This window comes from Chryseobacterium indologenes, from assembly GCF_018362995.1.
Classification (GTDB): Bacteria; Bacteroidota; Bacteroidia; order Flavobacteriales; family Weeksellaceae; genus Chryseobacterium; species Chryseobacterium indologenes_G.
Genome location: NZ_CP074372.1, coordinates 2131661 through 2189331 on the forward strand (window position 1 = coordinate 2131661; position 57671 = coordinate 2189331).

Sequence of the window (57671 nt, forward strand, 5' to 3'; positions counted from 1 at the left end):
CAGTTCCGGTAGACCTTAATCCTATCGCAATTATTTCGATCTCGTTGGGAATTCTTCTTATTTCAGGATTGGCTTTAATTATTCCTAGTTACCTGATCAGCAAGATTTCTCCTGTGAAAGTTATTAAGTATAACTAAATTGATAATTGAAAGTTATTCGTTGTCTTTCAAGGGTTTTTGACTTTATCCACAACTTATCCACACGTTATCCACAGCGCAGATAATTTTAAAAGCCTTATCTTTGCGCCGCATATAAAACATTTATGAAATACGCAAAAAATATCCTTGAAACTATAGGTAACACGCCGCTGGTAAAGCTTAACAAAGTATTAGGTGAAGATTTCCCGGCATTGGTATTAGCAAAAGTAGAGACCTTCAATCCTGGAAACTCAGTAAAGGACAGAATGGCTCTTAAGATGATAGAAGATGCCGAAAAAGACGGCAGATTAAAACCTGGAGGAACCATCATTGAAGGAACTTCCGGAAATACAGGAATGGGATTGGCACTGGCAGCCATCATCAAAGGCTACAAATGTATTTTTGTAACCAATTCCAAGCAGTCAAAAGAAAAGTGTGATATTCTTCGTGCTGTAGGAGCTGAGGTAATTGTCTGCCCTACTGACGTAAAACCTACTGACCCGCGTTCTTATTACTCAGTATCCAAAAGACTGGCAAAAGAAACGGAAAACGGATGGTATGTTAACCAATATGACAACTTATCCAACAGAGCGGCTCATTATGAGTCTACAGCTCCTGAGATCTGGGAACAGACTGAAGGAAACCTGACTCACTTTGTGGTAGGAGCCGGAACAGGAGGTACCATTACAGGATGCGGAACTTTCTTCAAAGAGAAGAATCCAAACATCAAAGTAATTGGTGTGGATACCTACGGTTCTATTCTGAAAGAATTCCACGAAACTGGTGAACTTCACTACGATCATGCTTACACTTACATTACAGAAGGTATCGGGGAAGATATTATTCCTGAAAACTATGACATGTCTGTAATTGATCATTTTGAAAAAGTTACAGATAAAGACGGTGCCATCTATGCTAGAAAACTGGCTAAGGAAGAAGGAATTTTCTGTGGATATTCTGCAGGAAGTGCTATTGCTTCTTTGATTCAGATGAAAGATCAGTTCACTAAAGATGATGTGATCGTCGTTTTACTTCATGACCATGGTTCAAGATATGTAGGAAAAATCTACAATGACGAATGGATGAAAGAAATGGGTTGGCTGGAAGAAAATAAAGAAGGGTAATAAACCACCTTACAGATCATAAAAAAACGGAACAAAATTTTGTTCCGTTTTTTATTTTTATTGCTTGATGTTTTCCTTTAATTTACTTTTAAGAAAACTGTATTCCTTCTCACTCATTGCTTTTCTGGGAAACATATAGTTGTATTTTCCTTCAAGGGAAATAAATTCATTGTTGCTGTCAAAATATTCAAAATCTTTCCATTCACTCGTTTCTTTCTCCCCATCAATATTCACTGTGAAAAAATTCTGATCAAATCTTATTTCATATACTTTACACTTTTCCAGAACATTTAAATAGTGATTCACCTGTTTTTTCCATCTCGAAACTTTATTGACACTCACTGACAGAAAAACAGCGCAAAGCAAAAATATAAAACTCAAAAAATATAAGATCCCCTGACTTTCTTTGCTCAGTTGATCTTTCAAAAGAAAAACGATGAAAACAATCACTGCAGCTACAATAGTGGCAATGGTTTTACTTTTCGTTGTAGATGAAAAAAGCAGACTTCCCTGATTACCGCTAAAATAAATATCTTCAAAAATCTTTCTGTCAGGTTTTAGTGTAATCACCTTTTCTTCATTCATAATTATAGAGTTGCTTTAAAAAGCTACAAAACTAAACTAAATATCTTCATATTGATCACTTATTGCCGAAAGTTTATTCATCAGCTCCCTGTTTCTGCGGTTTAGTGCATCCAGTTTTTTCAGCATATTGTGAATCACTTCAAGACCGGGAAGATTGACTTCGAGATCATAATACCAGTTGGCAAATTTTTCCAGATCGGGCAGATCATCATACATCAGATAATGGATATTGTCTTCAATCTGTATATTCAGCAGCCCATAGTCTACAAGCTCATCAAAAAAAGTGATTTCTATATTATAGATTCTTACGAGTTCTTCCCGTGATATTCTTTCACTCATAGCTTAGGAATTTTTAAGTTGTTCAAAAAGTTCTTTCTGCTTCTCGGTAAGGTTGATTGGCAGTTTCACTTCGTAGGTTACAAAAAGATCTCCGTGTTCTCCTTCTTTTTTATAGACAGGAAAGCCTTTTCCTTTCAATCTTACGGTGATTCCTGTTTGGGTTTCAGGTTTTACTTTAAGCTTTACACTCCCTTCCAGAGTATTTACATTCACTTCTCCTCCTAAAACAGCGGTATACAGATCAATTGTTACCTTGGTTTTCAGGTCATCCCCGATTCTTTCAAAATCCGGATCTGCTGGGATATTGAAGGTGATATATAAATCTCCGCTTGGCCCTCCGTTTATCCCTGGATTTCCATGTCCTTTCAGTTTGATCTGCTGTCCGTCATATACTCCTGCAGGAATTGTGATTCTGACTTTCTTTCCATTAATATCAAAAGTTTGTGGATGGGTTTTCGCGGCATCTCTCAGATTCAGATTCAATTCTGCTTTTATATCCTGGCCTTTAAATTTTCCGGAAGCCCTTCCTCTTGAACTTTTACCAAATCCACCGCCTGCTCCACCGAACATATTCTGGAAGAAATCTGAAAAATCTTCTCCTTCACCAAAATCAGCACCGGAGAATCCGCCGCCATAACTTTGCTGCTGATATTGTCTTTGCTGTTGCTGTTGAGCTTTTTCGTATTCTTCGCCGTGTTTCCAGTGTTCTCCGTACTTGTCGTATTTAGATCTGTTTTCCGGATTGCTGAGCACTTCATTGGCTTCATTCAATTCTTTGAACTGTCTTTCTGCTTCCTTATCATCAGGGTTCAGATCGGGATGAAGTTTCCGGGCCTGTTTCCGGTAGGCCTTTTTAATATCATCCTGTGTTGCGTTTTTATCTACGCCTAAAATTTTATAGTAATCTATATAAGCCATAGAAATGAGGTTTACCCAAATTTATGAAATTTAGGTCTGAAAATTGTATAACAAAATGTTAAAAATAAACCTATCTTTGATAAAAAGCACCACATGAAAGAGGTACTGAAAAACTACTCCGGAATCATATTTTTACTTTTAGGAATCACTATTGGAAGCATCATTGGAATTGTTGCTCCCGGTTTTGTGGAATATATAAAACCTCTGGGGGATATTTTTCTTAATCTTCTTTTTGTGAGTGTAGTTCCTTTGGTATTTTTTGCTGTGTCCAATTCTATTTCTTCTTTGGAGCAACAGTCTAAATTTGGAAAGATCATTCTGGTGATGTCTCTTACTTTTTTATTCTTTATTCTCACGGCAGCAGTTTTTACGATCTGTGCAGTTTATCTTTTCCCGGTTTCAGGAGTATCAGGGAGTTCTGAAATTATTTCTGAAGCAGCAAATGATGATACATGGGGCAATAGAATTGTAAGTTTCTTTACAGTGGGAGAATTCACTGAGCTATTCTCAAGAAGGAATATGCTTGCTCTTTTGGTATTTGCATTTCTGACAGGATTTGCGGCCAGAAAAACAGGTGAAAAAGGGCAGCCATTCAGGGTTTTTATTGCTTCAGGATATGAAGTAATGAAAGAACTACTTTTATTGGTCATGAAACTGGCTCCTATTGGTTTGGGTGCTTACTTTGCCTATCAGGTGGCTACTTTAGGTCCCCAGCTTTTTGGATTTTATGCTAAACCTTTAGGATTGTATTATGTTGCAGGAGTTATTTACTTTCTGGTCTTCTTTTCTATTTATGCTTTTATGGCAAACGGACAGAAAGGAGTCAAAAGTTTCTGGACCAACGCAATCTACCCTACTCTTACAGCCATAAGCACCTGCAGCAGTTTTGCCACCATGCCTGCCAATTTACAGGCAGCATCCAAGATCGGAATTCCCAACTCTATTGCCAATCTGGTGATTCCTATCGGGACTACCCTGCATAAAAACGGATCTTCAATGTCTTCAATCATTAAGATCTATGTGGCATTTTTAATCATTGGAAAGGATTTTTTTGATCCTGCCAACCTGCTTTTGGCTTTGGGAATCACTGTATTTGTCAGCATTGTGGCTGGTGGTATTCCTAATGGCGGATATATTGGTGAAATGCTGATGATTTCTGTTTACAAACTGCCTCAGGAAGCTATTCCCGCGGTAATGATTATCGGGACTTTGGTAGATCCTTTAGCTACAGTCCTGAATGCTGTAGGAGATATAGTGGCAGCCATGTTTGTCAACCGGTTTGTGAAAGTCTGATTGCATTTAACTATTTTCTATTAACCCATGAACTCATTTTTCAAAAGCATTGGCCTCTACAACAACCTCACTATTGATCTCAATATCAACAGTGCGGAACTTACAAAGAGATTAATGAAAGTAACTTATAAAACCAATACAGCTTTCATATCATTAGAAAAAGATGCTACAATTCCTACACGGTTTGAATACCGGGGAATGATTGATACCAACAGCTTTACAATCAAAAGAAGAGGAAGGCTATTTGATATGAACAGAAGTAATCCTGTATTACGTGGAACTATTTCTGGTAAAAATGGTACATCATCCGTATCTGTAGAATTTTTTCCATCAGGATTTCAGATCTTGAACTGGATTTTCATTCTGTGTTTTTGCTTTGTGATAACATATGCCAATATAACAGGTGATAAACAAGACGTTATGTTCGCGGTAGTTGCTTCGGTAATAGCAATCACTCAATATTTTATCTTAAAAAGAGGAATTTCGAGAGGGAAATATGAATTTGAAAGAGAGCTTATCTATATTGCTCAAAAGCCTTAAGCCAATTTCAGACCAAAGGTTCTATTCACTGCGTTTTACGGGTTCCAGGTTTTCATATTCATCGGGAGTGAAAAGTCTGTAATGAACTTTAAAGGTTTTTCCCAAAGGAGTTTCCAGAGAGAAACCACCAGGTCCGAATCCATCTGTAACATCTAATGTAAAATGTGAATATTTCCAGTATTCAAAAAGGTCACGGTCTATCCAGAACTCATATCCATTGATCGTTCCGATCATGGCATCATTCATCCGGGGGAAAAATCCTCCTTTTTCAAAACATTGCGGCTGTGTGCCTTCGCAGCATCCTCCTGCCTGGTAAAACATGAGTGGACCGTATTGTTCTTCCAGTTTCCGGATCACTTCAAATGCCTGTTCTGTTGCAGAAAGTCTGGATATTTTTGCTTCCATTATTTTTATTTTAGCTTACTAGAAACCTTATTGTTATAAAAAATCCCGGCAGGTAAATTCAGCCGGGATCAGCAACACATCATCAATTAATTTGAGCCGGCAATATCCAAAACGATTCTGCCGTCAATCTGTCCTTTTTTCATTTTATCGAATACATCATTGATATCTTCAAGTTTTGCGGCAGTAACGGTTGCTTTTACCAATCCTTCATTGGCAAAATCCAACGCTTCCTGCATGTCTTTACGGGTTCCTACGATAGAACCTCTCACGGTGATCCTTTTTAAAACCGTTTCAAAAATCGGAAGTTCAAAAGAGCCGGGAGGAAGACCGTTCAGAGCAATAGTTCCTTTTCTTCTCAAAACATCTATTCCCTGTTTAAAAGCAATAGGTGAAACAGCTGTAATCAATGCACCGTGCATCCCACCGACTTCTTTATGTAAATATTCTCCGGGATCTGTGTTCTTTGCATTAACTACAAGATCTGCTCCTAATTTCTTTGCCAGTTCAAGCTTATCATCTGCCACATCAATGGCTGCAACATGCATTCCCATTGCTTTTGCATATTGAACGGCTACATGTCCCAATCCACCAATTCCCGAAATGGCTACCCATTCTCCAGGTTTTGTCTCTGTTTCCTTCAATCCTTTATAAACCGTTACTCCGGCGCATAAAATAGGAGCAATCTCCAGAAAGTTAACGTCAGACTTCAAATGTCCTACATATCTTGAGTCTGCAATAACGTATTCTGCAAAACCACCATCTACACTATAACCTCCGTTTTTCTGAGCTTCACAAAGGGTTTCCCATCCTGTGATACAGTAATCACAACATCCACAAGCACTGTACAGCCAGGGAACTCCTACCGCATCTCCTTCTTTTACAAAAGCTTCGGGTCCGCAGGCTACTACAATACCTACTCCTTCATGTCCGGGAATAAGAGGCATCTTGGGTTTTGCAGGCCAGTCACCATCTACAGCATGTAAGTCTGTATGACAAACCCCGCAGGCTATTACTTTGACTAGGACTTCATATCTTCCGGGTGCTCTTACGGGTACTTCTTCAATTTTCAAGGGTTGACCGTAGCCTTGAACTACCGCCGCTTTCATTGTTTTTGGGATCATATTTTATTTTTTTGATAGAGTTATTTTGGGTATTAGTTTTTATCACCAGAGGTAATTGACAGCTCTCAGTTTTTGTGCTGTCTTTATAAGTCAATAATGATGTAGAATATGTAGATCAAAAGACTGATATTTCTCTGCGTGAGGGATAGTAAGGGCGGCGAGGAACGAGCCGGTGCGGAATGAAATGGAGCACCGAAACGAAGTGCAGCCCTGCATAGCCCGACCGTTTTGCCCTGGAAAAGCCAAGGCAATCGGGCACGTCCTAAATAATATTAAAAGAAACCTAACTTATTCTTGTTATAAGAAATCAGCATGTTTTTGGTTTGGCGGTAATGATCAAGCATCATCTTATGATTTTCTCTTCCGATTCCTGATTGTTTGTAACCTCCGAAAGGTGCTCCTGCAGGGTAAGAGTGATATTGGTTGACCCATACTCTTCCGGCTTCTATCTGACGGGGAATATTGTACAGCTGGTGAGCATCTCTTGTCCAAACGCCTGCACCAAGCCCATAAATGGTATCATTGGCAATTTTCACTGCGTCTTCTTCATCTTTGAAAGTGGTAAATGCCAGCACCGGACCGAAAATTTCCTCCTGGAAGATTCTCATTCTATTGTTTCCTTTGAAAATCGTCGGCTGAATGTAGTATCCGTCTTCCAAATCCTCTCCAAGATGGTTAACATCTCCTCCTACCAGAACTTCAGCCCCTTCTTCTATTCCCAACTGGATATAGGAAAGGATTTTATCTTTCTGAATCTTTGAAGCCTGAGCTCCCATCATCACGGTTTTGTCCAGTGGATTTCCTACTTTGATGGCTTTTACTCTTTCGACTACCCTTTCAATAAAGGCATCTGCAATATCTTCCTGAACGAGTAATCTTGAAGGACATGTACAAATTTCTCCCTGATTAAGGGCAAAAAGAACGGCTCCTTCTATCGCTTTATCTAAAAATTCATCATCAGCATCCATTACAGAGTTAAAGAATACATTTGGTGATTTTCCTCCTAATTCCAATGTCACAGGAATGATATTTTCTGTTGCATACTGCATCACCATACGTCCTGTAGCAGTAGAACCTGTAAATGCTGCTTTTGCCACTTTCGGATTGGTCACCAGAGCTCTTCCAAGTTCTGCTCCGAACCCGTTAACAATATTGATAACACCAGCTGGTAAAAGGTCTCCGATCAGTTCCATCAAAACCATAATGGAAACAGGGGTACTTTCTGCAGGTTTTAAAACTACACAGTTTCCAGCTGCTAAAGCCGGAGCCAGTTTCCAGACAGCCATGAGTATCGGGAAATTCCATGGGATGATTTGTGCAATTACTCCAAGGGGTTCATGAACGATAAGAGATACGGTATCTTTATCCAGTTCGTTATGAGATCCTTCATCTGCACGGATAACAGAGGCGAAATATCTGAAATGGTCGATAGCCAAAGGTAAATCTGCAGCCAGTGTTTCTCTCACTGCTTTCCCATTATCTATGGTTTCTACGGTAGCAAGGTATTCCAGATTCTGCTCTATTCTGTCGGCAATTTTATTAAGGATAATACTTCGTTCTGTAGATGAAGTATTTTTCCAGGTACGGAATGCTTTTTCTGCAGCATCTACCGCTAATTCCAAATCTTCTTTGGAGGAATGGGCAACCTGAGTAAAGTTTTTCCCATCAACGGGAGAGACTACATCAAAATACTGTCCTTTAACGGGTGGAGTAAATTTTCCGTCAATATAATTATCATATCTGCTTTTGAACTCCGGGCGCTGTAAAAGCGTCGCTGATCTTGGTTCTGTAATAGTGCTCATATTAGTCTTGTTTTTATTTTTTCGATAAAGCCAAATTACAGTGAGATGCCCAAAAGAATATAGCACAATCCTATAAAAAAAGTGTAAAATAGTGCAAAGGGTTCAATTTTAGTATTTTATTAACAGCAACGTACTGTCAAATTTTCTATATTTGAGTTACCTCCTTTTCAAAAAAATTTAGAAATGAATAACAATAGTAAGATTTTATTAAATACTCCTGAATTACGTAAGGAAAACCAGCTATTGAGTCTTGTGGAACACCAGACGAAATTCAATCTAAACAATTGCGAATTCAGCATTTATGAAACCCATAAGGCCGCTTTTGATGTAAAACTTCATTTTGAAAACATTGCATTTACAGCGATGCTGAGAGGTAAGAAACATATGAAACTGGATAATAAGACCAGTTATTTTGATTATTATCCGGGAGAAAGTATTCTGGTGGCTCCGGGGGAAACAATGGTTATTGACTTTCCTGAGGCAGACGAAACCCCTACCCAATGTATTTCTTTAAGTCTTAATCCTGATTTTATAGAGGATTCTCTTAATTATCTCAACTATAACCTTCCCAAAGTGGATGAGACTTCACAATGGAATATTCAGTTAGATGAGTATTTTCTGTTTAATAATAAAGCTTTGGCTTCAGCTACGAATAATATTATGAGGATTGCCATGGATGATAATTCGCAAAAGGATATCATGGCCGATTTTGCACTGAAAGAACTTCTGATCAGGCTGATGCAGACCCAGGCAAGAGGTATGGTAGAAAAAAATATTGTTAAGAATAAATCCAGGATAGGCTTTGTTGTGGATTATATTAAAAGAAATCTGCACCAGAAACTATCCATTGACAGTATTGCCAAACTGGCGTATGTAAGTAAATCCAATTTCTTTAAAATGTTCAAAGACGAACTGGGAACTTCCCCCAATGATTTTATTTTACAGGAAAGGATCAACAGAGCAAAAGAACTGCTTGCCAGCCAGATCAGCATCAAAGAAACGGCTTTTCAGACCGGTTTTTCAGATACAAATTATTTCACCAGAGTATTCAAACAACTGGAAGGAGTAACTCCGAAAAGTTATCAGGACAGAATGGTTCTGAGATAATCCATATACAAAATTCTATAAAAAAAGAGCCCCATTTCTGGGACTCTTCTTAAAAAATATATTAAAATTAAATCTTAATATTTGTCATTCTGCTTAATATTCGGGTTTGCCTGAATAGCAGAAATAGGAATTGGCCATTGCCATTTGAAGCTTCCAACCGGAAGATTCTGTGCTACAGGAGGCGTACCTGTACCATCAAAAAGATCTCCTTTACCTGATCTCTGAACAGGAAGACCTAGTCTCTTTAATGTATACCATCTGTCATTTTCAAATGCAAGCTCCAGTCTTCTTTCTTTTAGGATAGCATCTAAAAGTGCCTGTCCTGTTTCTGTACCAGGAGTAAATATAGTATATCTTTCAGCTCTCAGCTTATTTAACAAAACTAATGCCTGCGCACCATTACCTGTTCTGTAATAAGCTTCTGCAACATTTAGCAACACTTCAGCTCCTCTTAAATATCTTACCGGAACTATATTAGATGGCAAGCCAGTAATACCAGCATATTTTGTAACGTGATTATACTTTTGTTTGCTATAGATATCTGTAGTAAAATAAGCAGATTTTCTTACATCATTATCTGTATAGGCAGTATATAGGTCATAATCAACAACAAATTCTGATCTTAGCGCTGGAACAGCCTGATTGTAAGCAACTCCTACTGTATTTTGCTCAGCTGCGGAATTTGATACCTGGAATAAAACGCCATCATTAATATCTCCTTCTTTTTCTTTCCAAATCTTATAAAAATTAGATTTTAGAGTAACGCTGGAAGAAATTCCCAATGCCAGTTCACCATATTTGATTGTGTTAGCATAGTCTCCTCTGTAAAGATTTACTCTTGACAATAATCCATATATAGCAGCCTTGCTCAATCTTCCTTTATCCAGATCATTTTGAGTAATATTATCAGCAGCAAATAATAAATCTGCTATAACTTTATCATATACCTGATCAACGGTAAGATTTCTGGATGATGTATTATTTAGAGGAGAATATGTCTCTGAATAATAAATTCCGATTGTATTTTTAGCCTCTGCAGATTGAGTTGGAATTTGAGAATATGCTCTTACAATATCAAAATGAGCTATTGCTCTTAATGCTCTTGCTTCAGCTTCCAAATTTGTTTTCTGTGTTCCGGACAATACCCCGTTATTGATATATTTCAAAACAAAGTTAGCTCTGCTGATTACAAGGTAAGCAGCAGTATACAATCCTGTTGTTTGTGAATTATCTGAAGAGAATTCAAAGTTCGAAGCAGCCAAATTGGTATTCCTTCCTGTAGTTGTACGAACAAGATTATCAGTGGTAAGATCACCCATGATAAGCTGGTTTCCTGTATCACTGGTATAATACCCGGCTCCTTTAAGCGCTGTATAGGCACCATCCATAGCTTGTCTGAAGGTTTCAGGTCTGGTCATTGCCTGCTCCTGATCTTCATTGATTGATGAGATTTGATCTAAATTTCTGTCGCAAGACGTTAACGAAACAAAGATGGTTAACGCAGCTAAACTTATTTTTATTATATTCTTTTTCATAAGGCTATTCAATATTAAAATTCTAATTGCAGTCCTACCAGGATTGTTCTTACAGCAGGGTAAGTATAAAGGTTATATGCTCCTGGAACGAACAAAGCTGTAGATTCATCTGATCCTACTGAAACTTCAGGTTCTCCGTGGAATTTAGTCACTGTAAATAAGTTTTGTCCCTGTACGTATGCTCTAAGCTTATTGATAGGAGATCCTTCTCCAAGGAACGCTTTATCAAATGTGTATCCTAATGTAAGTGATCTTAATCTTAAGTAATCTGATTTTTCTATCCACTGATCAGAATCACGCATACCGTTTGAGTCAACTTTCTGGAATACACCTGTGTCTCCCGGATTTTTCCAAACCTGAGCAGCAGCCTGAGCCATGTTTCTACCTGCAACAGCCAATGTTGGATCAACAGCAGCAGCATACATATTGTTATAAGTATAACCACCTAGTTTAAATGAGAAATCTGCGCTGAAATCAAGTCCTTTGTACTGAACGGTTGTTCCGAATCCACCAAAACTTTTTGGGAATGGAGATTTATCAGTAAGAGGAACTGCATTAGATGCACTGTAAACATCAGTAACATTTCCTTCTTTATCATAATATAATGCTTTTCCATTGCTTGGATCTACTCCGGCAAATCTTACATTATAGAATACATATGGAGTCTCACCTACTTTTAAATACGTATCTCCTAAGTTTCTTTGTGTTTGACCGTCTGCTAGCTTATCAAGAATTGACTTCTGGAAAGATATGTTAGCATGTAAGTTCCACTGGAAATCCTTCTTTTTGATTACATCTACACTAAGCTCAACTTCAAGACCTTTCTGAGACATATCTCCCGCATTGATATACTGGTAGTATCCTCCTTCCTGTTTGTCCAAAGGAACAAGCTGTACGAAATCTTTTCTCTTGTTTTTATATACTTCTACGGATCCACGAACTCTTCTGTTCCACATTGTGAAATCTACCCCTAAGTTGGTAATCGCGTTAGATTCCCATTTAAGATTGCTGTTACCAATAATATATGACCCTTGTGAAGCTGTACCAGGATATGAAGTACCATTAGCACCATATAAACCATAGCTGATATTATTGACATTATAGTAATCAGGCAAAGTACCGTCGTTACCTGTTGTACCGTAAGATCCTCTAAGTTTTAAATCATTAATAAAACCACCTTTCATGAATTCCTCCTTCGCAATATTCCATGCCGCACTTGCAGACCAGAAAATACCACTTTGATTATTGGCACCAAATCTTGATGAAGCATCTCTTCTCAATGATCCTGTTACCAAATATCTACCTTCATAATCATAGTTTAACATCCCCGCTAAACTGAACAGGGTATTTCTTACTTTAACCCCTGTAAATGTATTTCTGTCAGAAGGTGTTGTAATTGATGGAACATTGATTACCGGAGATTTCAATCCGTAAGCTCCACCATTCATTGTTTCATTGTAGTTATCGTTATATTCGATAAATCCTAAGAAATCAAAGTTGTGACCTCCATATGATTTTTTATAATTAATGGAGTTATTCCAGGTATAGTTAAATGTGTAGAATGAGTCTTTGTTCAATGAACCTGTAGGAACTTTGTTCACTGTAATATCCAGGTTTGAACCTTTTTGCATCCATCGAGTTCTCATGTACCAATCGAAAAGTCCATTAAAGTTTGACTTAAACTTCAGTCCATCGATAATTTTATATTCAGCAAATAAAGTTACCGGAATTCTCAGTCTCTGATCATCTGATCTATTAGTACGGATCTGCTCAACAACGTTAGAACCAGCTCTCATAGTCTGGTTGTAGCTGCCATCTGCATTATAAACCGGCTCATATGGGGCATATTTATACATGGCCGCAAATGGGTTCTGTGTATTGTTTCTGTCTCTGAAATTCTGAGTTTCCTGATACTGAACTCCTAGGTTGACTCCTACGTTTAGTTTTTCACTCAGTTTATTGGTAAATCCAAAGTTACCTGTATATCTCTTAAGTCCGTCGATATCTCTGATAATCCCGTTATCAGAATCATATCCTAAAGAGTAATAGAAAGTACTTTCTCTGGAACCTCCTTGCGCACTAAATAGGTAAGACTGAATGCTTGAAGGCTTTAACAGGTCCTTTTGCCAGTTGTGATCATAAACAGCAAGTGCATCAATTTCCTGTTGAGTTCTTGGTTTAAATCCAAGGTACCCTAATTGATTCTGGAAATCCATCAATTCCCTAGAATTCATCATGGTGTAATTTTTGTCTCTCAACTTTTCACTGAAACCAAACTTAGTTTCAAATGAGTAGTGAGTTTTCCCAGCTTTTCCGGCCTTAGTAGTTACCACTACTACTCCATTTGCTCCTCTCGCACCATACTGTGCTGTAGCAGCAGCATCTTTAAGAATTGAAATAGACTCTACGTCTGCAGGATTGATTGCACTAAACTGTCTTGCAGTCATATACATACCATTTACTACATAAGTAGGCTCTGAAGAACCACCAACACCGGCAATACCTCTTACCTGAATGGTAGCAGCAGCACCTGGCTGCCCGGTAGTACTTTGTACAAATACCCCTGAAGCTCTACCCTGTAAAGAGTTACCGATAGATGTTGTAGGAGAATTTCTTCTGATTTCGTCACCTCCAACAACAGCCTGAGCCTGGGTAATTTCATCTGCTTTTTTCTTCTGGTATCCAGTAACGATTACTTCATCGATCTTATTCTCCTTCAGAACAGAATCATTCTTAGATTTTTGTGCAAAAGCAGCTTGCCCCAAAAAGAACAAAGCACCAGCACTTAATACATGTAACTTCACATTCATATTAACAGATTTTAATATATTCAAGGGACAAATATGTTAATAAATATCTGTAACATCAATTCAATAAACTCTGAAAACAGGCTTCCAGAAAGGAGAGATTCACATTGATCTTAAAAAAATGATGGAGAATTATTTTAATTGTATTTAAAAAATTAACAAAAAATAAGTCAATTTATACATTAACGGAATTTTAATAAATTTTAAAATTAAAATCAATTTACATTCATTTAAAACAAATGGTTAAAAAAATAAACATAAAATATCGTTATTTGTGAAAATAATCAAATAAATCAATTCTTAATTTTATTGAAAATCGAGAAAAAAACGCCTTATTTTCTTAAATTTTATAAAAAAAATACACCTTTACAAACAGACAACCCCTATTTTAAGATAGTCTCGCTGAGATTAAAATTAAAAAACTGTTAATACACTATATTTCGAAATCGGTTGAAGTCCGTAAAATTATCATAGATATTCCCTGTCTTTTTCTAACTGTTTTGCCGTAACATTTAAAAACAACTCAACTATAAAAATGACGAAAACTAAACCATTATAAAGTGACAAAAAAATAAAAAGCATCCCATAATATGAGATGCTATATATATTAAAATTATAATAATCTTACTTCTGATAACTGTAATATCTGGCTCCAATTAATACCGGATTTTCCTTCTCTATAGAAACAAGTCCGAATCCTTTATAATCTTTGTTTACAGATTCTTTCAGTTGTTTTCTGTGAAGTTTTTCATAGGTTTCAAAATTTACAGCAGTTCTCTGGTTCAAATTTTCGAATACATTCCATTTCTCTACTACTTTTCGCCAGTTTTCAGAAATTTTTCCAGCAAACACTTTTGATTTCGATCCACTTCCATAGCCTACAAAGCCAATTTCTTCCCCTGAAAGTTCTTCATTTTCGTTAAAAGAGGTTTGTAATGCCGAAAGAAATGCCATAAAAATAGAAGCTGTGTACATATTTCCTATTTCCGAAGAAGCTCTCTGGGTCTTTTCTATTTTTTGGCTGATTAATTTTAAATAGTCTTCAGATTTTGCAACAGCTTTCTGTTCCTCTGCTGTTTCAAAGGACAGACCATTCTCCAAACTGTAGATTTCAGTAAAAACTCTTTTCCCATGAAAAGCATATGGAAGATGGAAAATAATATACTTCCAGTTTTCATAAGGTTTTTCCTGTCCTGTTATTTCTTTATAATGATGGTAAGCTTCTTTTATTCTATCCTGATAGCATTGATTAGAATATTGTCCGTCAAAGACAGGCTCATCCGTAAAAATTTCAACTTTTTCAGGATATGTTTCCGGAGCCCCCTCCAGATCTTCTTTATTATAGATTCTTCTCGGTTTGAAAAAATCAAAGACACTTTCTGACGCAACTCCCCAGTTATTTTCAATTTCAAGAAGATCAGGCTGTGAAGAAATCAAAAGAGCAACCGCTCCTCCTCCCTGCGTATATTCCCCTGAAGAGGCCAATTCATATTTGGCATAATCGCTGGCAATCACTACTGCTTTTTTATCAGGATTCACCCTTACAAAATCAAGGGCATTATGCAGTGCGTCTACACCTCCTACACATGCAAAAGTCATGTCCAGCACATCACAGTTTCTGAAACATCTGGTTCCAAATTCCTCTTCCAGCACCTGCTCCACCATTTGCACAGCATAAGATGCCGTAGGTTTTGCTGCATCTACAGCACTTTCAGTTCCCAGGTATACCCTGGCTATTTCCTTAGGATTGATATGATAATCTTGTATAAGCTTCAGTAATGCTTCTGCTGCAAAGGTTGCTGCGTCTTCGTGAACATCAGAAAGTCCCATTTTATGAAGACCTAAGCCTTTTTCCAATTTCGCCGGTTCTATTCCTCTTTTTTCCGCTAAGTCCTTAATCTCCAAATATAAACCAGGCACATAATAGCCCGCTGCCTCAATTCCAAAACTCATAATTGTCTAAATTTTAAACGAATTTATGAAAGATAATGCAAAAAACAACTGTGAAAAATGCCATTTTTTACAATATTATCAAAATACTGTACGTTTTATAATATATTTCAATCTATTAGCCGAATAAGGAAAAAAAATAAAGCCGACAGTTCTGCCGGCTTTATCTACTTATTTATAATTCTCAATCGCTTTATTGAGGGCATCAATCTGTTTATTAATGCTCGCTGCATTTTGTGGATTCTGTTTCAGCAGCTCCATTTTTTTGCTTAAGCCATCTTTCAGCATCTGAACCATCATCATTTTAGCCTGTGGATTGTCTGCCATCTGATTCTTGGCATATCCTGCAATTTTCGTAATGCTTTCCGTTGCTTTCAGATTATCGGAAGTCATGATCCAGTTGAAACCATCTTCTGCTGATTTTCCTAATTCCGGGTTCTGGAATTTAATAAACGGATAGAAAGTGGCAAGAGGTGCAATATTCTCTATCTGAGAAGTAATCCTGTTCTTTACAATTATTGGAAGCAATTGTGCCCGAAGTTCATCCGATGCTCCTTTCATATCAATTTTATCAGCCAGTCCGTTTGCTCTTGAAGGATCAATGGTAAGAAGTGCGCTCATTGAACTTCCTTTCACAGCATTTGAAACTGCGTTGATTCCTTTTTCAAATAATGGGAGATATTTTTTATCTTTTGTTTTTCCTAAAGCTGTAATAGCTGCAGCCTGGGTTAATGTTTTAGGATCATTGGAAGCCAGTTTTTCAACTTCGCCACCTAATGCCTTCATCTGTTCAGGATTGGCAAGGTCTATTAAACCTAAAGCTTTTATTCTTACTCTGAAGAAAGAATCTTTCAATGCAGCAGCCAATAATTTTACTGCTGCAGGACTTTTCCCAGCCTGATCTTTGATTCCCGCTAAAGCAAGATATCTGCTTTTAAACTCTTTAGAGTTTGTAAATTGCATCAGGTTCTGTTCAGGAGTTTTTGTATCAGTGATTTCGGCTAATAAAACACCGTCTGCATTAATATTTACCAGATCAGGGGTCTTAGAAACATCAAAACTGAATGTATTTTTAGCTTCTGCATTTACCCAGACATTGTATCTTTTAGGTTTTCCATTGTCATATACATCTATAGCCAGAGGAAATTCAAATGGCTTTTCCTGGGTTTGATTTATCGTAACAGTAACCTGCTTTTTCACAGGTTCAAATGTGGAAGTGTAATTAATCTTCGGGTTTCCGCTTCCAAAATACCATTGGTTGAAGAACCAGTTCAGGTCTTTCCCTGACACTTTTTCAAAAGACAGTCTCAGCTGATGAGCTTCTGCATTCTGATATTCATTGGTTTTCAGATAATCATTCATTCCTGCAAAGAAGGCATCATCTCCAAGATAGTTTCTCAGCATATTTAAAATACCTCCTCCTTTCTGATACGTCACCAGGTCAAAAACATCTTCACGGGATTCATAATTGAACCTTACCAGATTCTTATTAAAGTCGGATGGATTGTGAAGATAATTATTCACATCGGTCATCAGGTGATAATCTGCCTGATCTTTTCCGTATTTATATTCATTCCAAAGGTATTCGGAATAGTTGGCAAAAGATTCATTGACTGTAAGATTGCTCCAGCTTTCTGCGGTAACAAGATCTCCAAACCAGTGATGGAATAATTCATGAGCAATAGTATCTTCCCATGTATTTTCATCGATAAGCTGACCCGGTTTTTGAAGGATGTCACTTCCATGAAGGGTTGCCGTGGTATTTTCCATCGCACCGCTTACATAATCTCTTCCTGAAATCTGAGCATATTTTGCCCATGGATAATCATAGTTCAGTTTTTTGGAGAAAAATTCAATCATTTCCGGAGTATTTCCGTAGATCTGCTTAGCGTAAGGCTCGTATTCTTTTTCGATGTAATAATCAACCGGAATATTTTTCCATTTGTCTTTTACAATAGCATATTCTCCTACTCCCATAAAGAAAAGATAGGTAGAATGTCTTTTATCCATCACCCAGTGATCTGTTCTGAGACCATTGGATTCTTTTTTTGATTCTTTCAGAAGACCATTGGAAAGGGTTACGTATTTATCAGGAACCGTCATATAGATTTCCTGTGTGGTCTTTTGGTTGGGTTTATCGATAGTGGGAAACCATGCGGAAGAAGATTCTGTTTCTCCCTGTGTCCAGATTTGTGTAGGCATATCCGGGTCCGTTCCCTGAGGATTGATGAAATAAAGCCCTTTTGCATCATTGATAGCCATACTTCCCTGTTGTTTTACTTCATTCGGACGGGATGTATATTTGATGTAAACAGTATATTCCTGATTTTTCTGGTATGTTTTATCAAGACTGATTTTCAGGATATCATCTTTATAATCATATTTCAAAGGAGATTTCTTCCCGTTATTATCAAGAGCTACTTCATGAATCAGCATTCCTTTTGCATCAAGTGTAAGTTCGTTGGCAGCATAAAAATAAGGTGAAGCAGTAAGCCATTCTTCCCCATTCATCTGTTCTTTCTGATAATCGAAATTTACCTTCAGCTTTGTGTGTTTAAGTTCCGTTACTTTGGTGGGAGTAGCTCTATATACCTTTTCTCTTCCTGAAGTTTCGGTTTGTGCTGATACATTGGCGGAAAATAAAATCCCGAGTATAGCAATTGATAAAATGGCCTTTCTCATCTGTCTACTTTATTATTTTTAGAATTATTTTTTAATGATGATATCGAAAATATCATTGACTAAGGTTTCATAGTCTCCTTTTTGAAGTTGTTCTTTCGTTTTTGCAAAAGCCTTTTTCAGTTCGCTTTCCGGATTTTCATCATCCACTATTTCTGCTGAAGCGACTCCTTTCAATTGAAGTATTGCATTTTTCAGGGCTTCAATGTCTGCATTTTCTTCGATATTTATTTTTAAATACTTCATAATGTACTTTTAAGCATTTGAAATTGATGATCTACCGCCCGCCTTGTATCTCATTTTTTAAGGGTCAAATGGGCAGGAGTTGTTCTTTCAAATTTAAGAAACAATTGTCAAAGAAAGAGTACTAAAGGATTTATATTCTGATTCCAAAACTTATGAGCACAGATAATCCCCTCTATTAATGTTAAAATAACAGAAGTAAATAAAAAAATTAAAGTGATATAAGGATATTAAATAGCTACAGGAGCTTTGATTCCCGGATGTGGATCATAATTTTCCAGACTGAAGTCTTCGAAATCAAAATCAAAGATATTTTTAACTTCCGGATTAAGTTTCATTGTCGGAAGCGCTCTTGGCTCTCGTCCCAGCTGTCTGTTTACCTGCTCAAAGTGATTATTATAGATATGAACATCTCCGAAACTGTGAACATAATCTCCCACTTCCAGATCACAAACCTGTGCTACCATCATCAACAGTAATGCGTAGCTTGCAATATTAAAGGGTACCCCAAGGAAAACATCAGCACTTCTCTGGTAAAGCTGCAAGGAAAGTTTACCATCTGCTACATAAAACTGAAACAGGGCATGACAAGGTGCCAAAGCCATATTGGGAATTTCTGCAACATTCCAAGCGGAAACAATCAGTCTTCTAGAATCCGGATTCTTTTTGATCTGGTCAATTACTTCTGTAATCTGATCCACAACTTTTCCGTCTGCACCGCTCCAGCTTCTCCACTGCGCTCCGTAAACCGGTCCCAAATCCCCGTTTTCATTGGCCCATTCATCCCAGATGCTTACTCCGTTATCTTTAAGGTATTTGATATTGGTATCTCCTTTCAGGAACCAAAGAAGCTCGTAGATAATAGATTTCAAATGCACTTTTTTTGTCGTTACCAAAGGAAATCCTTTAGACAGATCACATCTCAGCTGATATCCGAAAACACTTCTTGTTCCAGTGCCTGTTCTGTCGGTTTTATCAGTTCCGTTATCTAAAATATGCTGTAAAAGGTCCAGGTAGTTTTGCATTTTGAATGAGATTTTAAGTTCCAAATTTAGTAAAAACCATCAAAAAAAGCACTCCTTTTTATGAATGCTTTTTATAGTCCTGATGTCTATTTTCTATTAAACAACTGTATATCTGTTATCTAGCCTATATTAATTTTACCATATATTTTCAATGGTCTGATGAATAGTATTAACGGTAAATGACTCTCCTGCTTTTTTACCATACATCACTTTTACCAAGGGAGATTCTGCAGAAACCGTCATGATTTTCTGATTTTCTGAAACAATTTCGCCCATGGAAACAGCAATATAAAACAATCCTTTATTGGTTTTCACCAAAGCTCCGTTCTGAACTTTTTCTGAAGGGTCTGAAGTTATTTTCTGTAAAACAGCCTGCTGATTCAATACTTCGTTAAGCTGTCTCTGCAGGTTATTAATTTCCTGCTGAAGCATTTCTCTTCCTGTTTCGTATTTATCACCCATCGAACTTTTCGTATCGTTATTGGAAGCCCGTGTTTCTGCGATAAGGTTTTCAAAATACTGGATTTTACCGGATGCTTTTGTTTTAATTATATTGATTATTTCCTGTTTGTTCATTGTAATGACGGATTTTATTGTTGGGCAGATAAAACCACCCCGTCAAAATCATAGATTTTGATACCCCTCCAGCCGAGGGGAATTGGGTACTGCTTAGTGGCTATTCATTAAGAGATTAAAATATAAGCCGAAGATTTAAATATTATTTTTCAAATACGGCATAATCCGAAACTTTGAAACTAAAGTCTTTTCCATAACTGAAATCTCTTTTGGTTTTATCAAAAACATTTCTGAATGTTCCGGATACATGTTCATCTTCAATTGAAAAGTTAACAGGTTCTTTCGACATATTCAAAACCACCAACACTTCGTCGTTTCCATTTTTTCTTACGTAGGCCAGAATCTTATCATTAGCTGTCGTGTTGAGAAGATAAGTCGTTACGTTAGCATCTCCTCCTCTTAAGGCCGGATTGGAAGCTTTTAAATCCAATAAGGTTTTATAGAAGTCAGCAACCTGATAAGTGTTTGTCCATTTGATGACATCCTTTTCGAAAAATTCAAGTCTTTTCATATTCGGAAGTTCCTGCCCTGAGTAAAGCAGCGGAATACCATTCCATGTTGCAGAGAATACTGCCATAGGTTTTGTGATGACTCCATATTTTTCATATTCGGTTCCGTTCCACGAATTTTCATCGTGGTTTGTGGTAAACCATGCTCTCATTGAAGTGTCTCCAATATTGGAATATTGTCTCAGAAGATCTTTTAATTCCTGAAGAGGCTCATTCTTTTTATAATAATCAGCAGATTTATGCATCCATTTCCAGGAATAGCTGGCATCGAAAACTTTACCGTATTCAGGACTTTCCAGCTCATCAAATTCTCCCAGCCAGAAAAGAGGTTTTACTTTTTCCACTTCGGGACGGGCCTGCACCCAAAAATCTACTTCTACCCATGAAGCGAGATCACATCTGAAACCATCAATATTGGTTTCCTGCACCCAGAATTTCATGGCATCTATCATAGCCTGACGCATTTCCTGATTTTTATAATCCAGTTCAATAATATCATCCATTCCGGAAGCAATATGGAATTTTCCGTCCGGATCTTTCAGATAAAATTCAGGGTGAGTTTTCGTCCATACATGATCCCATCCTGTATGATTGGCTACCCAATCTATAATTACTTTGAATCCCAGTCTGTGAGCCTCATTTACCATATCTTTAAAATCCTGCAACGTTCCGAATTCAGGACTGATGGAAGTATAATCTGACGCAGCATAAGGGCTCCCCATACTTCCTTTTTTATTCTGCTGGGCAATAGGTGTGATGGGCATAAACCACAAGGTTTTTATTCCCATTGATTTCAGGCGGGGCATTTCTTTTGCAAACGCTTTGAAAGTTCCTTCCTGAGTATATTGTCTTATGTTTACTTCGTAGATATTCGTATTATGTTTCCAATCTTTTGGCAGTTCTGTCATTTTCCTGGTATTTTTTCGAGTGGTACAGGAAACAATTCCCAGACCAATTACAGCTAACAAAATTAATTTTTTCATTAAACTATTTTTAACAAAAGTAAGGATTGTTTTTTGGGAAAAGGCAAAATTTACGGACAGATGAACAGACTTTTTGATGTTATCAGTTGGATTTTCTTTTTTATTTTAAAATCTTTTATAAAACTCAACCGTATTGGGGAAAACAGTATTCTGTCTTTTCATATGAACCTTCTTTTATGGTATCAGAATATACTTTCGAGGTTACAAACTCATTCGAGTCTATTGATAACCCTCCTTTTGCGGTTCCTCAACCGGAAATTTGGCATCCCGAACCTGTAAGCCGAACCTTAAGACCTTACATGAGCACTTCAGGACCTCAAAACAGACTTCCAAAACCTCAAACGATATATCCTGAACCTCAAATGATGTTGTTTTAACCTTCGCACTTTTGCAAAAAAAAGCCCCGGATTAAAATCCGGGGCCAGTATATTGTGTTGACTATCTTTCGTCATCATTGTCATCCTCATCATCAAAGACATCGTCATTGTAGTCTTCTTCTTCCTCATCATCGAAACTGTCGTCTTCATCTGAAAAGTTTCCTCCTGATACAAAGTCTTCATCGAAACCAAATTCGTCATCTGCCAAAGGCATTGCTGATTTCTTTTTAGATCCTCCGGCACTTCCGTTTTTGCTAGGAGCCTTCAACGGAACGTTTCCAAATCTGTATACTGTGATAGGATAGTTAACTCCTTTTGTTTCTTCAATTACTTCTACAAGTTCACAGAAGAATTCCCAAAGGTCAAGAAGACCGTATTGGAACTGTGCTTTGTCGCCTACACTTTCAAAAGCTTCATCAATGTAAACATCTGACATAATCTCACCATCACCATCATCACTCATATCTTCCAATGGGACACTTTTTACGATTGTTCCGTCATTTTCTAACAGATTAAAAGTAGAAAGCTCATCTCCCTGCAGACTGAATGCACTTTTAATTCCTAAGTGTAAGTTCCATAACGTTTGTTTTCCCTTAACTTCTACATCACGGAAAATATCTTCTTTCGCATCTAATATTACGCGGATTTTGTAAACCATATCAGTTTCTTAAATTACTTTTTTGCCTTTATAATTATGATAAATCTCTGGTGCAAATATATAATAAATGACATGTGACAAAAAAATATTTCAGGATTTTTTAAATTATTTTTTTTCCTTACATTTTGCCGGAATTATTTACTTTTTTCGAGCATAAAACTAAATTTAGTCCCTTCAAGGTACACACTTTCTACAGTAATATTTTCGTTATGTGCTTCAAGGATATGTTTTACGATGGCTAATCCCAACCCGGAACCTCCTTCTCTTCTGCTTCTGCTGGTTTCCACACGGTAAAATCTTTCGAAGATCCTTGGAAGAATCTCAGACTTGATTCCCATTCCGTTATCTATTACTTCAATCAGCACCTTATTTTTGAGGATACTGGTCTTTACAATCACTTTTGCTTCCTGTCTGTTGGCATAATGAATCGCATTGGAAATAAGATTAATAAAAACCTGGGAAATTTTCTGTTTATCAGCTTCCACAAAAATCTGTGGATGAAGGGTCTGGATCTGTAATGTAGTATTCCGTTTTTCAGCCTCAAGATCAAGCAGATCGAAAATTTCTTTAATGAGAAGATTGACATCGAATTTTGAAACAGTAAGATTGATCTCGCCTGCTTCCAGCCTATTGATCATGTCAAGATCTGTTACAATCGCGATAAGTCTCTCAACAGATTTGTCAATTCTTTCCAGATATTTATCCCTGATGGTAAGATTGTCTACGCCGCCGTCTCTTAAAGTTTCTACATATCCCTGAATAGAAAACAAAGGTGTTTTCAGTTCGTGGGATACATTCCCGATGTATTCTTTACGGTAGCTTTCCATCTCTTTCATCATGTCAATTTCTGACACCTGCTGCTGATTGAGATCTGAAAATCTTTCTCCTAATTCTTTGATGGTAATATTTTCATCCTGATTCTGAACAATTTCCTGCGGCAGAAATCCGGAAAGACCTTTTACCTGTTTTCTGCTGTAATAATTGAAAAGAAGTTCCAATACCACACAATTGATCATAAAGATCAGGATAATACAGATGAAAAGACCCGTTTTGAACAAAGGGGTCTTATAATAGATATCTTTCAGTGAATCGAAGACGACCACCAAAAGAAGCATTACCAGTGTCAGCAGACAAGAGGCAACGAGGGTAAGTCTGTAAAATTTCAATTTTACAACGTTTTAATGATTGAACGTAAAGTTAAGATTCTAAAATAATTAAACGATCAGTTTGTACCCAATCCCTTTTAATGTCTGAATCGTATTGATTCCTAATTTTTCTCTTAACCTTCTGATATGTACATCGATTGTTCTTTCACCAACAATCACATCATTCCCCCAAACCTTTTCAAGAATTTCTTCTCTTTTGAAAACCTTTTCAGTATTGGAAGCCAAAAGGTAAAGCAAGTCAAATTCTTTTTTAGGAAGAAGAAATTGCTGTCCGCTTTTGGAAACTCTGAAGTTATCTTTGTCGATAACAAGGTCTCCGATTTCGATTAGTTTTGCATTGTCAGAAACCTGAGAGGTCAGCTGTAGTAATGCGTTTACTTTAGAGATAAGGATTTTTGGTTTGATCAGTTTTACGATGTAGTCATTGGCACCCGCCTGAAAACCTGCTAGCTGAGAAAATTCTTCGCTTCTTGCCGAAAGGAACACGATAAGTGTTTTTTGAAGTTCTTTCACTTTACGAAGTTCCTGACAGGTTTCTATACCATCTTTTTCAGGCATCATGACATCTAATAAGATAAGGTCCGGAACAATCTCCTTTGCTTTTTCTATACCTTCGTTACCATTAGTAGCTGTATAGATATCATACCCTTCCTTTTCCAAATTGTAAGACAGAATCTCTAAAATGTCCAGTTCATCGTCTATTAAAAGAATTTTTTTGCTCATCTTCTAGTTTAAGAATTCCCACAAAATTAATTATTTCCATTGATTTCATCTATCTGCCAAATGTTAACTAATTATTAAAAAAATACATTTTAACATCAAATTACAAAATCAATAAAAAAATTAAACATTAAATACACATAAATCAAATATACGAAACAAAAATTAAAATTAAAACAAAAAATATAATTATATAAATTAAACATCAATAACTATAAATTTCGTTCATGTGTTAATACAAACTTCACAATTAATTAAGATTCTCCTAAAGTTTTCTTAAAAACTTAGCCTTTATTTTGCCCTTGAAAAAGAAGTAAAAGAAGTAAAATGAAAAAACAACTCCACAAGAGCATCATGCTACTTGCCTTGTTTTCTGCTGGCTATGCTTTTGCACAAAGTCAGATTTTGGAAGGTAGGGTATTGGACGAGAAAGATAACACTCCTATAGAAGGGGTAAAAGTAAAAGTAAATGGACAGGAGGTAACAACTGACATTTCCGGATACTACTCTATCAACCTTTCCCCTGGCGCCAATTACATTGTAACGGTAAGCTCCAATGGATACAACAGAAAAGAGATTAGCGAGGTTATTATCAAAAATGAAGGTAACACTCACCTTGATATCGTTCTGGATAAGCCATCAACCAAAGAAAAAGAAATTGAGGGGGTTGTCATAAAATCAAACGCAAGAAAAGAAACCATAGCCTCTACCATCGGTTTACAGAAAAATGCCGGTGTAGTTTCTCAGGTTATCGGGGTTGAAGCTATTAAAAGAAGTCCGGACAGAAACACGGGAGAAGTTCTGAAAAGAGTTTCCGGGGTGAGTTTATCTGAAGGAAAATATATTGTAGTAAGAGGTTTATCAGACCGTTATAACCAGGCGATGCTGAATGGTATTCAGTTATCCAGTACGGAGCCTGACAGAAAGACTTTCTCATTTGACCTTTTCCCAGCCAACGTTATCGAAACCCTTGTTATCAACAAAACTTTCATTCCGGAATATACCGGTGAATGGGGAGGAGCATTGATTCAGGTAAATACAAAGGATATTCCTAATAAAAACTTCTTCAACGTACAGGTAGGTGTAGGAGGAAACACTGCTACTATGGGGCAGGAATTCCGTATGCAGAAAGGTGGAAAATGGGACTTTTTAGGAATTGATGACGGGTACAGAAAACTGCCAACCAATATGCCTGCAAAAAACGCATTCAGTATTCTTACTGAAGCTCAAAAAACAGAGATTGGTAAAGGGTTTACAAAGAATTTAGGATACAACAGTATTGGTTATCCTGAAAATATAAGTTTACAATTAGACGGAGGTTTTAATACTAAAGTTTTCGGAAAAGATTTAGGGGTAATTGCTGTTTTAAACTATAGCAATAACAAAAGAAGAACTGAGTCTACCAACCGTTTCTTTACGATCAATGATCAGCTTGCTGATACCAACTTCGATTATTTTACAGAAAAATACAGCAATGATATTATTTTAGGAGGAATGTTGAACTTAGCTTTAAAGCTGAACAGCAACAATAAAATTTCCTTAAAGAATATCATCACTAATAATACGGTGAACCACATGTCCTTCAGAACAGGAAAGGACTTTGAATTTGATCCGATCAACGGAACAAATATTATGGCAAGGGAGATAGGATTTAAAGAAACTACTTTCTATAACTCTACCCTTACCGGTAACCACAAAATTGATGCTCTTGGAGGCCTTACTGTAAACTGGTACGGAAGCTTCGGAATCCTGGATCAGTATATTCCTTTGTTACAGCGTTTGCAGTATAACCAATACACAAACATGCCAGGAAGCCCTTATTTAGCATTGATTTCCAATGGTCTTTCTCAAAAATCAGGAAGTGTATTCTATTCTACTTTAAGTGACTATCTATATAATGCAGGAGGTGATATCTCCAAAACATTTACCATGTTTGGTCAGAAACAAACGATCAAAGGAGGGTATTTATTCCAGGTAAAAGACAGAATATATAACTCAAGACCTTTCTCTGTAAGACTTGAAAAATCCAACCAGGGATTGCTTTCTCAGCCTTTCGAAACGATCTTCAATCCTGAAAACTTCGGAGGTAACGGTGGATTTACATTTGACGAGATTGCAGGAAACCAGTACAGATATATCGCCAATACAATCCTTAACGCCGGGTATTTACAGTTCGACAACAACTTTACACCATGGTTAAGAGCAGTTTGGGGATTAAGAGTTGAAAACTTTGACCAATTGGTAGGAAGCACGAAGAAAAGTGATGACCGTTTTGTCAACACCCGTGTTACAGATTTCTTACCTGCTGTAAACTTAACATTCAAGGTAAATCCTAAAATGAACATCCGTGTTGCAGCTTCACAGACTGTTGTAAGACCGGAGTTTAGAGAAGTTTCTCCTTTAGCATATTATGATTTTGATCTTGGAGCTACTGTAATTGGTAACAAATCCATTGAAAGAACTAAAATCACAAGTGCCGATGTTCGTTGGGAATACTACCCAAGAAACGGAGAAATTATCTCTGTGGCAGGTTTCTATAAAAACTTCAAAAAGCCGATCGAATTATACTTCAACCAATCAGGGGTAGGAACGAGTAATACTTTCAACTACCTTAACGTAGATAAAGCTGATGCTTATGGAGTTGAAGCGGAATTCAGAAAAAAACTTGATTTCGTTTCTGCACTTAGAAACTTTACAGTAGGTGGAAATGTTGCCAGAATCTGGAACAGGGTAACGGATGAGACCACTAAGATTGACAGACCAATGCAGGGGCAGTCTCCATACACCGTTAACGTAAGTCTTCAGTATGATACTGAAAAATCAGGATGGTCTTCTACGGTATTATTCAACATGATCGGAAGAAGAATCCTTTATGTAGGAAACGATCAGGTACCACCAATCTGGGAAGCACCAAGACCTCTTCTGGATTTCCAGCTTGCTAAAAAAATCTGGAGCAACAAAGGAGAAATCAAGCTGAATGTTTCAGATATCCTGAACCGTCGTGCTAAATTCTACCATGACCTGAACGACAACGGTAAGTATGACAGCAAAGATGCTCTTGCTATTGAAAGACTTTCAGGAACCAATATCAGTTTAACACTGGGATACAATTTTTAATTCACTCAACAAATAATCTAATAAATAATTTAATTCTTTATAACATGAAAAAGTTCGTTTTATATTCTTTAATGCTTGGCGCTATAGTATCCACTACCGCTTGTAGAAATATAGAAGAAGATGGACCTACCATTATTCAAAATGGAGGTAACGGAAACGGAGATACTGAAAACCTTATTCTTTCAGGAAAGATCACTTCCAGCATGACGCTTAAAGCTAACAAAATTTATAAGCTAAGAGGACTAGTATATGTAACTAACGGAGCTACTTTAACTATCGAACCAGGTACAAAGATCGTAGGTGAAGCTGATAAAAACGGAGCTTTGATCATTACAAAAGGAAGTAAAATCATGGCAGAAGGAACTGCTGCCAACCCAATTATCTTCACTTCTGAAAAACCAAGTCCTAAAAGAGGAGACTGGGCAGGAGTAGTAATTTTAGGAAATGCTCCTACTAACTCTTCTTTCGGTGGAGTAAACGGAGTTGGAGAGATTGAAGGAGGAATCAACAACTCTGAAGGTCTTGGACTTTACGGTGGAAACAATGCTGCTGATAACAGTGGTGTATTAAAATATGTAAGAATAGAATACGCAGGTTATGCATTCTTACCGGACAAAGAGATCAACGGATTGACATTCGGTGGTGTAGGTAACGGAACTACAGTAGATTACGTAGAAGTAGCTTACGCGAATGATGACAGTTTTGAATGGTTCGGAGGAACGGTAAACTGTTCTCACCTTATTTCTTACAAAGGTCTTGATGATGATTTCGATACGGATAACGGTTTCTCAGGAAATATCCAGTTTGGTATCGGAGTAAGAGATTCTCAGATAGCGGACGTTTCCGGTTCTAACGCATTTGAATCTGATAATGATGCTAACGGGTCTACTTTGGCGCCTCAGACATCAGCTACATTCTCTAACATGACGATTATCGGGCCAATCAACTCTTTAGCTCCGGGATCAATCAACGCGTTATTCCAAAATGCATTACAGATCAGAAGAAACTCTTCTATCTCTGTATTCAACTCTGTATTTACAGGATTCCCTGTTGGTTTATTCATTGATGCTACAAAAGGTGCTCCAACGGATAACAATATTGTAGGTAATAAGCTGTTCTTTGAAAACAACGTTTTAGCAGGAAATACAACCCCTTTAAAATTCGGACCGTCTACTTCTACTCCGACAACGTATACATTGAACGATCTTACGACTTGGTTTAATGCTAAAGGAAATACAATCCTTGCTTCTACAGCTGATGTAAAACTTGCCGGTGCATGGGCTCCAGCAGGAACTACACCAAACTTCACTCCTACTGCAGGTTCTCCACTATTAACCGGAGGTTCATTTACTAACCCTAAATTGGCTACCTGGTTTACACAGGTAACCTACAAAGGTGCTGTAAAAGATGCTACAGATACGTGGTATGCAGGATGGACAAACTTCAACTTATAACATTATATAAGTACTTAGATTTAATTTCAAATAGAAGGCCTTCGGAATATTTCCGAGGGCTTTTTTTATTGTTATGTTCAGATAGTATGACTCTCTGTCTAAATCAATATTAAGAGGTGTTCATATTGCAAAAAACAAAAAAGGAATATGAACAGTTATTTTTTAATTGATCATGGGGTTTATTGGTAGGTTTCGGCTAAAGCCGGACGAATGTATTCTTCTATTTAATAAACGGGCTAAAGCCCGTTCCTATTGATAAAGAAGAACCCCGAAACCCGGATCCCGAAATTCATAACTCATAACTCATAATTCATAATTAAAAAAACGCCACCAGGAAAACTCCCGATGACATTCACAAAAAACAAGTGTATAAAAAAAATATATACTTCAATTAATTTCTCCAAAATAAATTCCCGTCATTCATCAGGGCTTTTATTTCAGACATTCTGGAAACTGCTTCTGCGGAACATGAAGCGTCCGTAAGAACAATGGCTGCCTCATCACCAGCTTTAGGCCATTGCTGTTTCCCTTTTTCATCCAGGGGAAGAATACTTTGAGTCGCAAACTGTAAAGCTCTTGACAAGGCATATTCTGTAGCATAACCATATAACTCGGCAATCAGATTGGCTTTCTGCAGCATACTTCCTGAACCGAAAGTACTCCAATAGTCCTGTACATTATCATTTCCGATCAACACATTCACCCCATATTTTTTCAAAGTTGGAATAGGCATTACTGTTCCTTTAAAAGGTACGGAAGAAGCAATTCCTACTTTTCCGGCAGCCAGTCTTTCTGAAATTTGCTCTGTTTCTTTGGGTGAAAGATGTGCTAAGGCAAATGCATGGCTTATAAATGTTTTTCCCTGTAGCGATGGGTTTTCAATTGCTTTATCAATCAGGTAATTGATTGTTTTCATTCCGGATTCTCCTGCTTCATGCAGGTGAATATCAATTCCTTTATTATGATCTAAAGCCAGCTGAACAGTAAAATCCATCACTTTTTCAATGCTTCCGTCAATACTTAATGGATCCAGTCCACCGATAAATCCTACACTTTTCAATTGGGCTGCTTCTTTCATCAACGAAGCAGATTCTGTATAGTAAACTCCATGCTGCGGGAAGGCCACCAGTTCAGCTTTGAAGGAATCTTTTTTATTTTCAAGGGCCTGCTCAAGGTGTTCCAGAGATTTCAGTCCTGAGGTAGGATCAATATTGAAATGGGTTCTTACGAAGTGAGTTCCATAATGCTGCTGCAGGCTGATTAGCTGTTCTGCCCTGCTTATGGAAGTTTTCAACAGTTCAGGAATGATTTCCTGCTCATATGCAATCATATCTTTCACCGTTCTTCTTTTCGGAGAAAGCGCTTGCCATGGAAGACCATATAATGTTTTATCCAGGTGAATGTGCATATCTCTGAATGCCGGAAGCATCAGATATCCTTTAGCATCAATCGCATGAGAAGCCGGATCGTTTGCTTTTACTGCTTTTATTTTTCCGTCCTCAATTTCAATACTGAAAAGGTCAGTTTTTGTGCCGGTTACCTCTTCATTTTCGTATTCAAAACCTGTTTCCAGGCGGACATTTTTAAGGGAATATTTTCCTTTTGCAGCTAATTGATAGGGAAATTGCATGATTTAAATTTTAACAATACAAAATTAGCCCGACTTCATGTTAAAACCGGTGTATCAATTATGTCTTGTTTTGTACAGATTATTCTTTGAATTGGGAAGGTGTCATTCCCGTCTGTGCTTTAAAGAATTTGGAAAAGCTTGCATGATCATAGAAACCAAGATCATATACAATATCTTTTACTGACATTTCAGAAACTTTTAAAAGCCTTTTCGCTTCCAGTAAAATACGGTCCTGAATAAGAGATGAAGCCGAAGCATTGAGGTTTTTCTTGCAGACAATATTCAGATAGTTGGCAGAAATATTCAGTTTATCTGCATAAAAAGAAACCGATCTTTCTGTTTTGAAATGCTCATCTATAAGATGGAGAAACTTTGAAATAATGGGGTTTGAATTATAGACTTCAAAATCTTTAAAAGCTCCTTCCACAGATTTGCTTACCAGCAGACCGATGAGTTCACTTCTTTTTTGAATGAGTTCCCAGAATACTTTTTCGGAGGTCAGCTCTTTCCTGATTTCCTGGAATTCATAAAGAAATGTGGCAAAAACATCCGGAGAAAGATTGATAACCGGATGATTCTGATAATAAGAGGCTGAGAACCTTAATGACGGCAGAAAACTTTCAAACCAGTCGCGGCTGATCATCAGCTGATAACCGATGGTTTCCTTTTCAATCACCCATTGATGCACCTGATCCGGAAAAACAAGATGAATCTGATGGTCTTTCACCTGATATTCCGTAAAATCTATGGTATGTGAGCCAACTCCGTGCTCAAAAAGATTGATGATAAAAAAATCATGCTTATGGGGATCATCAATGGAACGTGCCCCGTAAAGTTCATTAAACAGCAGGTTACAGCCACTCAGCTGATTCTCGCTAAATTCCTGAATTCCTAAGATTGGAAAATGATCCGTATGATAGCCCACTCTGCCTGATTTTCTCCTAAAATTACTAAAATTTGTGAGAAAAAACTAAAATAACCACAAAAGGGACAAAAGCTTTACCTACACCACTTCTACTTCAGTTTCTCTCTGCATTCAGTGGCTGTTTCTGAAAAATTTCAATAAATTTCCAGGCTTTCCTGTAAAACGTTTATACCCTTTGTGGTTTAAAAAAAACACAACTAAATTATATATATAAATTTGTAAACAATTATATCGTTGGGCCTAAAAGACAACATTTCCATCATGCACCAATGATTCCACTTCTGAAATTCTTGATACGGCTTCTGCTGAACAGCTTGCATTGATGAGTACAAAGTCTGCCTTATCTCCGGATTTTGGCCATTGCTGAGTTCCTTTATCATCCAGCGGAAGAATATTTCCTGTTGCCAGTTTTAAGCTTCTTGACAATAAAAATTCTGTTGAATATCCGTACAATTGTGCCATTAAATTGGCTTTCTGAAGTACACTTCCTGTTCCGAAAGTATTCCAGTGATCTATGATACTGTCATTTCCTGTAAGAACGGTTACATTATGTTTGTACAGCGTTGGTATTGGCATGATCAACCTTCCGAAAGGGATTGTAGAAACAATTCCGATTTTGGCTTCTGCTAATTTTTCGGCGATTTCTTCCTGTTTCGCAGCTTCTAATTTAGCCAGAATAAAACAGTGGCTTAAGTATGTTTTTCCTTTCAGAGAAGGATTTTCATTTACTTTTTTAATAAGATATTCAACGGTCTTTAATCCGGAATCTCCGGTTTCATGCAGATGAATATCTATTCCTTTTTTATTATCCAAAGCGAGCTGAACAGTAAAATCCACCACTTTTTCAATATCACCGTCTACGTTGAACGGATCTACTCCACCAATGAAATCAATATCCATCTTCGCTGCCTCTTTCAGATAAGGTACGGAATCTGTATAGAAAACGCCATGCTGCGGGAATGCTACCAGCTCGGCTCCGAAACTTTTCTTTTTATTTTCTAAAGCTTTCTGCAGATTTTTTAATGACTGAAGTTTTGAAGTGGGCTCAATATTCACATGGCTTCTCGCGTAGGAAGTTCCCTTTGACTGTAATAATTCGATCAGTTTCTCCGCTTTGAAGGTTGAATTCTTCAGCATATCTGGAAGCATTTTCTGCTCCAGCTCTATCATTCCTTTGATTCCTCCGGTTCTTTTTCTAACGGCTTGCCATTGATCTCCATAAAAAGTTTTATCCAGATGAATGTGCATATCTTTGAACGCAGGAAGCATCAATAATCCTTTTCCATCTACCGCTTTAGCATTAGGCTGATTCGGAGCAATCTTTGCAATTTTTCCGTTTTCAAATTCCACATAAAACAGATCTGTTTTGGTAGAAACCACTTCCCCATCCTGGTATTCAAACCCTGTTTCCAGACGAACATTTTTAAGACTCATTTTTCCTTTTGTCAAGCTATTATTTTCATCCATAAAAGGTGATGCAGTCATGATATTAGGTATAAAAGTTAATCCCGCTACAGCCAAAGCTGAATTCCGGATAAAATCTTTGCGGGACATATTATTGTCTGAGGTCTTCATTTCCAATCTATTTATGACAAAATTAAAAAGAAGTCTGCTGAACGAGGTGTACGGTTTATTACAAGATCTGTATGATTTATACTTTGTTTTGATTGTGTATTAAAATCCTCGGTTATCTTTTCTTTACTACAATAAGTAAGACATCCATCACAATTGTCTTTCCGTAGAAATCTATTTATGCTGCTTACTCTGTTGAGACTCCTACGGAGTGACAAACTTTGCGGATATTTTTAGACGTAAAAAATTACTTATGATTTATACAAAATATTTACAGTATTCTTGGCATTCCGTAGCAATCTAAATTATGCAGTTTTACGTCGTTGAAACTCCTACAGAGTGACAAGGATTGTGGATAAATTTGATTACGTAGAGTTTTTTTATTGATCTGCAAACACCGAATTCAAATCATTCTGCATAAAAAAACCGGATCTAAAATCCGGTCTCATTATTATTTATTGGAATATTCAAATTTTCTTACTGCTTCCAGTGTCATATCAATTTCTTTATCCTTAATGGCATCACTGATGAAGTACGTTTCGTATCCACTTGGTGGTAAATACACTCCATTCTGAAGCATCTGGTGGAAGAAGTTATTGAACAATGAATGATTAGCTTCCTGAGCTTCATCAAAGTTGGAAACTCTGTTGATATGGAAGAAAACAGACATCATAGAACCTTTTCTGTTGATTTTATGAGCAATTCCTTTTTCGTTTAAAATTTTTCCGATTTCAAAATCCAATGTTTCTGTCGTCTTATGCAATCTGTTGAAAAATTCAGGATCGTTTTTAATAAGCTGAAGTGTTTTTAATCCCGCTCTCATCGCTAAAGGATTTCCACTTAATGTTCCTGCCTGGTAAACACCGCCTTTTGGAGCCAGGTGATCCATAATTTCGTTTCTTCCTGCGAAAGCTCCTACCGGAAGTCCTCCACCGATTACTTTTCCGTAAGTTACTAAGTCTGCTTTTACATTGAAAAGTTCCTGAGCTCCTCCGAAAGCCAATCTGAAACCGGTCATTACCTCATCAAAGATTAATAAAGCTCCGTTTTCATCACAGATCTTTCTCAGGTTTTGTAAGAAGTTATTTTCCGGCAGTACACATCCCATATTTCCTGCAACCGGCTCTATAATTACCGCTGCAATTTCTCCCTGATTGTGACGGAAAAGATCTTCTACCTGTTCAAAATCGTTATAACGTGCTAATAAAGTATCTTTCGCTGTACCTGCTGTTACTCCCGGAGAATTTGGATTTCCAAAGGTAGCAGCACCGCTTCCCGCTTTGATCAGGAATGAATCTGAATGTCCGTGATAACAGCCTTCAAATTTTACAATTTTATCTCTTCCTGTATAACCTCTTGCCAGTCTTATGGCACTCATACATGCTTCTGTTCCTGAAGAAACCATTCTGATCTGGTCAATATTCGGGACGTTATCAATAATAAATTTTGCAATTTCTGTTTCCAGTTCTGTAGGTGCTCCAAAAGAGAATCCTTTCTCTGCCTGAATCTTCAGTTCTTCCAGTACTTCAGGATGTGTATGTCCCAAAATGGCTGGCCCCCATGAATTGATATAATCAATGTAAGTATTGTCATCTGCATCGGTAAGGTAAGCCCCTTTTGCCGATTTCATAAAAACAGGAACACCTCCTACGGATTTGAATGCTCTTACCGGAGAGTTTACTCCTCCCGGAATGTATTTGTAGGCTTCATCAAACAAAGCCGAACTTCTTTGATACTTCATATATACTTAGTTGCTGTTGGCAGTTGCCGGTTGGCATTTAACTGTCAACGGTAAACTCTCAACAAAAAATTAATTAGTTTCGTGGTTTTTTGTCTATTAAATAAATCAGCTGTCCTGCAGAGGGCTGCTGCCCTTCATCCATTCTGTTTTTAGCATACAGTTTATTTAATTTGATTCCGAATTTCTGGGCGATATCATGCATATCTTCTCCGGATTCTGCTTTATAGGTAGCTGTATTTCCTGTAGAATTTTTTGATTCAAGAAAAACAATATCATTTTTCTTTAAGGTTTCACCTTCCAGTTCATTCCACTTTATCAGTCTGCTTTCGCTGACTTTGAATTTATTGGCGATGAATTTCACATCAGTATCTTCAGGAATTACAATATACTTCAGACCGTCATTCGGGTGGCTTTTGATAAGAATGGAATTAAGAATTTCAGCTTTCGTTTTGATTCTTTCCACTCTTTTTTGCTGTTGTGCGTAAGAAGTCTGTTTGTAAGGAACTTCTACGGTAACCGGGTCTTTAGCTTTTTTAACAGCTTTTGAAGGGTCCAGCTGTGCCATGAAAGTTCTGTCGTCTTTCAGATCCGGATACATTTTAAGTACGGCATACAATACCTCATTAGAACTGGTATTGTCGAATTCATAGAGCTTGTACTTTTCAATTTTAGTGATAAGAATTGAAGCGTAACGTGGGTTGGTAGCATAGCCTGCTTTTTTTAAACCTGTTGCCCATGCTCTGTAATCTCTCATATCCAGTTTGAAAAGGTTTGCGTAATATTTTCTTGTGGATAAAAATATAGAATGGTCTTCATAAGACTGTCTTGGATCATCATACACGCGGAAGCATTCATTAGGTGCATCATCGGTATGTTTCATCGTTCTACCGGTCCAGTCTTCTTTACATTTTATACCGAAGTGGTTTTTACCTTCCTGTGCTAATCTGCTTTGCCCTCCTCCGGTTTCTAACAACCCTTGTGCAAGCGTAATAGAAGCCGGAATTTTATATTTTTCCATTTCTTCTACGGCATATTTAGCAAACTTCTGAATATACTGATCTTCGGTTGCCCAGGTCTGGGCAGAAAATTTTGATAAAACTAAAAGGCTTATGGATAGGAAAAGTCTTTTCATCTTATATTTTTTATTGTTTTAAAATGAAAGATGGAACACTAAGTGTTTCATGTTTTTCAATTTACTTATATAATTAAATTTCTATTCTGTTTTTCTAAAAGCAGATTAGCGCCCTCAATTCCCTGTAATCCACCAGTATGAAAGCATAAAATCCTGCTGTTTTCAGGAAAATAATCATCTTCAATCAGTTCAAAAACTTTCTCCATCATTTTTCCTGTATATATCGGTTCTAAAGGAATACCATATTTCTCTTTGAAATCATTGATAAAACGGATGTTTTCATCATTTATTTTACCGTAACCTCCAAAACATGAATCTATTAGATTAAAATTCTGTCTCAAAGTTAATTCAAAAATTTTATTTTCAAGTGAAGTATCATTAACTACGTTAAATCCTATAACTTTCTGATTGTCTTCACTAAATTTTGAAATTCCTGCAATGGTTCCTCCGGTTCCAACTGCGGTGCAAAGATAGTCAAAATCTTTTGTTTGTTCATTGAGCATCATTTTCACCCCTTCCACAGCTTCTTCATTGGTGCCTCCTTCAGGTACTATTAAAGCCTCGGGAAACTCCTGATGAAGGAATTCTGTCAGTTTTTCTTTATGACGGTATTCTTCACGGGTGACAAATTTCAGGTTCATGCCATTTCTTTTCGCAAAAAGTAAAGTAGGATTATCCCGCCATTTATGCTGCAGTTCTTCCCCTCTTATGATTCCCAACGTAGGAATATCTGCTAAATTTCCAACTGCAGAAACCGCAGCGATATGATTGGAAAAGGCTCCCCCAAAAGTAATAATATAAGGTTTATCCGGATTTTTTTCCAGATAATGGTTCACGTTGTAAAACAGTTTCCAGTATTTATTGCCTGAAATCAGCGGATGAATCTGGTCTTCCCTTTTAATGAAAAGTTTTACATTTTTATGAATGGGAATTTCCTGAATGGAAACAGGTTCTGTGGGAAGTTGTAATAGCATTTCAGTTTTTAGCGGCTCAAGGTTTATTCTTTACAAAAGTAGGAAAAGATTTAGTCTTCCCGGGATTTCTGGCTTTATTAGTAATTATGTTTAGATCTTTCAATCTGAACCTCTCCACCTCGAACCCCAAATCCTGAATATTGAAACCCCAAATCCCGAAACTCGCCAATAACTCTACAGATATTTCCTGAAGTTCCAGAATTTTCTTTTTTGCAGATAGTTCAGGTTATTTTCATTCGTGTACGCTTCTCTTTCAAAGGAGATTCTTCTGTAAGCCAGATAACCGTCTTTGAGTTTGAAAACCCAATAATAATATTCAATAACATAGAAAATGTAGAAGAAAATGATAAGCATTTCCAGCTGTTGACGTAAATGGATTTTTTCGTGATTGATCAATACATTATTTTCCTTATCTTCGGGTTTCCTAATGAAGATAAAGGGAAAGAGAGCAATGCCATTAATTTTTAATTTTTTTAAAGGCTTTTGGCATACAATTATCATAGTAACAAATATAAAAAGTTTTTTGACTAGCATTTAACTTATGGCCCATTATGACATCAAAGAAGGTGAAGACTTCTACTATAATGAACAGGGGTACAAGGTTTTTACAGAAAAATTTCATCTGAAAAGAGGTTATTGCTGTAAAAGCGGCTGCAGACACTGTCCTTACGGGTACGATAAAAAGACTGATACATTCATTAAAAATGATAAAAAAAATAAATAAAATGAAAAAATATATTTTTATTTTGTTGGCATCTGCTACTTTAGGATTAACTTCTTGTAGCCCTTTTCAGGTACGTTCAGATTATGCTGAAACCGCCAATTTCAATTCTTTCAAAACGTATAAAATAAGAATTGATGATCTAAAATTGAATGATATTGATAAAGACAGAGTCCTGAATGAACTTTCGAGACAGCTTCAGAGCAAAGGGCTTCAATCCGGAGAAAATCCAGATTTGATTATCAATGTAAAAGCTAACCATAAAAAGGTTACGGATATCAATTCTTCTTCACCTTACGGAATGTGGGGATGGGGCGGACCATTCGGATGGGGCGTTGGAATGAGCAGAACGTGGACTTCAAATTACAATGAAGGTGCACTGATCGTAGACCTTATTGATGCAAAAACCAACAAATTGGTTTGGCAGGGTATCGGAAGCGGAATTTCTGTAGATTCTCCAAAAGCGAAACAGAGACAGATTCCGGAAATCATGGCTGAGATTATGAAAAATTATCCGCCACAAAGAAAATAAATTTAAGTCATCCATTATATAAGCCAGTATTTTTTACTGGCTTTTTTTATGGGAAATTATCCCGTTTTTCCACAGATAACAAAAATTTGCACAGATGATTTTTTAATATGGTCCTCAATTCTTTAAGTTTTGGCTAAAGCCAATGGAAACTTTTTTATTTTAGCCCGGATCTATTGAATATAGAAGTACCTAACACAAATACCGAAATCCCAAAACACGAAACCCGAATCACGAAACCCAAACATATTCATTCACAACTTCTTACATGCTATACATTTAAAATTAACGCTTACTTAATTTTTTATTCACAAAAATGTGTTATTCTTGCTTAAACTTAATATTATATGAAAAAAGTTATTTTATTTTCTGTATTTGCGGGACTTGCTCACGCTCAGGCTCCTGCAGGATACTACAATTCTGCCAACGGACTGAGTGGCGCAGCACTGAAAACGGAATTGAGCAGCATTATTACCAATGGACATTTGGACAAAGGCTACAATGGGCTGTGGACTGCTTACAAAACCACTGATATTGATAAGGATTATGAAAATGACGGTTCTATCCTTGATATCTATTCTGAAAAGCCTGTAGGTACAGATCCTTATAATTACACTCCGGGAACCAACCAGTGTGGAACTTATTCTACGGAAGGAAATTGCTACAACAGAGAGCACATTGTTCCTCAGAGTCTTTTCAATCAGGCTTCTCCGATGGTTGCTGATATTCACTTTATCAGAGCTACAGACGGAAAAGTAAACGGAATGAGAAGTAATTATCCTTTTGGAAAGGTAGGAAGTGCTACATTTACTTCACAGAATGGGTCAAAACTTGGAACGTCAGTTTCTTCAGGGTATTCCGGGACGGTTTTCGAGCCGATTGATGAGTTTAAAGGAGATGTGGCGCGTATGATTTTCTATTTTGTAACCCGTTACCAGAGTAAACTTTCTACTTTCTCATCAGGAAACATGTTAGGAAGCTCTACCTTCCCGGGATTACAGACATGGGAACTGAATGTTCTTCTGGCATGGCATAATCAGGATCCGGTTTCTCAGGCTGAAATCAAAAGAAATAATGCTTCTTATACTTTCCAGGGGAACAGAAATCCATTTATTGATAACCCGAATTATGTAAATCTTATCTGGGGTTCTCAACAGCCTTCAGGCGATACTCAGGCTCCAACCGCAGCAACAGGGCTGAATGTTTCAGGAAAAACTTCCAACAGTATTTCTCTTGCATGGAATGCTTCAACGGATAATGTAGGAGTAACTGCTTACAATGTTTATATGGACGGAAATCTGGCCACTACGGTTAGTTCAACTTCAACGACTATTTCAGGACTTACTCCTTCTACTACTTACAGCTTCTATGTTGTAGCGAAGGATGCGGCAGGAAATTCGTCATCAAACAGTTCAACGGTTTCCACTACTACCAATTCAGGAGGTACTACGCCAGCGACTAATTGTGCCAATGAAACTTTTGAAACAATTCCTGCAGCCAACTCTACTTACACAACCAGAACATGGAGTAATGGAGGAATCTCATGGACAGCAACGGATGCAAGAACTGACCAAACTATTAACAATAAAGCGATTACAGTAAGAAACGGGTCTTTAACTTCCGGTACCTCAGCAAACGGTATTGGTTCTTTGACGGTAACTACGCAGCTTAAATTCTCAGGAACGAATGGTACTTTTGATGTAAAAGTAAACGGAACAACCGTAGGAACTATACCTTACAGTACTTCATCTACAACTACAACCATCAATAATATCAATATTTCCGGAAATGTAGTGGTAAGCCTGGTTAATACTTCATCAAGTAACAGAGTTGCTATTGATGATCTTGCTTGGACATGCTATCCGGGAACATCTGCAAGAATGGCACAAACTACTGCTTTGGAAACTTCAGCAAAGAGCTTTAAAATTTCACCTAACCCAATTACTAACCAGGAGATTTTTGTAAAAGGAGATCTTCAGAAAGTAAAAAAAGCTGAAATTTATAATCTCCAGGGGAAAGTTCTTCAGACGATTGATCAGCCTTTCAGAGATGGAAATTCTATTAAAACCAGAAATCTTGGTCAGGGAATTTATATTTTGAAACTGGATCAGACTACGATGCAGTTCCTTGTAAAATAATTCAGATATCAACTTTATATAAAATGCCGGCCTTTTTTAGACCGGCATTTCTTATTTTTAAAACTTTAATTGAGTAGATTTTTTAACGCAAGATTTTATTTTACTGCTTTACATTTTTAGAAAGCAAAGAAGGATCAGCAAGCTTATGGACGAAGCGAATATTATAAAGAGATTTTATCCAGATCAGGATATCCTGATCCTTTTAACAGGTCTTTCCATTCTTTATTTTTGAAAACGAAGAGATTACAGCGGTATTCGTCAGGTCTGTTGTCTATTTTGGTTTCGCAGTAGTAATAGAGCATATCTTTGTTTCTCCAGATAGCCACTTCCTGTCTGAGTTTATTTTGAGTCTGGATGATCTCATTATCTTTCACTTCTGATTCAAAACCCTCATGTATGGTATCAAAACTAGGCTTCTGAAGTGTTTTGTTTAAGTTATCCAGAAGGGCTTTTTTTTCCTGTTCTGTATAAATATCAAGCTGATACATTCCCAATTCGTCTTCTTTTTCATTGGCAAGAGGACCAATTTCCTGATCTACTTTTCCGAAGTGTAAAATTACTTTATTGGTATTTTTATTATTCTTTCCTTCCAGATCTATTCCGTTGAAGTGTAATAATTCTTTTGATGAAAAAGCAAGTTTTTCATTTCCGATAAGGGTCACTTCACTGGTACGTACTGCTTCTTTGGCTGTTGCTCCGGCAGATTTTAAAATTTCATTAATATTTTGACCTACAGTGATTTTAGCAAGATTAAAAGGTTCTGTCTGCGTACTTCCCTGTGTTTCAACCAAGGCCTCAGTTTCTTTATTTTTCTGCTGGCCACATGAAGCAATTGCCAAAGAGATCATTGGTATTACTATGTATTTCAATCTTTTCATAATATTAATGTTAGTATGCAGTTATCAATAATAAAACAGAAAAAAAGCGATTCAAGTATATGGATGTGCTTTTTTTCACTCATTCTACAGTTACATTCCTGTCCTTTTACTTTGTTTTTTCTATTCCTGTTCCCAATATTTTATCCCTGAGGTATAAGATATTTTAATTCAAAATTACTGATTCTGTCTGTCTTTAATTATTTTAGACCAATCGGTAAACATTTTAGTAATGGTATTAGCATTAATTAAACTGAAAATAAACATTCCAGTAAAGACCGTAAGCCAGCAATATGCCAGCTTTACTCCATTTTTGTCTGTAATAAAGAAAAGTACAAATATGGTAATAGCTCCCAATATAAATGTAAAAAGCAGTGTATACATCAATACATGAATGATGTACATATTGAATTTAAGCTTTCTGAATATCCAGCCTATCAATGCAACCGGAATAAATAACAGCAGGGGCAGGAACATAGCTCCAAATATGGTAACTTCCGGGAAGTCTGCCATTTTGCTTTCTAATCCGAAAAAAGTATTAAAACTGAACTCCATTATATTGTTTTTCAGAATCTGTTATTTCCAGTAATGTTTTGTCTTTATATGCAAGTATTTTTGCCAATATAACATTTGGAAATTCATGAATTCCTATGTTATAAAGGTTAACACTGTCATTAAAAAATTCTCTTCTGTCTGCTATTTTGTTCTCCAACTCAGAAACTCTCTTCTGAAGCTCCAGAAAATTAGTATTGGATTTCAATTCTGGGTAGTTTTCTGAAACGGCAAAGAATGAAGACAATGCCTTTGAAGTTTCATTGGCCAGGGTTGTTCTTTGGTCTGCATCTGTAGTGTTATTATAAAAAGTCCTGAGCTCTGTAAGACGTGTAAGCAGTTTTTCTTCGTAGTTCATAAAGTGCTTGGCTACCGTTACCAGATTGGGAATTTCATCTGCACGTTGTTTCAGCACCACATCAATATTCCCGTATGCTTTATCAACGTTAAATTTGAGCATAACCAATTTGTTGTACAGATTGATCAAAAAACTGATAATAACTACTCCTAAGAGGATAAGTAATATGATTGCGACAGTCTGATTCATTATTGTATGAGTATATAAATAATTATTAACAGGATAACCGAGCAGGTAAACATAAATGATCTCAGCAACGGCTGATATTTGTTCCAGACACTGATTCCTGATGATGAAGTAATCCCCAGAATTTTATAATAATCATCTTTTCTTATGAAAGGTACTCCGTTTTTAGCATCGGCATATCCTACCAACAACATCTTCTGACCATCTTTTAAAAGGATTTCTTTGTATCTTTTACCACCGTGACTGCTTATATTGGTTTCTTCTAATAAAACCAGCTCTATTCCTTCCGGTTCTACGTCAATTGTTCCTGTATTATCTGTAATCTGAAAGATATTGCACTGTGTTTCTCTATGAATGGTTCTGTACGTTTCTTTGCCATCCGAATCTCTCCCAATATCTTCAATGGTATAGTAATATCCGATACAAACTTCGTTCTTTACCGGGGAGAATAAAGGATTTTTCATCACTAAAGTTCCTTCAATTTCTGCCAGGCCTTTTGCTACTGAATGAATTTTCGAGGTGGGAAGCGATGACTGCAGTCGTAAAAAACGTTTTGCAGCATTAGGTTTCATTAAAGCAATAAAGATGAGGATGAAAACCACCAAGGGAATAAGAATAATTGCCTTTTCCGCATAGCTGTCATAGTTATTGGCAATTTCATAAGCATATTCATGGAATGGCATTTTTTCTTTGAAGATGACCCATAATATAAAATAAATAAAAAATGATGCTATTATTCCCAGAATAACATATCCTGTATATGATCTTCCTTTATTACCTCCCATATGCCTCGTCTGAACACTTTACTTTTCAAATCCGATGAATGCTTTTGTAAAGTTATCGTATTTAATGTCTTATTCCGGTATTATTTTTTCTTTTCTAAATAACTTCAGAGTTTTTTAGTTCATGTATTTATACCACGGAGAAGCCGAAGGTGTTGGATATTTTAATCCAAATACAGCATTATTACGATACGCATCTTTCGTAACGGAAATGTATTTGTTTCTTATTTTTCCATCATCTTCAATAGAGATACTGAGTATGGAATAATTTTTACCATCATCCCAGAAGAAAGAAGTTGGATAAGTAAAGGCATTTTTTTGATTTTGATCCCATGACACTTTTTCGGGAGAAAGTTTTTTAAGCTTTTCAAAAATTGGCTTTACAAGTTTAGCATCTACGGTTGCCTTATCAGTGATAGAAGCTGTAGGATTTCCATGTTTTTTCACTATTTTTTCTACAAATTCCAGAGAATATTTTTCTGCAGCATTGGTATCTACAGCTCCTACTTTTCCTTTGTAGATCGTAATTCTTGTACCCATCGTATTGTCTAAGGGTATATTTCCGTAGGTTACTCCTGTATTTTCATCAGCATAGTATTGAATGATATCTGCTTTTGCGGCATCTTTCATAAATAAATCTTTGTTTTCAAAGTCATACTTCTTTGCATCATCGCCTAATGTAACTGATGAAAGATCAAATGATTTATTTCCACAACAGATATTGATCAATACTATAAAAATCAATATCAGAACTCTTGCTTTTTTCATACTACTTTATATTTTGATGATTACTATAATTCGTTATTCTTTATTACACCTTTCTTTTTTAAACTATTCTTTATGATTTCAAATATATGAATACTATACAGGAAATATTAATGAAAATAAGCAATAATGCAAGTCTGGAGGAAAAAGCTATTCTTTTTTTCATGGGATATGAGGTGGTGTAAGTAGAAATTAAAGAAGCAAAAAATGCCGCAAATCCTGTAAAAATACAGCCAGCAGCAAACATTACCCAATCCAGCTGCAGAGCATTTGTAGTATCCTTTCCTACTTTATCTGTTATCTTTAGTTTCTGTCCCACAGTGGGTGGATGATCACTGGTAATGTCCAGTGTCTTTGTCACTTTTTCTCCCTTGGTATCTGTATATTCTACTTTTGGAAAGAAAATTACTTTATCTCTGTAGGTAGAGGTTGAAAAGTTTTTAAACTTTGTAATTTCTTTTTTATATCCCACTACAGTTGCTTCATATTGAGGTTCATTAAAGGTTCTGTAAGCCTTTTCCCAAAAAAAATTGTATGAAAGTACAAATGCCATTGCATTTACAGAAATCATGATGATTGAAATGATAAAAAGAAGGAAAGCTTTCTCCAGAAGGTCTCCTTTTTTCCCTGACTGATCTCTGTTTGCAGCAAATTTCGTGAAGATTTTATATCCTATATACAGAGAAAATATGACAATAACTGCTGTAAAATATCCTAAAAAAGTCATTTTCAATGATTAAATAATACTGAAGCCTTTTTCTTTTGTTCTCATATGAAGTTTCACTTCCATTTCTATATTGCTTTGTTTTTCAATATCGGGGCTTTTGAACTGCAATGGTTGTGAGCCGTCTTTTCTCATCAGCCTTACCAATTTTCCATATCCCATTATCTCAAGCTGCAGATCTGATTCATGAAGTTCTTCAACTTCCAGGTTTTGAGAAAATAACTGGTCTGCACTTTCTAAAAATCTTTTCTTTCTATCTTCTGTATAGTACAAAGCCTGTTCCTGCAGTTTCATTTTGTCCAGTGACATTTCCAGGTATTTTCCGGCATTATGACTTTGCAGTACTGTTCTGATCTGCTTATAATATTTAAAAACATCGTTGAAAAGATCTTCTTTTTTGATGTCTTTCAAATCTACTGAGTTCTGCCATCCATCCAGTACAAAAGGGAGTTCGACTTCTATTTCTCCTGCGATTTCAAAATGAGGATATTTAATATTGTCACTCAGGCCATCCCACGGAGATTCTATTTTGGGATGAAAAGCGGATCGTGAAGCCTTCCAGTTATCAAGCTCTGCACAGAAGAAATCGATGGACATCATATCATCTTCATCCAGAATATTTTTTCCTAAACGAGGATACATTTTCCCGGTCACTTTATATTTCCCGCTCTGAAGCAATGCCTGATTGATCATTGTATCACCTCCGAATCCTCCTTCTTTTGTTTCGTCTCCATACCAGTCTATCACAGGAACATCATTTACGTAGATGGTTCCTGAGCAGTACAGCCTCGGATATACAGAATATAATGGTTTTTTAAAATTATGCATACGTCAATTTAAGTTAAATATTTTTTTTCCAGGTAGAAAGTTTCTTCTTTTATTGCTTTTTCTTCTACTTTAAAATTACTTTTCCACCAGCCCACTTCTCCTTCTATTTCTACTGAAAGAACTACTCCTGAAAATTTCAGGATCGGCTGTATGAATAATCCTTTGGAATCTGAATCCAATACAATATCTCCTCCAAAGTAAGAATCGGCTTTTGCAGCTGCTTTAAATGTCATAATTGGCTTTGATTTGGTTCCTTTTACTGTTCCAATCTCGACACTTACACTAAGTTCAATGGTAGCTCCCATTTTTCCTCCAATGGTGGTTTTACCCTGCATATTAATCCCGTTGATACTGTCAATTTTCAGGGCATCTACCATTATTTCCAGTTCGCCATAGAAAGTTGCTGTAAAGGTTACCGAAGCACCTAATTTTTCTAATCCTCCACGGAATTTATTTATAATTCTCGCAGCAGCCGGGTTCCCTGTTGCCCCATAAGAGGCCGCCGCAATAGCAGCTCCCAGGATATCTATGACCACTTCAGCTCCGATAAGGGGTTTAAAACCAAAGCCCACTTCACCGATTACGCTGAGTGTATTTCTTTCATTCACTCTTTCCAGATACCATTTTCCTACGACGGTAAATTTTGGATATCTGACATTAAAACCTACCGGTATTGCTGTTTCTTTTGCTGCACTTTGCGCATAATTGATTGCATTTTGTACAATATTTACAGCGGTGGCAATCATTCTTGCTACCAGTTTAATTTTATCTGCAAATTCATTGGTAAAGCTTCTCTTTTCTCTCCCGGCATCCCATTCAGCGGATATTCCCAGCCCTATTGAAATCGGAACTTTTCCGGTTTCATTCATTCTCATTCTGTTATATCCTGCCTGTCTGGATTTTTCCTGGTGTTTTGCATAAACAGATCCAGGCGGCATATTGGCCGCTTTATAATTAGATACATTTACTAAAAACTCAAGAGCAAGTTCCCATTTAATATCCGGATAAGCTTTGATAAGTACCGTAGTTCTTTTTTCATTGCTGAAATATCTACAGCTGTGAACATGCAAATGAAACTGATTCGGATTGGACGCTGAAGGCCAGATGTATTCTATTGGAAAAGCACTGACTCTGGACAGGTTTGAATACACTCCATAAGTAAATGAAGGAGTTGTAAATGTTTTTACTGTGTCTCCTTTATCTATTGCCTGTCCTACGTCTACAACCAGGGTTTGTTTTTTATGTTTTCCTTTACTGTCTCTGAAGCATTCATTGGTTTGAAAACCTGTAATATCAATGATCAGATTTTTCTTTGTAGACACGCTGGGTGCCACCACTTCATAGTTTACGGTTTGGGCATCATGGGCATTGAATACAAATGAGATATCTACTCTACGGTTGTTTTCATAGTCTTTTTCGTTTTTGTATTTGATATTATCTCTTCCCATTTTGTCATCTGTAGGATCTACTTCTCCTTTTCCTACAGAAATAATTCTTCTGGGATCTAATCCGCCATCTGCAAAGAATTTTTTGACAACATCTGCTCTTTTTTGAGAAAGTCCTCTGTTATAATTTTCTTTTCCTATAACGCAGGCATAACCACTGAGGTTCATGGTGGAATCTTTATGTTCAAGAAGGAATTTGAGCACGTTATTCAGGATTGCGACACCATCTTTATCAATGACCGTAGAATCAAATTTATAGAAGATGGTTCTTTGAATATGTTCCTGTAATTCTGCTGATTTTATCTGTTTTATACCCTCCCCGTTTTTAAAGACTGTAGCTATTGTATTGTTGGCTTTGCCGTCTTTTGTTTCATTTTCAGTGATTTTGATAACTTCAAACTTGCATGGTTCCAGCCTTACAGAACTTACATCCGGCTTATATACTTTGGTTGGTGTCTGATTCTGGGCTCCGTTGGTATTGGTAGTAACTATTTTATTTTTTACATTCAGATAGATGGCATGAAGATCATCCCCCAGATTATCTTTGATGTATTGTTTTGATGCTGTATCTTTTACTTTAACATAGAATTCCTCTACATTCTGAATGTTGTCTACATACGCCATCCAGGCAAATGTATTTTCTATTTTCAGATTTATTTCCCCGTCAATTACCTGTACGTTGTTGTATGTATGCACCAGTTTATCTTTTTTTGCAGACTGCTGGTTCCATAGTTCAATACTTACGGTATTTCCATTCAGACCTTCTGTCATCAGGTTAAGGTGTACAATATGCCCGTAGGAAATATACTCGGTCTTTTTATTGTTTTTTATGCTTTTGCTGTTCTTTTGTGTGGACCACTTGCTGCTTACAATTTTGGGATCACACCAGCCCTTCACATACAATCCTGTATTATTTTTAGTATCTCTTACTCCGGAAAGACTTGCTTCAATATAAAACTGATAACTTCCGCAGTATTGTTTATCTATTAAAAATTTATATCCGCCTGCAGAGGAAACCTGATTGATAATAATTTTTCTGCTGCTGTTCTGTCTCATCCAGATAATAGGTTTCTTTTTGTCTGCATCCGTAGTGCCAGGCAGCCATTCGTCAATACCAAACTGCACCCACTGGTCAGGCTTTATGGTAACCCTTTGGCCCGGTACAGACATTTTAGGATAATAAAGCCCACTTACAACTTTTATTTTTTTTACGCCTTTTGCCATTTTTTTATCATTTAGATTGCACCATCCTGACCTCCTCCTGAAGGCTGTTCGTTATACATTTCTTCGGAATCCACCAACGGATTAATCTGCTGCTGGACATCTTTATCTGCATTTTTAAAGTTCTGCTGGCTGGCATCTGCTCTCTGCCCGTGGTCTATAATCTCAATGCATGGAGTCCCGGCAATGGCACATACGGCTTTGCTATCTTCTACAATGATATATCCGCCATTGCTGAGCTGTACCTTATCATAAAACTTCTGCCATTCTGTAACCATGATCTTGCAAGGTGGTGGCGGAACTCCCATTTTGGTACAGTTTCCGAATGTATTTTTTTCAAATGTGGCTGCTCCTATTTCTTTCGTGGTAACGATCAGTTTTTTGGAAGCGCTTTTATCATTGGCATATTCTTTTTGGTGTGTAAGTACTTTCAGCTTGTCCGGAACCTGCCCGAACTGGCATTTGCACATGGCGCCCTGTACTACAATATGTTTTTCTGCCATATTAATTTTATCTTTAGTGAAATGGTAATTTAGTTTTTATCAATTCCTGAAACTGATACTGAAATCTTTTTTTCTTCCTGCAGCATGATACTGCATTCCAGGTAAAGAGATTCCGGAAGTGAAGTTTCTCCTTTCATATAGCTTATGAGTCTGAAAGTTCCTTCTTCATTCATCACAGGTTCGTCTTCTATAATCAATGAAAAAGGTGATCTTCTTATAAAATCATCTATGTCTCTTTCTTCATATAATTTGCCTGATCCTTCTACAGTAATCAGACCTGTTTCTCCTTTTAACGGATCTGTTTGCAGCGTAAACTTATATCTGGGCTCAATTGCATTGTCTACTACAGGAAACGTTGCTGTCATCTCCGTTCTGTATTCTTTTCCGAAACTCTGATATATTCCAAAGAACAAAGTGCGGATGAAGTAATCATTTTTAAGGTAAAGATCTATTGCTTCAGGCTGGCTGATCACTTTTTCAATCTTTCCGCAGTATTCGTCTACGGTTTGGCCTTCAAATTCTTTATACAATTCTTCTTTTACGGCCGGCCATCTTTTGATAAATACCTCAGCATTTTCCACTGCTTCAAACTTTCCCTGTTCATCTGTGCTGATCTGTAGCGGGTATAAAATCTTAGAGGTTCTGTACGCCAGGAGATCTGCAATTTCATTGACTTCTTCTTCATTGAGATAAAGGTTTGATGTTCTGTCTATCTCAAAAAAATGATGTCTTTTCTCAGTTTTCAGCCAGCGAACTGATGTTTCATATTTTAATTCGCTTTTATTTTCTCCTTTTTCAATGGTAATGACAACACTGTATCTTCGCACTGAATTTTCCGGCTGAAAAATAAGCCTGTTTCCTCTTCCGAATTTTACCAGAATGTTTTTATCTGCAACCGCCGTTCTGGGAATAAAAAGTTCTTTCTGCCCGTTAAGATTGATCAGGATCATGTCCTTAACAGCACAGTGGTTATTATGGAAGAGTTTTAATGCATCTTTATCCAACCCGTACAGCGAGGCTATACTTTTTAAAGTTTCATCTTTCTGAACGGTATGTATATTGTATTTCTGCATAAAAATATTCCTTCTTCAATTTCTTTATTTGTACGATATTTTTATTAAAAGTTTAGTGGATAACCCTTGTTCTGTTCGGTCTCGGATCCATCCCGATTTTTTCCCTTCTTGCTGACCAGTGAAGGTATTTATGGCGAAGTTTTCTTAAATCGGCTTGTTCCTTTACTTCTTTCTGATAAGCATCCTGACGGTCTTCCGGGACTTCATTTCCTCCATAGGCATCTCTCAGTTCTTTATAATGTCTGAAAGAATAAGGTTTGCCATCTCCCATTACGTAAGTTCTGAGACGGTCTTTTATTCCTATTAAAAACTGATCATTCAAAATGGAATATTTATCATCTGTCATTTTTTTCAGAGTGATAGGAAGGTCTTTATCAATGCCATATTCCGCCATAAAATGTAAAGGAATATAACTGAAAGTCTTCAGAAGATCACGTGATCCTCTTAACGATAAATAGAATCCGGGGGTGATGGTGAGCTCACCTTTTTCGTACCAGCCTTCATTTTCAAGCTCTGTTTTTAATGCTTCTAATTTGCTGCTGGTAGTCCATGACGTTTCTACTTCTTCCCATGTTTCCCTTCCGTTTTCATACGCACCACCTACGTCACAGTGTACTCCTGGAAAAGTTTTTTCAGTTCCAATATGTACTCTTGTGAGGTCAAAGTTTTCTCTGTGCTCGTTTTCTGCAATAAAGTGAACTACTGTCTGAGCTTTTCCAATATCATTAAGACTAAGTTCTTCTACGTCATTGCTGAAATTGGGTACGGGTGACAAATATTTTGAGTAGGAAGAAACGGTATCGTAAATCCCCAGAAACCTTACTTTTAAAACATCTACCTTTAATCCTGCTTCTTCGAGCTTAAGGCCAAGGTGCCCCCATTTCGGAAGTTCTTCTGCGTCTACACTTTTACCGTCATCATCTGAATAAGTGGTCACCGAAACAGCTTCGTTGGCAACGGTACGGGAAGAAGCTTTATATTTTGCTTTTCCAATTTCGTATACAAAATTCCGTGCGGCAGCAGCTCCACGGCTGAATCCGAATACATCGAAAGTAAGAATAGCAATTTTATCTGCTTTTTTTTCTGCTTTAATGGTTTTCACCTTTTTTACAATTTCTTCACAGCCTTTTCTCACTTTTGATCTGATCCCGGTTTCTCCGGTCCCGAAAGCGTATCCCAGCGTAGCATCTCCTTCTTTATCCAGTGTACCGATACCTTCTATGTAAATACCGAAGTTTTTATCATAGTTATCCCACATGCGGGCAACATTACTCCAGTCATTATTGTAGCTGGTATTGTCTGTATCTTTTCCACCGTGTTTTTTATGAGCATCCGTTTTATTTTTTCTTTCGTCTGTATTGGTTTTATTATTCAGGGTTCCGTCAAAAAAAATCCCAATAGTAATATCCAGTACCTCCTCTTTGGATACAGATGGTGTATAACTTCCAAATTGATTGTTGTGCATAGTTCTTGTTTTTAAATTGACTGAATAAACGCTATGATTCTATCTTTTGGGATACTCTGATTTTTGCTTTGGTAACGGCTAGTTTTTCTTTTTCAGATTCTAAAGACACCAGGACTTTAGTATTGTCTTCATTGACTTTAATGGTAAGATTTATGTTTTTATCTTTACCTAGCTTCTGAAACAGGTCAAAAATTTCCTTATCATCAAAAGAGTCTATCCATACTGCATACCTGTTGTTATTTTTATCTTTCCAGTAAAAACCGCAGAACCTTGGAACAGCACGGCTTTTATAGGTATTGTCTTTCAAACTCTGGTCAAAAAGATTTTCCTGTTCTCCGTTATAATTGGTAAAACCGAAGTCTATCCATGTTGCTCCTTCCGGAAGAACTACTGAAGGTTTCCAGTTGTATTTCTCTCTGTATGTATTATAAACATCTGCTGCTGGATATCCTTCTTTTTCAATTTTCTCGCGCACTTCCGGCTTGAATGTCTTATAAGAGGGATCTTTCAGCATTCTGTCTGCAAAGCCTTCATTTAGCATATACTGAGCATTATCGTATGCTTTTTCTTTGGTAATAATAGTATCATGAGCCTGGAAAGCTCCTATTTCTTTCTGGTTTCCCGCTCCTTTCATCCAAAGGACCACTCTGCCCTCCGGAGCCAATCCTACGACAAATGAGTTGTAGGTAGATTTCTTTTTCGTGTCCTGATCTACAAATCCTTCGTCAAAAAGGTTTTTGATCTTTTCTTTATCGAGATTCCATTTTCCGGTATAGAATTTTTTTTCTACCAAAGAATACCATGTGAATTCTAACTGATGAGGGGCATCCATTCTTTCGGTGGTCACGTTCATCGTTCCTCCTTCTTTACCCCATCCTGTATTCTGTGTTCCCCAGATGGCATCAAAAGCGTAAGTGAAATCATCAGCCACAATAGCTCCTTCATATACTTCCATCGGATATTCCTGTGGGGCAGAAACGGTTCCCAGCCAATTGTATTTTTCTTCCATTTTTTTATTCTGACAATTCGTTAATGAAAAACACCATATAAAAAGAATCAGCAGGTTGTATTTACTTATGACCATGGGACATAATCTTCTTGTTACTTGCTAAAACCAGATTATCTCTATGCGCTTCCACATTGATTTTCTTTGCTATTTTTTCAACCTTTTTTCCTACGCTCAGATGATAAGAATCTTTAACTGTGATGCGGAGATTGGTTGCTGTCTTTATGATTGCCATATCAGAAAAGTTTTGATTTTTCAGCACTGTTGAATTCTACAATCTTTCCACTCTGCATGGTCATATTTTCCAGTTCGCTGAACATAGAAATTTCACCTGCTATTTCGTTGGATGTTTCAGATTGTCTCTTGAATTCTTTTTCAATCATTTCTGTTCTGGTATCGGAAGTTTCTGTGATATCTCCCGAAGCCGTAAGTTTCATATCTTTTCCTGCAATGGAAACAATATTGTCGTTTGCGGTACTGGTAATGCTTGCTCCTGCTCCTATTGAAATTTCTTTTCCGGCTGTGATATTGATATTGTCACCTGCATTTAAGGTAAAGTTTTTAGGTGCTTTCATGCTGATATTGCCCTGTCCGTCCATGAAATAAGTATTTCCACTCGGATCCAATATCGTTACGCTACCTTCTTCATCATTCATTAGAATTCTGATTCCACTTCTGGTTTGAATAGACTTAAGGTGGTTGTTTACTCCTCCTCCTAATGCAATACCTCCATGAAACATTCCTCCCATTACAAAAGGTCTGTCCGGATGACTATGAACAAAGTTGACCATCACCTGATCTCCTACTTCAGGAATGGCTACATAACCACGGTTTTGGGTAATCTGATCTGTTCCTCCTGCATCGGGACTCATCATACGGATAAAATGAGTAGTGTCGTTGGTCTGCCAGTCAAATCTTACCTGGATTCTTCCCTGTCCTTCAGGATCTGTATTGGAAATTACCGTTGCGGTCTGCGGTTCAGCCTTTGGAATGGTGTATTCGGGCTTTGGAAGAAATCCTGTATCTGCCGCTATTCCTATGAAGCTTCCGTTATAATGACCTATGGTGTCAATTTCATGTTCTGCTTGTGTAATCATGATTCTGGTAAAATAAGAGGTTTCATTAGAATCCTGTTTACGCATCTGTACATCTGCTACACAACCCGGGTGCAGAAAAGGGACTGTTGTATTTCCTGAAATGGAAAAAACGTTGACAGCTTCGCTTCCTGATGCACTTTTCTGAGAATATTCAACATCAAGGTGTGTGGCAGCTTTGATAGGAGCTATCTGTAAAGCCGGAGTTTTATAAATAGACTCGTTATGACTGTATGCTGTTTTTGCCAGATCACCCACGTGTTTGATCGGTGTTGAACCGGAAGTCAGTCTTTCATTTTTATTGCTGTTGTAGCCATAGAATTGCGGCTTGGTGTGTACAGCTTTCAATTCCACTTTTATATCATTGGCGCTGCTTCCGTAGGTAAGGGTTATGGGCTTGTTCTGAGCAGGCAGTTTTCCGAAGTGTAAGACTTCACCGTCATAATAGAACTGTTCACCATAAGCTTCAGCCATTCTTGCCAGATAGTTATAATGGGTTTCATCATACTGGCTGCTATAGATGATCTGAGAATAGTTATTGGCATCTACCCTGATATCAAAACGGCTTTTGTCAATTCCCTGTTTGATCACTTCTTCTGCAATGATTCCTATATTTACAGACTGCGCGCCTCCAAAACTCTGGATATGTGGCGCCCCGTCAAGGAGAATGGTAGGACTGTATCCGGTAAGGACAATATTTCCCAGGCTCATTTGTTCCTGGCTGAATCCTACTCCTGTAATCACTCCCACAAAGGTTCTTTCCGGGCTGTTGTCTATATCTTTATAGGAAATAACAGCTGTAAGCCGTTTTCCAAGAAACTTATTGGCTTCTTCCAATGAATGGGTCTGTCTGTCTCCCAGGGTATCATGTGCCAGTGTCAGCGTAAATTCGTGGTGTCGTCTGGTACTTTGTTTAAGCTTAAAATGTTTATAGTACTTGATAATTTTCCCTTCTATGACAAGAGAAAGTTTTACCAAACGGTTGATACCTGTATGATGGTTTTCGGAAATACCATCTGCATTCTGCGTCGGACGAAAAGACGTCGCTTGTGATTTTCCAGGTGTATTTGACATATTTTTTAGTGATTTGATTAATTTTCTAAACGATTATTCAACGGGCCGGGAATTTAAAAATAAAAACAAAAGTGCCTGCTGAATACAGTCTTAAAGGTAAAAAAAGACCGTCTTATTTAAGGACAGTCTTTTATTTTTTGCTCATGAAAGACTTAGCTCATCGGCCAAAGTCCGTCATAAGATGAGTTTCCATACGTAATGCTTTCAGCGCTTACTACAAAGCTGATCAGCATATTGTTGCTGTCTACCGCATCAAAGTCTACTTCGTGCTGGATAACATATCCGTTTTCCCACTTCAAAGAGATCAATGTTCCTTCTTCGTGAGATTTATTAAAGTTTATTTCTCCGCTCGTAGGTTTATATTTGCTGTTCAGTAAACTTTCTAAAACATCAGATTTTTCTGTTGCTTCAATTGTTACTTTAATTAATGCGTTTGACGGATCAGATGCTACACGTCCTGAAATGTCTGTAGATCTTGATACGCTGTAGTTAAGCTTTAGCAACTTCTGACCTTCCCCTCCATTGAATTTTAAGATTCCTCTTGAATTTCCTGCCATATTCTTAAATTTTAATCATTAACAACTGTTCCCAGATATAGGATTTATACAACAAAGATAGACTTCATGTTCTAATTTAAAAAGTTTTTGGATAACAGTTTCATAAATTGTAGTAGTTCTACGACATTTATTAAAATTTCGAATTAAAAATCAATTCTAGAATTTTAAACTAAATTACCTTATTTTTCATTGAAATTTTTCTACACAACCCTTTATAACCGCGTAAACAAAGGAAACCAAAAAAACAACCACTTTATTCAATATCAATGATTTAGCATTCCTTTTTTTGGTAAACTCAATAATGCTTATACCCATACCCAATTATCATGATGATAAGGTTAATGATTACGAGACCCATTAAAATATTGCTGTATTTTCTTTTTTTATCAATAAAGCTCAGGCCCAGAGTAAAAAAAAACAACAATAAGGTATATACGGCAGGATACATTTGAAAAGCTTCAGAAAATTTTCCTTCAAATACGAGTACAATTGCTCTCTGAGCTCCACATCCCAGACATTCTACCCCCAGGAACTTTTTACTGGGACAGGTAAGCATGAAATCTTCGATATCCATTTCTGAGCTTTTATGAGTTTTTCATTATCTAAGAAGAGATTTTGGCTCTGGTATACTGATGTGGGAAAAAGCAGTCTTCTTTCATTTCAAAAGATCCCTGAACGGCAATATATGGGTTTCTAAGGATCTCTCTTGCTACAAAAATAAGGTCTGCATCACCTTTCTGAAGGATTTCTTCAGCCTGTTCCACTTTGGTTATTAATCCTACAGCTCCTGTCTTTACACCGGCTTCATTTCTCACCTGCGAAGAAAAAGGAACCTGATAACCATCGAAAACCGAAATTTTTGCACCATGAATATTTCCTCCGCTGGATACATCAACAAGGTCTACAGCGTGTTCTTTTAAAATCTTTGCCAGTTCTACACTGCTTTGAATATCCCAGCCGTTCTCAGCATACTCCGTTCCGGAAATTCTTACAAAAAGGGCCGTATTTTCATTCAATTCTTCGTTAACAGCATCTACAATTTCGATCAGAAACCTGATTCTGTTTTCAAAATTCCCTCCATATTCATCAGTTCTGATATTGGAAAGCGGTGACAGAAACTGATGAATCAGATATCCGTGTGCCCCATGAATTTCAATAATATCAAAACCTGCTTCCACTGCTCTTCTGGCCGCTTTTCTAAAGTCCTGAACCAGTTCTTTTACTTCATCAGTACTTAAAACATGCGGAATTCTTTCTGTTGGATGATAGGGAATAGGACTTGGAGCAACGGTTTCCCAGCCTTCTTCAACAGAGATCTGCAGGTTATTCCATGTTGAGCCTTTTCTTCCGGCATGGGCCAGCTGAATTCCTATTTTACTGTCAGAATTTTTATGGACAAATTCTACAATCCTCTGTAATTTTTCAGCCTGCTGATCATTCCAGATTCCCATGCAGTGATTGGTGATCCTTCCTTTCGGTACTACTCCTGTGGCTTCCACAATCAGCAGACCTGTACCGCCCTGTGATCTGCTTCCGTAGTGTACAAAATGGAAGTCGTTAGCTTCTCCGTTTTCACATGAATACATACACATGGGTGACATTACCCATCTGTTTTTTAACTCTACATTCCTGAATTTTATTGGTGTATATAACATTCTATTCTTTAAAAAAATTAAACTTTTTACAGGAAGAATAAAATATTGCCCACTTCATTAAAAAGAACTAATTTTACCCCCCTTTTTTAGTCTACAATATATGAAAAAAGACCTACAGATCAGTTACGAATATTTTAAAAATAGCAGTGAACTGAATGATATAGAAAATAAATTATTTGAAAGAGCCAAAGAGGCTCGTGAGAATGCTTACGCACCTTATTCCCAGTTTCTGGTAGGATGCTCCGTATTATTGGAAAACGGAGAAATCTACTCCGGGAACAACCAGGAAAATGCAGCGTATCCGTCCGGACTCTGTGCAGAAAGAACAACCCTTTTTTGGGTAGCTGCCAACTTTCCGAATGTGAAAATAAAAAAGATCTTCGTCGTTGGAGGCCCTAAAGAATTTCATGAAAAGAATCCCCCGATTCCTCCTTGCGGGGCATGCCGCCAGAGTCTGATAGAATATGAGACCAAACAACATGAAGATATAGACCTTTATTTCTCAAGCATGAATGAAGAGGTTGTAAAAGTGCATGCAGTGAAAGATCTGCTTCCTTTTTATTTTGATTCTTCATTCTTGTAACAAAGAGTTTTTTGCACCATGTCATTTAAAACCTTGACATGGTGTGATTAAAAACAACAAACTTCATATTTCACCATAAAAAAAGACTGTCTCATCATTTGAAACAGTCTTGTTTTTTTCTATTCTTCGTCTTCCGATTCTACATCCTCATCGTCTTCATACTGCTCAAGATAGTAGCTAAAGCTAAATTCCTCTACTTCTTCTTCAGCATCTTCCAAAGTAGTCAGCAAATCTTCAAAAATCTCAAGCTGATCTACGGTCATGTTTACGAATTCCAGGTGGAGTGGCATTTCCATATCTCCGGTGATGGTATCAAAAAGCGCATCAAGATTATCGCCAAAATGTTCAGGAAGTTGAATCTTTTCCTTTAACTGGGCATAAAAATCTTCATAG

54 protein-coding genes (2 of these 54 running past the window's edge) are annotated in these 57671 nt (G+C 37.0%); 12 read left to right on the top strand and 42 right to left on the bottom strand.

Going from position 1 to position 57671, the window contains the following annotated elements:
- Positions 1-137, top strand: the 3' portion of a protein-coding gene (locus tag DYR29_RS09530; protein WP_213280283.1) for an ABC transporter permease. 1093 nt of this gene lie to the left of the window's left edge; 137 of the gene's 1230 nt are visible here — the last part of the coding sequence; its start codon lies off the left edge, out of view; it ends in the stop codon at positions 135-137.
- Positions 138-262: 125 nt separating this feature from the next.
- A complete protein-coding gene (locus DYR29_RS09535) occupies positions 263-1261 on the top strand; it encodes a PLP-dependent cysteine synthase family protein (protein ID WP_047387369.1) in 999 nt (332 codons plus the stop codon).
- 57 nt (positions 1262-1318) lie between these two features.
- Here the strand turns inward: DYR29_RS09535 and DYR29_RS09540 are convergent, their stop codons facing one another.
- The 3 genes from DYR29_RS09540 to DYR29_RS09550 are packed head-to-tail and all read right to left on the bottom strand — an operon-like array spanning position 1319 to position 3103.
- Complete coding sequence (locus DYR29_RS09540) at positions 1319-1846, bottom strand: hypothetical protein (protein ID WP_213280284.1); 528 nt, start codon at positions 1844-1846, stop codon at positions 1319-1321.
- Positions 1847-1882: 36 nt separating this feature from the next.
- Positions 1883-2185, bottom strand: a complete 303-nt coding sequence (locus tag DYR29_RS09545) for a chaperone modulator CbpM (RefSeq protein ID WP_213280285.1) — start codon at positions 2183-2185, stop codon at positions 1883-1885.
- Positions 2186-2188: 3 nt separating this feature from the next.
- On the bottom strand, positions 2189-3103 hold the full coding sequence (locus tag DYR29_RS09550; RefSeq protein WP_213280286.1) for a DnaJ C-terminal domain-containing protein: 915 nt from the start codon (positions 3101-3103) through the stop codon (positions 2189-2191).
- A 93-nt stretch (positions 3104-3196) separates the two neighbouring features.
- On the opposite strand from DYR29_RS09550, the gene DYR29_RS09555 reads away from it, so the two are divergent.
- Positions 3197-4396 carry a dicarboxylate/amino acid:cation symporter gene (locus DYR29_RS09555; protein ID WP_213280287.1) on the top strand — a complete coding sequence of 400 codons (1200 nt, stop codon included), beginning with the start codon at positions 3197-3199 and terminating at the stop codon, positions 4394-4396.
- A 27-nt stretch (positions 4397-4423) separates the two neighbouring features.
- The gene (locus DYR29_RS09560; protein ID WP_213280288.1) at positions 4424-4936 is read left to right on the top strand and encodes a hypothetical protein; all 513 of its coding nucleotides are present in this window, start codon (positions 4424-4426) and stop codon (positions 4934-4936) included.
- Between the two features lie 21 nt (positions 4937-4957).
- Here DYR29_RS09560 and DYR29_RS09565 read toward each other — a convergent pair whose 3' ends face one another.
- The 3 genes from DYR29_RS09565 to DYR29_RS09575 form a co-directional block, all read right to left on the bottom strand.
- Positions 4958-5341, bottom strand: a complete 384-nt coding sequence (locus DYR29_RS09565) for a DUF779 domain-containing protein (RefSeq protein WP_213280289.1) — start codon at positions 5339-5341, stop codon at positions 4958-4960.
- An 86-nt stretch (positions 5342-5427) separates the two neighbouring features.
- Complete coding sequence (gene adhP / locus DYR29_RS09570) at positions 5428-6462, bottom strand: alcohol dehydrogenase AdhP (protein WP_047421006.1); 1035 nt, start codon at positions 6460-6462, stop codon at positions 5428-5430.
- 272 nt (positions 6463-6734) lie between these two features.
- Positions 6735-8264, bottom strand: a complete 1530-nt coding sequence (locus tag DYR29_RS09575) for an aldehyde dehydrogenase family protein (RefSeq protein ID WP_213280290.1) — start codon at positions 8262-8264, stop codon at positions 6735-6737.
- A gap of 183 nt (positions 8265-8447) precedes the next feature.
- Here DYR29_RS09575 and DYR29_RS09580 point away from each other — a divergent pair, with 183 nt between their 5' ends.
- On the top strand, positions 8448-9371 hold the full coding sequence (locus DYR29_RS09580; protein WP_213280291.1) for an AraC family transcriptional regulator: 924 nt from the start codon (positions 8448-8450) through the stop codon (positions 9369-9371).
- 74 nt (positions 9372-9445) lie between these two features.
- On the opposite strand, the gene DYR29_RS09585 is transcribed toward DYR29_RS09580, so the two are convergent.
- The 8 genes from DYR29_RS09585 to DYR29_RS09620 form a co-directional block, all read right to left on the bottom strand.
- Positions 9446-10906, bottom strand: a complete 1461-nt coding sequence (locus tag DYR29_RS09585) for a RagB/SusD family nutrient uptake outer membrane protein (protein ID WP_213280292.1) — start codon at positions 10904-10906, stop codon at positions 9446-9448.
- Positions 10907-10920: 14 nt separating this feature from the next.
- Entirely contained in the window at positions 10921-13716 is a 2796-nt protein-coding gene (locus tag DYR29_RS09590; RefSeq protein ID WP_213280293.1) for a SusC/RagA family TonB-linked outer membrane protein, read from the bottom strand.
- A gap of 621 nt (positions 13717-14337) precedes the next feature.
- A complete protein-coding gene (locus tag DYR29_RS09595; RefSeq protein WP_213280294.1) occupies positions 14338-15666 on the bottom strand; it encodes a hydroxymethylglutaryl-CoA synthase family protein in 1329 nt (442 codons plus the stop codon).
- A gap of 168 nt (positions 15667-15834) precedes the next feature.
- Positions 15835-18345: a M1 family metallopeptidase gene (locus tag DYR29_RS09600; protein ID WP_213280295.1), complete on the bottom strand. Its 2511-nt coding sequence runs from the start codon at positions 18343-18345 to the stop codon at positions 15835-15837.
- 24 nt (positions 18346-18369) lie between these two features.
- Entirely contained in the window at positions 18370-18588 is a 219-nt protein-coding gene (locus tag DYR29_RS09605) for a hypothetical protein (RefSeq protein WP_213280296.1), read from the bottom strand.
- Between the two features lie 227 nt (positions 18589-18815).
- On the bottom strand, positions 18816-19610 hold the full coding sequence (locus DYR29_RS09610) for a thymidylate synthase (protein WP_213280297.1): 795 nt from the start codon (positions 19608-19610) through the stop codon (positions 18816-18818).
- Between the two features lie 135 nt (positions 19611-19745).
- Positions 19746-20186: a hypothetical protein gene (locus DYR29_RS09615; protein WP_213280298.1), complete on the bottom strand. Its 441-nt coding sequence runs from the start codon at positions 20184-20186 to the stop codon at positions 19746-19748.
- 142 nt (positions 20187-20328) lie between these two features.
- Positions 20329-21678, bottom strand: coding sequence for an alpha-amylase family glycosyl hydrolase (locus DYR29_RS09620; RefSeq protein ID WP_213280299.1), 1350 nt, complete (start codon positions 21676-21678; stop codon positions 20329-20331).
- A 176-nt stretch (positions 21679-21854) separates the two neighbouring features.
- On the opposite strand from DYR29_RS09620, the gene DYR29_RS09625 reads away from it, so the two are divergent.
- Positions 21855-22055 carry a hypothetical protein gene (locus tag DYR29_RS09625; RefSeq protein ID WP_213280300.1) on the top strand — a complete coding sequence of 67 codons (201 nt, stop codon included), beginning with the start codon at positions 21855-21857 and terminating at the stop codon, positions 22053-22055.
- Between the two features lie 61 nt (positions 22056-22116).
- On the opposite strand, the gene DYR29_RS09630 is transcribed toward DYR29_RS09625, so the two are convergent.
- From DYR29_RS09630 to DYR29_RS09640, 3 genes are all read right to left on the bottom strand, one after another.
- Entirely contained in the window at positions 22117-22713 is a 597-nt protein-coding gene (locus DYR29_RS09630; RefSeq protein ID WP_047420987.1) for an IS1096 element passenger TnpR family protein, read from the bottom strand.
- A gap of 134 nt (positions 22714-22847) precedes the next feature.
- A complete protein-coding gene (locus tag DYR29_RS09635; protein WP_142718557.1) occupies positions 22848-23879 on the bottom strand; it encodes a sensor histidine kinase in 1032 nt (343 codons plus the stop codon).
- Between the two features lie 48 nt (positions 23880-23927).
- Entirely contained in the window at positions 23928-24602 is a 675-nt protein-coding gene (locus tag DYR29_RS09640) for a response regulator (RefSeq protein WP_002977493.1), read from the bottom strand.
- 324 nt (positions 24603-24926) lie between these two features.
- On the opposite strand from DYR29_RS09640, the gene DYR29_RS09645 reads away from it, so the two are divergent.
- Positions 24927-27716, top strand: a complete 2790-nt coding sequence (locus tag DYR29_RS09645) for a TonB-dependent receptor (RefSeq protein WP_213280301.1) — start codon at positions 24927-24929, stop codon at positions 27714-27716.
- A gap of 44 nt (positions 27717-27760) precedes the next feature.
- The gene (locus DYR29_RS09650) at positions 27761-29170 is read left to right on the top strand and encodes a hypothetical protein (RefSeq protein WP_213280302.1); all 1410 of its coding nucleotides are present in this window, start codon (positions 27761-27763) and stop codon (positions 29168-29170) included.
- 391 nt (positions 29171-29561) lie between these two features.
- Here the strand turns inward: DYR29_RS09650 and DYR29_RS09655 are convergent, their stop codons facing one another.
- The 7 genes from DYR29_RS09655 to DYR29_RS09685 all read right to left on the bottom strand — a co-directional run bounded on the left by DYR29_RS09655 (position 29562) and on the right by DYR29_RS09685 (position 37645).
- On the bottom strand, positions 29562-30800 hold the full coding sequence (locus tag DYR29_RS09655; RefSeq protein ID WP_213280303.1) for an amidohydrolase: 1239 nt from the start codon (positions 30798-30800) through the stop codon (positions 29562-29564).
- 79 nt (positions 30801-30879) lie between these two features.
- Entirely contained in the window at positions 30880-31725 is an 846-nt protein-coding gene (locus DYR29_RS09660) for an AraC family transcriptional regulator (protein ID WP_213280304.1), read from the bottom strand.
- Between the two features lie 240 nt (positions 31726-31965).
- Entirely contained in the window at positions 31966-33300 is a 1335-nt protein-coding gene (locus DYR29_RS09665; protein ID WP_213280305.1) for an amidohydrolase, read from the bottom strand.
- A 448-nt stretch (positions 33301-33748) separates the two neighbouring features.
- The gene (gene hemL / locus DYR29_RS09670; RefSeq protein WP_213280306.1) at positions 33749-35038 is read right to left on the bottom strand and encodes a glutamate-1-semialdehyde 2,1-aminomutase; all 1290 of its coding nucleotides are present in this window, start codon (positions 35036-35038) and stop codon (positions 33749-33751) included.
- A 73-nt stretch (positions 35039-35111) separates the two neighbouring features.
- Entirely contained in the window at positions 35112-36170 is a 1059-nt protein-coding gene (locus tag DYR29_RS09675) for a glucosaminidase domain-containing protein (RefSeq protein WP_047387303.1), read from the bottom strand.
- Between the two features lie 65 nt (positions 36171-36235).
- On the bottom strand, positions 36236-37144 hold the full coding sequence (locus DYR29_RS09680) for a 1-aminocyclopropane-1-carboxylate deaminase/D-cysteine desulfhydrase (protein ID WP_213280307.1): 909 nt from the start codon (positions 37142-37144) through the stop codon (positions 36236-36238).
- Positions 37145-37318: 174 nt separating this feature from the next.
- Complete coding sequence (locus tag DYR29_RS09685) at positions 37319-37645, bottom strand: hypothetical protein (protein ID WP_213280308.1); 327 nt, start codon at positions 37643-37645, stop codon at positions 37319-37321.
- 40 nt (positions 37646-37685) lie between these two features.
- Between DYR29_RS09685 and DYR29_RS09690 the strand changes: the two genes are divergently transcribed.
- The 3 genes from DYR29_RS09690 (at position 37686) to DYR29_RS09700 (ending at position 40532) form a co-directional block, all read left to right on the top strand.
- Complete coding sequence (locus DYR29_RS09690) at positions 37686-37868, top strand: DUF5522 domain-containing protein (protein WP_007842321.1); 183 nt, start codon at positions 37686-37688, stop codon at positions 37866-37868.
- A gap of 1 nt (position 37869) precedes the next feature.
- The gene (locus DYR29_RS09695) at positions 37870-38397 is read left to right on the top strand and encodes a DUF4136 domain-containing protein (RefSeq protein ID WP_047420971.1); all 528 of its coding nucleotides are present in this window, start codon (positions 37870-37872) and stop codon (positions 38395-38397) included.
- Between the two features lie 344 nt (positions 38398-38741).
- Positions 38742-40532, top strand: a complete 1791-nt coding sequence (locus tag DYR29_RS09700; protein WP_213280309.1) for an endonuclease — start codon at positions 38742-38744, stop codon at positions 40530-40532.
- 161 nt (positions 40533-40693) lie between these two features.
- Here DYR29_RS09700 and DYR29_RS09705 read toward each other — a convergent pair whose 3' ends face one another.
- The 17 genes from DYR29_RS09705 to namA all read right to left on the bottom strand — a co-directional run bounded on the left by DYR29_RS09705 (position 40694) and on the right by namA (position 56695).
- Positions 40694-41410 (bottom strand): hypothetical protein, encoded by a 717-nt coding sequence (locus DYR29_RS09705; protein WP_213280310.1) that lies wholly within the window; start codon positions 41408-41410, stop codon positions 40694-40696.
- A 174-nt stretch (positions 41411-41584) separates the two neighbouring features.
- The gene (locus DYR29_RS09710) at positions 41585-41962 is read right to left on the bottom strand and encodes a hypothetical protein (protein WP_213280311.1); all 378 of its coding nucleotides are present in this window, start codon (positions 41960-41962) and stop codon (positions 41585-41587) included.
- Positions 41946-42419 (bottom strand): LemA family protein, encoded by a 474-nt coding sequence (locus DYR29_RS09715; protein WP_249413662.1) that lies wholly within the window; start codon positions 42417-42419, stop codon positions 41946-41948. The genes DYR29_RS09710 and DYR29_RS09715 overlap by 17 nt, the downstream gene beginning before the upstream one ends.
- 86 nt (positions 42420-42505) lie before the next feature.
- Positions 42506-43288, bottom strand: a complete 783-nt coding sequence (locus DYR29_RS09720; protein ID WP_213280313.1) for a hypothetical protein — start codon at positions 43286-43288, stop codon at positions 42506-42508.
- A gap of 114 nt (positions 43289-43402) precedes the next feature.
- Positions 43403-44053 carry a hypothetical protein gene (locus tag DYR29_RS09725; protein ID WP_213280314.1) on the bottom strand — a complete coding sequence of 217 codons (651 nt, stop codon included), beginning with the start codon at positions 44051-44053 and terminating at the stop codon, positions 43403-43405.
- A gap of 70 nt (positions 44054-44123) precedes the next feature.
- On the bottom strand, positions 44124-44777 hold the full coding sequence (locus tag DYR29_RS09730) for a hypothetical protein (protein WP_213280315.1): 654 nt from the start codon (positions 44775-44777) through the stop codon (positions 44124-44126).
- Positions 44778-44786: 9 nt separating this feature from the next.
- Positions 44787-45602 (bottom strand): hypothetical protein, encoded by an 816-nt coding sequence (locus DYR29_RS09735; protein WP_249413663.1) that lies wholly within the window; start codon positions 45600-45602, stop codon positions 44787-44789.
- 8 nt (positions 45603-45610) lie between these two features.
- Positions 45611-48271: an OmpA family protein gene (locus DYR29_RS09740; RefSeq protein ID WP_213280316.1), complete on the bottom strand. Its 2661-nt coding sequence runs from the start codon at positions 48269-48271 to the stop codon at positions 45611-45613.
- An 11-nt stretch (positions 48272-48282) separates the two neighbouring features.
- A complete protein-coding gene (locus tag DYR29_RS09745) occupies positions 48283-48771 on the bottom strand; it encodes a DUF4280 domain-containing protein (RefSeq protein ID WP_213280317.1) in 489 nt (162 codons plus the stop codon).
- A 29-nt stretch (positions 48772-48800) separates the two neighbouring features.
- Positions 48801-49844 (bottom strand): hypothetical protein, encoded by a 1044-nt coding sequence (locus DYR29_RS09750; protein ID WP_213280318.1) that lies wholly within the window; start codon positions 49842-49844, stop codon positions 48801-48803.
- Between the two features lie 52 nt (positions 49845-49896).
- Positions 49897-51309, bottom strand: a complete 1413-nt coding sequence (locus DYR29_RS09755) for a T6SS phospholipase effector Tle1-like catalytic domain-containing protein (protein ID WP_213280319.1) — start codon at positions 51307-51309, stop codon at positions 49897-49899.
- 31 nt (positions 51310-51340) lie between these two features.
- The gene (locus DYR29_RS09760; protein ID WP_249413664.1) at positions 51341-52318 is read right to left on the bottom strand and encodes a DUF2931 family protein; all 978 of its coding nucleotides are present in this window, start codon (positions 52316-52318) and stop codon (positions 51341-51343) included.
- A gap of 61 nt (positions 52319-52379) precedes the next feature.
- Positions 52380-52550: a hypothetical protein gene (locus DYR29_RS09765; protein WP_156106421.1), complete on the bottom strand. Its 171-nt coding sequence runs from the start codon at positions 52548-52550 to the stop codon at positions 52380-52382.
- A 1-nt stretch (position 52551) separates the two neighbouring features.
- Positions 52552-54483, bottom strand: coding sequence for a type VI secretion system Vgr family protein (locus tag DYR29_RS09770; protein ID WP_213280321.1), 1932 nt, complete (start codon positions 54481-54483; stop codon positions 52552-52554).
- 152 nt (positions 54484-54635) lie between these two features.
- A complete protein-coding gene (tssD, locus tag DYR29_RS09775; protein WP_142718533.1) occupies positions 54636-55040 on the bottom strand; it encodes a type VI secretion system tube protein TssD in 405 nt (134 codons plus the stop codon).
- 295 nt (positions 55041-55335) lie between these two features.
- Positions 55336-55614 (bottom strand): DUF2752 domain-containing protein, encoded by a 279-nt coding sequence (locus DYR29_RS09780; protein WP_213280322.1) that lies wholly within the window; start codon positions 55612-55614, stop codon positions 55336-55338.
- A 28-nt stretch (positions 55615-55642) separates the two neighbouring features.
- A complete protein-coding gene (namA, locus tag DYR29_RS09785; protein WP_213280323.1) occupies positions 55643-56695 on the bottom strand; it encodes an NADPH dehydrogenase NamA in 1053 nt (350 codons plus the stop codon).
- 100 nt (positions 56696-56795) lie between these two features.
- Here namA and cdd point away from each other — a divergent pair, with 100 nt between their 5' ends.
- A complete protein-coding gene (gene cdd, locus DYR29_RS09790) occupies positions 56796-57278 on the top strand; it encodes a cytidine deaminase (protein WP_047420954.1) in 483 nt (160 codons plus the stop codon).
- Between the two features lie 119 nt (positions 57279-57397).
- Here the strand turns inward: cdd and DYR29_RS09795 are convergent, their stop codons facing one another.
- A protein-coding gene (locus tag DYR29_RS09795) for a barstar family protein (RefSeq protein WP_047420953.1) crosses the window boundary here: on the bottom strand, positions 57398-57671 show its 3' portion. It continues 38 nt past the right edge of the window; only the last 274 of its 312 coding nucleotides appear in the window; its start codon lies off the right edge, out of view; the stop codon is at positions 57398-57400.

Bases quoted from the DNA above. Each gene is read 5' to 3' on its own strand.
- DYR29_RS09535 (WP_047387369.1), top strand. From the start codon at position 263: ATGAAATACGCAAAAAATATCCTTGAAACTATAGGTAACACGCCGCTG.
- DYR29_RS09540 (WP_213280284.1), bottom strand. From the start codon at position 1,846: ATGAATGAAGAAAAGGTGATTACACTAAAACCTGACAGAAAGATTTTT.
- DYR29_RS09545 (WP_213280285.1), bottom strand. From the start codon at position 2,185: ATGAGTGAAAGAATATCACGGGAAGAACTCGTAAGAATCTATAATATA.
- DYR29_RS09550 (WP_213280286.1), bottom strand. From the start codon at position 3,103: ATGGCTTATATAGATTACTATAAAATTTTAGGCGTAGATAAAAACGCA.
- DYR29_RS09555 (WP_213280287.1), top strand. From the start codon at position 3,197: ATGAAAGAGGTACTGAAAAACTACTCCGGAATCATATTTTTACTTTTA.
- DYR29_RS09560 (WP_213280288.1), top strand. From the start codon at position 4,424: ATGAACTCATTTTTCAAAAGCATTGGCCTCTACAACAACCTCACTATT.
- DYR29_RS09565 (WP_213280289.1), bottom strand. From the start codon at position 5,341: ATGGAAGCAAAAATATCCAGACTTTCTGCAACAGAACAGGCATTTGAA.
- adhP (WP_047421006.1), bottom strand. From the start codon at position 6,462: ATGATCCCAAAAACAATGAAAGCGGCGGTAGTTCAAGGCTACGGTCAA.
- DYR29_RS09575 (WP_213280290.1), bottom strand. From the start codon at position 8,264: ATGAGCACTATTACAGAACCAAGATCAGCGACGCTTTTACAGCGCCCG.
- DYR29_RS09580 (WP_213280291.1), top strand. From the start codon at position 8,448: ATGAATAACAATAGTAAGATTTTATTAAATACTCCTGAATTACGTAAG.
- DYR29_RS09585 (WP_213280292.1), bottom strand. From the start codon at position 10,906: ATGAAAAAGAATATAATAAAAATAAGTTTAGCTGCGTTAACCATCTTT.
- DYR29_RS09590 (WP_213280293.1), bottom strand. From the start codon at position 13,716: ATGAATGTGAAGTTACATGTATTAAGTGCTGGTGCTTTGTTCTTTTTG.
- DYR29_RS09595 (WP_213280294.1), bottom strand. From the start codon at position 15,666: ATGAGTTTTGGAATTGAGGCAGCGGGCTATTATGTGCCTGGTTTATAT.
- DYR29_RS09600 (WP_213280295.1), bottom strand. From the start codon at position 18,345: ATGAGAAAGGCCATTTTATCAATTGCTATACTCGGGATTTTATTTTCC.
- DYR29_RS09605 (WP_213280296.1), bottom strand. From the start codon at position 18,588: ATGAAGTATTTAAAAATAAATATCGAAGAAAATGCAGACATTGAAGCC.
- DYR29_RS09610 (WP_213280297.1), bottom strand. From the start codon at position 19,610: ATGCAAAACTACCTGGACCTTTTACAGCATATTTTAGATAACGGAACT.
- DYR29_RS09615 (WP_213280298.1), bottom strand. From the start codon at position 20,186: ATGAACAAACAGGAAATAATCAATATAATTAAAACAAAAGCATCCGGT.
- DYR29_RS09620 (WP_213280299.1), bottom strand. From the start codon at position 21,678: ATGAAAAAATTAATTTTGTTAGCTGTAATTGGTCTGGGAATTGTTTCC.
- DYR29_RS09625 (WP_213280300.1), top strand. From the start codon at position 21,855: ATGGTATCAGAATATACTTTCGAGGTTACAAACTCATTCGAGTCTATT.
- DYR29_RS09630 (WP_047420987.1), bottom strand. From the start codon at position 22,713: ATGGTTTACAAAATCCGCGTAATATTAGATGCGAAAGAAGATATTTTC.
- DYR29_RS09640 (WP_002977493.1), bottom strand. From the start codon at position 24,602: ATGAGCAAAAAAATTCTTTTAATAGACGATGAACTGGACATTTTAGAG.
- DYR29_RS09645 (WP_213280301.1), top strand. From the start codon at position 24,927: ATGAAAAAACAACTCCACAAGAGCATCATGCTACTTGCCTTGTTTTCT.
- DYR29_RS09650 (WP_213280302.1), top strand. From the start codon at position 27,761: ATGAAAAAGTTCGTTTTATATTCTTTAATGCTTGGCGCTATAGTATCC.
- DYR29_RS09655 (WP_213280303.1), bottom strand. From the start codon at position 30,800: ATGCAATTTCCCTATCAATTAGCTGCAAAAGGAAAATATTCCCTTAAA.
- DYR29_RS09665 (WP_213280305.1), bottom strand. From the start codon at position 33,300: ATGAAGACCTCAGACAATAATATGTCCCGCAAAGATTTTATCCGGAAT.
- hemL (WP_213280306.1), bottom strand. From the start codon at position 35,038: ATGAAGTATCAAAGAAGTTCGGCTTTGTTTGATGAAGCCTACAAATAC.
- DYR29_RS09675 (WP_047387303.1), bottom strand. From the start codon at position 36,170: ATGAAAAGACTTTTCCTATCCATAAGCCTTTTAGTTTTATCAAAATTT.
- DYR29_RS09680 (WP_213280307.1), bottom strand. From the start codon at position 37,144: ATGCTATTACAACTTCCCACAGAACCTGTTTCCATTCAGGAAATTCCC.
- DYR29_RS09685 (WP_213280308.1), bottom strand. From the start codon at position 37,645: ATGATAATTGTATGCCAAAAGCCTTTAAAAAAATTAAAAATTAATGGC.
- DYR29_RS09690 (WP_007842321.1), top strand. From the start codon at position 37,686: ATGGCCCATTATGACATCAAAGAAGGTGAAGACTTCTACTATAATGAA.
- DYR29_RS09695 (WP_047420971.1), top strand. From the start codon at position 37,870: ATGAAAAAATATATTTTTATTTTGTTGGCATCTGCTACTTTAGGATTA.
- DYR29_RS09700 (WP_213280309.1), top strand. From the start codon at position 38,742: ATGAAAAAAGTTATTTTATTTTCTGTATTTGCGGGACTTGCTCACGCT.
- DYR29_RS09705 (WP_213280310.1), bottom strand. From the start codon at position 41,410: ATGAAAAGATTGAAATACATAGTAATACCAATGATCTCTTTGGCAATT.
- DYR29_RS09710 (WP_213280311.1), bottom strand. From the start codon at position 41,962: ATGGAGTTCAGTTTTAATACTTTTTTCGGATTAGAAAGCAAAATGGCA.
- DYR29_RS09715 (WP_249413662.1), bottom strand. From the start codon at position 42,419: ATGCTCAAATTTAACGTTGATAAAGCATACGGGAATATTGATGTGGTG.
- DYR29_RS09720 (WP_213280313.1), bottom strand. From the start codon at position 43,288: ATGGGAGGTAATAAAGGAAGATCATATACAGGATATGTTATTCTGGGA.
- DYR29_RS09725 (WP_213280314.1), bottom strand. From the start codon at position 44,053: ATGAAAAAAGCAAGAGTTCTGATATTGATTTTTATAGTATTGATCAAT.
- DYR29_RS09730 (WP_213280315.1), bottom strand. From the start codon at position 44,777: ATGACTTTTTTAGGATATTTTACAGCAGTTATTGTCATATTTTCTCTG.
- DYR29_RS09735 (WP_249413663.1), bottom strand. From the start codon at position 45,602: ATGCATAATTTTAAAAAACCATTATATTCTGTATATCCGAGGCTGTAC.
- DYR29_RS09740 (WP_213280316.1), bottom strand. From the start codon at position 48,271: ATGGCAAAAGGCGTAAAAAAAATAAAAGTTGTAAGTGGGCTTTATTAT.
- DYR29_RS09745 (WP_213280317.1), bottom strand. From the start codon at position 48,771: ATGGCAGAAAAACATATTGTAGTACAGGGCGCCATGTGCAAATGCCAG.
- DYR29_RS09750 (WP_213280318.1), bottom strand. From the start codon at position 49,844: ATGCAGAAATACAATATACATACCGTTCAGAAAGATGAAACTTTAAAA.
- DYR29_RS09755 (WP_213280319.1), bottom strand. From the start codon at position 51,309: ATGCACAACAATCAATTTGGAAGTTATACACCATCTGTATCCAAAGAG.
- DYR29_RS09760 (WP_249413664.1), bottom strand. From the start codon at position 52,318: ATGGAAGAAAAATACAATTGGCTGGGAACCGTTTCTGCCCCACAGGAA.
- DYR29_RS09765 (WP_156106421.1), bottom strand. From the start codon at position 52,550: ATGGCAATCATAAAGACAGCAACCAATCTCCGCATCACAGTTAAAGAT.
- DYR29_RS09770 (WP_213280321.1), bottom strand. From the start codon at position 54,483: ATGTCAAATACACCTGGAAAATCACAAGCGACGTCTTTTCGTCCGACG.
- tssD (WP_142718533.1), bottom strand. From the start codon at position 55,040: ATGGCAGGAAATTCAAGAGGAATCTTAAAATTCAATGGAGGGGAAGGT.
- DYR29_RS09780 (WP_213280322.1), bottom strand. From the start codon at position 55,614: ATGGATATCGAAGATTTCATGCTTACCTGTCCCAGTAAAAAGTTCCTG.
- namA (WP_213280323.1), bottom strand. From the start codon at position 56,695: ATGTTATATACACCAATAAAATTCAGGAATGTAGAGTTAAAAAACAGA.
- cdd (WP_047420954.1), top strand. From the start codon at position 56,796: ATGAAAAAAGACCTACAGATCAGTTACGAATATTTTAAAAATAGCAGT.